The organism is Pseudomonas sp. GW821-FHT09A09 (assembly GCF_059418405.1).
Map to the genome: position 1 here is coordinate 1 of NZ_JBWKPU010000036.1, position 57,671 is coordinate 57,671.

Here is a 57,671-nt window from a genome sequence, read left to right on the forward strand (position 1 = left end):
CGATTACGGTGTGTCAGTCACTGAAAATATTGACTGTTACACCGTAATCGCAGGCAAGCCAGCTCCCACATTTTGTCCCGCGTTGAGCTTGTGTCAGCGGCTTTGGCGTTGTTGTAACAACAGGTTGCTAAAGCCGGCGCCGGCCAGTTGTTTCTGCGCCACGGTCAGCTGTTCACGGTTACTGAACGGCCCCACCAGCACGCGATACCAGGTCGCATCCTTCACCGTGCCGGACTCGACCGTCACGGCCTGGCCCAACAGAATGATCTGCGCACGCACGCGGTCCGCGTCCGCCTGTTTCGGGAACGAACCCGCCTGCAGGAAGAACTTGGTCACCGGCGCGGCCTTGGTAGTCGCCACCGGTGGCGGTGGCGGCGGGGTAATCCCGGCCAGCGCTGCCTGGGCGCGGGCGGTGTCGATTTTCGCGGCTTCGGCTGGCGTTACCGGCGTGGTCGGCACTTGTGGCGTCGGCAGGGTTTTCTCCGGCACGGCGTCAGGCGGCACGATCACTTCCGATTCCGGCAGCAGCGTGTAGAAGTCGTACTTCGGCTTCACCGGTGCGGTCGGGCTTGGCGCGGTCTTGTTGGCTTCGGCGATCTTCGTGGCCTTCTGCTGCTCTTGCTTGACCCGTTTGACGTCATCGCCCTTGCCCGGCTCCAGCTTCATCAGGATCACGACAAACGCACCGACCGCCAGGCCGATGGCCATCCACAACCAGCCTGGAATAGGCTTCTTCGCCGGGGCCTGGTAGCGGCTGGCGCCGCGCTTGGGTGCAGGTTTTTTCTTGGCAGCCAACTTACATACGCTCCAGAGTTTCCAGGCCCAACAGCTCCAGGCCTTGCTTGAGGGTCCGTCCAGCCAGTGCGGCGAGGCGCAGGCGACTTTGCTTCTGGGCTTCGTCGTCTGCGGTGAGGATCGGGCAGTTCTCGTAGAAACTGGAGAACAGGCCGGCGACTTCGTACAGGTAGGTGCACAGGATATGCGGCGTACCTTTCTCACCGACGCTGTTCAGCACTTCGCCGAACTGTGCCAGCTTGGCGGCCAGTTCCTGCTCGTGCGGGGCGTCCAGCACGATGTGGCCTTCCACTTCGCTGAAGTCCTTGCCCAGCTTGCGGAACACGCCGGCTACGCGGGTGTAGGCGTACAGCAGGTACGGCGCGGTGTTGCCTTCGAAGTTCAGCATCAGCTCGAAGTTGAAGCTGTAGTCGCTGGTGCGATGCTTGGACAGGTCGGCGTATTTCACCGCGCCAATGCCCACCACGCGGGCGATGTTGCGCAGGTCGGCCTCGGCCAGCTCCGGGTTCTTTTCCTTCACCAGGTTGTAGGCGCGCTCCTGGGCTTCGGTCAGCAGGTCGATCAGCTTCACGGTGCCGCCGTCGCGGGTCTTGAACGGACGGCCGTCGGCGCCGTTCATGGTGCCGAAGCCCATGTGCTCCATGTGCATCGGGTGGGTGATGAAGCCCGCGCGACGCGCCACTTCGAACACCTGCTGGAAGTGCAGGGCCTGGCGCTGGTCGACGAAGTACAGGGCGCGGTCGGCTTTGAGTACGCCGCTGCGGTAGCGCACGGCCGCCAGGTCAGTGGTGGCGTAGAGGTAGCCGCCATCGGCCTTGACGATGATCACCGGCAGCGGCTCGCCGTCGGCGGTCTTGAATTCTTCGAGGAACACGCACTGCGCGCCGTTGCTCTCAACCAGCAAGCCCTTGGCCTTGAGGTCGTTGACCACGTTGATCAGGTCATCGTTGTAGGCGCTTTCGCCCATTACGTCGGCCATGGTCAGCTTGACGTTGAGCAGCTCGTAGATTTCCTGGCAGTGGGACAGGGAAATCTCACGGAAGCGGTTCCACAGTGCCAGGCACTCTTCGTCACCGGCTTGCAGCCTGACCACCAGGCCACGGGCGCGGTCGGCGAATTCTTCGGATTCGTCAAAACGCTTCTTGGCGGCGCGGTAGAAGTTCTCCAGGTCCGACAGCTCGTTGCTGGTGATCGGGTTTTCCTGCAGGTACGCCATCAGCATGCCGAACTGGGTGCCCCAGTCGCCCACGTGGTTCTGGCGGATCACGGTGTCGCCGAGAAACTCGAGCACACGGGCCACGCCGTCGCCAATGATGGTGGAGCGCAGGTGGCCCACGTGCATCTCTTTGGCCAGGTTGGGGGCCGACAGGTCAATGGCTACTCGTTCCAGCGGGCCAGCCTTGCGCACGCCGATCTTGGCATCGGCCAGGGCCGCGTCCAGGCGCGAAGCCAGAGCCTGGGTGTTCTGGAAGAAGTTGATGAAGCCCGGGCCTGCGATTTCGGCCTTGGTGACGCTTTCGTCAGCCGGCAGGGCGGCGATGAGTTTTTCCGCCAGGTCACGCGGCTTCATGCCGGCCGGCTTGGCCAGCATCATCGCGATGTTGCTGGCGAAGTCACCGTGGGTCTTGTCGCGGGTGTTCTCCACCTGGATCGCCGGCGTCAGGCCTTCAGGCAACACACCTTCGTTGACGAGTTGGGTGAGGGCTTGTTGGATCAGCTGGCGAATGGTGTCTTTCATGGTGTTCTCTTTCGACCGCAAGCGGCGGCGCGCGATGCGCAGGTGGAAAAACTGGGCATTATCCGTGGCGAGGGCGGGCTTGCCAACCGTTCAGACGGGTTGACGGACCTGCGGGCCTCATCGCGGGCAAGCCCGCTCCCACATTTAACGGTGCACACATTTCAAAATGTGGGAGCTGGCTTGCCTGCGATAACGGAATTTCTATCAATACAAATCTACGGGATCGACATCCAACGACCATCGCACTTGCCGGCCGCTGGGCATTTGCTCCAGGGCAAGCAACCAGCTACTTAATAGCCGATGCAATGGCGCGCGGGACGTTGCCTGCAAGAGTAGCTGAGCACGATAGCGCCCGGCGCGGCGTTCCATGGGGGCGGGCACGGGGCCGAGCAGTTCGATGCCCGTCAGGCCCAGCTCGCCCAGCAAACCCTCGGCGGCGCTGCACGCCTCATCGAGGAAACCTTCTGCCTGCCCGGGCTTGTGCGCTTCGGCCCGCAACAGCGCCAAATGGGAAAACGGTGGCAGGCCCGCCGCACGGCGCTCACTCAACGCCTGTTCGGCGAAGGCAAAGTAGCCTTGTTCTGTTAGCTGGATCAGCAGCGGGTGGTCGGCCAGGTGCGTCTGGATAATCACCTTGCCCGGCTCTTCGGCGCGCCCGGCACGGCCGGCGACCTGTACGATCAACTGCGCCATGCGCTCGCTGGCGCGGAAGTCGCCGGAGAACAAACCGCCATCAGCGTCCAGGATCGACACCAGGGTCACCCGTGGGAAGTGATGCCCTTTGGCAAGCATCTGCGTGCCGATCAGGATGCACGGCTGGCCTTTCTGGATGGTGGCGAACAGCTGGTTCATCGCATCTTTGCGCGAAGTGCTGTCACGGTCGACCCGCAGCACAGGGTAGTCCGGGAACAGGATGCCCAGGCGCTCTTCGGCCCGCTCGGTACCCGCGCCGACGGGCCGCAAGTCCACCTTGCCGCACTGTGGGCAATGGCGCGGCACCCGCTCTACGTGGCCGCAGTGATGGCAGCGCAACTCGCCATAGCGCTGGTGCACGGTCATGCGCGCGTCGCAGCGTTCGCATTCAGACATCCAGCCGCAGTCATGGCACAACAGCGTCGGCGCAAAGCCTCGGCGGTTGAGAAACACCAGCACTTGCTGGCCAGCCGCGAGGGTCTGGCCAATGGCCTGTTGCATCGGCCCGGAAATGCCGCTGTCCAGCGGGCGGCTTTTTACATCCAGGCGCAGGAAGCGCGGTTGCTTGGCGCCCCCGGCCCGTTCGTTGAGGCGCAGCAGGCCATAACGGCCGGTGTAGGCGTTGTGCAAACTCTCAAGGGACGGTGTGGCCGAGCCCAGCACAATCGGGATGTCTTCCTGGCGTGCGCGCACCAGGGCCAGGTCGCGGGCGTGGTAGCGCAGGCCTTCCTGCTGTTTATAGGAGCCGTCGTGCTCTTCGTCGATGATGATCAGCCCGGGGTTTTTCATCGGGGTGAACAGCGCCGAACGGGTGCCGATAATGATGTCGGCCTCGCCGTCCCGGGCCGCCAGCCACGACTCCAGGCGCTCACGGTCGTTGACCGCCGAGTGCACCAGGGCGATACGCGCATTGAAGCGCTGCTCGAAGCGCGCCAGGGTTTGCGGGCCCAGGTTGATCTCGGGGATCAGCACCAGCGCCTGTTTGCCGGCCTGCAGGGTTTCGCGGATCAACTGCAAATACACTTCGGTCTTGCCGCTGCCGGTGACGCCGGCCAGCAGGAACGCATGGAAGCTGTCGAAGCCTGCGCGAATCGCCTCATAGGCGGCGCGTTGCTCGGGGTTGAGCGGCAATTCCGGTTGAGCCAGCCAGTGATCGTGGCGCGGGTCGGGGGCGTGCTTGCGGATTTCCACCTGCACCAGGCCCTTGGCCAGCAGCAGGTCGAGGCTGTCTTTGCTCAGCATCAGCTTGCTTAGCAGTTGATGCGCCACGCCGTGCGGGTGCTGGGCCAGGGTGGCCAGGGCTTCGCGCTGGCGCGGGGCGCGGGCGATACGCGGGTCGTCGAGACGGGCGCCGGGCGCCATCGACCAGAAGCGTTCCTGGCGTGCTTCAGCCAACTCGCCCTGGCGCAGCAGCACCGGCAGCGCCCAGCTCAGGGTGTCGCCCAGGCTGTGCTGATAGTACTGGGCCGTCCACAGGCATAGCTTGAACAGGGCGGGCGGCAGCGGCGGGGTGGCGTCGAGCATGGCCAGCGCGGGCTTGAGTTTCTCGGCGGGCACTTCGCTGTGATCGGCGACTTCCACCAGGATGCCGATCATTTCCCGGCGCCCGAACGGCACACGCACGCGCATGCCGGGCTGCAACTGCGCACGCGACACGCCGGCCGGAGCCCGGTAGTCAAACAGGCGGCGCAGGGGCGAAGGCAGGGCTAGGCGCAAAATGGCGTCGGGCACGCGGGGGTCTCATCTATAAAGGCAGGCAGTGGCGCAGGGGCGGGAGCCTAGCAGACCTGCGGTGGGGGTGTCCTGTCTCCGGTGCAGGAGACAGCACTTCTGTGCGAGCCGGGCTTGCCCGCGATGGCGGCGTATCAGACGCAAGATTGGCTGCCTGACGCACCGTCATCGCGGGCAAGCCCGGCTCCCACATGGAGTGTGGTGAACCGGTAGTTTTTCTGATGAAAGGGGCTTATATGTGTGGAATCGGCCGGCACCGCCGCTTGCGCGTTTAAAAAGGTCTGGTAGAATCCGCGGCCTAATTACGTGCGGTATTCGACAATAGTGTCGAGTGGCGGCACGCTAGCCCGAGGAAGTGCCATGAAAGCCGATATCCATCCAGCGTACGAAACCATCGAAGTCACCTGCAGCTGCGGCAACAAGTTCGAAACCCGTTCGAACCTGTGCAAGCCACTGGGTACTGACGTATGCAACGAGTGCCACCCGTTCTACACCGGTAAGCAGAAGACTCTGGACACCGGCGGCCGTGTACAGCGCTTTGCTGACCGTTTCGGTGCTTTCGGTGCCAAAAAGGCCTAAGGCCGATCAACCTGGAAAGCTGCGGTTTTCCATGCTGATGAAAGAGGCGCCCCTTGTGGGCGCCTTTTTTGTGCCTGTGATTTGGCGGGAAGCTCGATAAATCGGTCTTGAAGAAAAAATTGTAGACATTTTTTAAGTCGATTGTGAACAGTTGAGCCCTTGTATCCCGTGGGTCTTGGCCGAAAGTCGTAGCGCAGGGCCCTTGACACCTGTGACTGCCCAGTCTTGTGGGGACTTTGCGACACGCGTATCCTCGGCGGTCCGTCGACCAACAGTAAAAGCGGAATGCCGATATGTCTGATTTGAAAACTGCCGCTCTCGAATATCATGCCCATCCTCGTCCAGGAAAGCTGAGTGTAGAGCTCACCAAAGCCACTGCCACCGCTCGCGACCTGTCGCTGGCCTACAGCCCTGGTGTTGCCGAGCCCGTACGTGAAATCGCCCGCGACCCTGAACTGGCGTACAAGTACACCGGCAAAGGCAACCTGGTTGCAGTGATTTCCGATGGCACCGCGATTCTGGGCCTGGGCAACCTCGGCCCATTGGCTTCCAAGCCAGTCATGGAAGGTAAAGGCGTGCTGTTCAAGCGCTTTGCCGGCATCGACGTTTTCGACATCGAAGTCGACTCCGAAAGCCCGCAGGCTTTCATCGACACCGTCAAGCGCATTTCCATCACCTTCGGTGGCATCAACCTGGAAGACATCAAGGCACCTGAGTGCTTCGAGATCGAAAAGGCCCTGATCGAACAGTGCGACATCCCGGTATTCCACGATGACCAGCACGGCACCGCGATCGTCACCGCGGCCGGCATGATCAACGCCCTGGAAATCGCTGGCAAAACCCTGTCTGACGCCAAGATCGTCTGCCTGGGCGCTGGCGCTGCGGCCATCTCCTGCATGAAGTTGCTGGTGAGCATGGGCGCCAAGCTGGAAAACATCTTCATGGTCGACAGCAAGGGCGTGGTCCAGTCCGAGCGTACCGACCTGAACCAGTACAAGGCGATGTTTGCCCACGCCACCGAGAAGCGCACCCTGGCTGACGCCCTTGACGGTGCAGACGTATTCGTTGGCCTGTCCGGCCCGAACCTGCTGAGCGCTGAAGGCCTGAAGTCCATGGCGGCCAACCCGATCGTGTTCGCCTGCTCCAACCCTGATCCAGAAATCTCTCCGGAACTGGCTCACGCCACCCGTAGCGACGTGATCATGGCAACCGGCCGTTCGGACTACCCGAACCAGGTCAACAACGTGCTGGGCTTCCCGTTCATCTTCCGTGGTGCCCTGGACGTTCGCGCCAAGCGCATCAACGAAGAAATGAAAGTAGCGGCTGCCAATGCCCTGCGTGAACTGGCCAAGCTGCCGGTTCCTCAGGAAGTGTGCGATGCCTACGGCGGTATCAAATTGGAATTCGGTCGTGAGTACATCATCCCGAAACCAATGGATAAGCGCCTGATCACCCTGATCTCCGATGCCGTGGCCAAGGCCGCTATCGAGACCGGCGTGGCTACCCTGCCGTATCCGAAGCACTACCCGCTGAAAAGCGTGGATGATGTGTTCAACGGCTAAGCCGTTGTAGCGCACCAACAAAAAGCCCCGGCTCTTGCGAGTCGGGGCTTTTTTTGTACCTGAATTTTGTTGCCTGACACGGTCCTTGTAGGAGCCGGCTTGCCGGCGATGGCGACCCCAAGGTCACCGCAGGGCTTGAAGGCCCCATCGCCGGCAAGCCGGCTCCTACAAGGTTGATCGTGCCCGCGACGGCCGTCAGAACAGATCGATCGGCGCTGCCTCATCCGCCGGCAGCGGGCTGCCCGGTGCAACGCCATTGCCCAGTTCGTTGACCGACGGCGGCGTGTCTTCGCTCTTGAACAGTTCGAAGTACGCATTCGGCGTGCTTGGCGAGGCCGCACGGCCGCTGACCGGGTCGATCCGCAGGCTGAGAATGCCTTCAGGCTCTGGCTGGGTGTGCAGTGGCTTGTCTTTCAAGGCTGCGCCCATGTAGCTCATCCAGATCGGCAGCGCCACGGTGCCACCGAACTCACGGCGGCCCAGGCTTTCCGGCTGGTCGTAGCCGGTCCAGACGGTGGTCACGTAGTCGGCGTTGTAGCCGGAGAACCAGGCATCCTTGGAATCGTTGGTCGTACCGGTCTTGCCCGCGATGTCCGCACGGCCCAAGGCCAGGGCGCGGCGGCCGGTGCCTTTCTTGATCACGTCCTCAAGGATGCTGTTGAGGATGTAGGTGGTGCGGCCATCCACCACGCGCTCGGCAACTGCGGGTGCCTGTGGGTCTGCCGGTGCAGTCGTGCCTGCGGCTGGCGCTGTGCCCGGCGTCGGTTCGATGGTGATACCGCCGTGGCTCGGCGCTGCCAGGCCATCGGTAGCGGCTACGCCGTTGACCACATCGCCTGGCACCCGTGGCGGGTTGGCGGTGAACAGGGTGTCGCCATTGCGGCTTTCGATCTTGTCGATCAGGTACGGCGAAATTTTGTAGCCACCGTTGGCAAAGGTGCTCCAGCCCGTGGCAATTTCCATGGGCGTGAGGGTCGCGGTGCCCAACGCCAGGGACAAGTTTGGCGGCAAGTCCGACTTGTTGAAGCCAAAGCGCGTGATGTAGTCGATGGTTTTGCCGACGCCCATCGCTTGCAGCAAGCGGATCGACACAAGGTTACGCGACTTGTACAGCGCCTCACGCACGCGGATCGGGCCGAGGAAGGTGTTGGTGTCGTTCTTCGGGCGCCAGACCTTGTCCAGGTACTCGTCGACGAACACGATCGGTGCATCGTTGACCAGGCTCGCGGCAGTGTAGCCGTTGTCCAGGGCGGCGCTGTAGATGAACGGCTTGAAGCTCGAACCCGGCTGGCGCTTGGCTTGGGTGGCGCGGTTGTAGTTGCTCTGCTCGAAGGCAAAACCACCGACCAGCGCGCGAATCGCACCGTTCTGCGGGTCCAGGGACACCAGCGCACCTTGGGCGAGCGGTACCTGGCTGAATTTCAGGCTGTCATCCTTCTGGCGCTGCACGCGGATCAGATCACCCACTTGCGCAACGTCAGACGGCTGCTTGGGCATCGGGCCCATGCTGTTGGTGTTCAGGAATGGGCGTGCCCACTTCATGCTGTCCCAGCTCACATGGGCTTCGCCGGTGCGTGTCAGCACTTGCACGCCATCTTTCTTCACCTGGGTGACGATGGCCGGTTCCAGCCCGCTGATCGGGCGCTGTTTGCCCAGTTCGGTGGTCCAGGCGCTCAGGGTCTTGCCCGGCAGGCGCGACTCGGGGCCACGGTAGCCGTGACGCTGGTCGTAGGTGATCAACCCGGAGTGCACCGAGTTGTTGGCAATTTCCTGCAGGTCGCTCGGCACCGTCGTGGTCACACGGAAGCCTTCGGTGTAGGCATCGCTGCCATAGCGGCCGACCATCTCGGCGCGGGCCATTTCAGCGATGTACGGCGCGTTCACTTCCGGCGTCGGCACGTGGTAACTGGCGTTCAGCGGTTCGGCCACCGCGCTTTCATAGGCGGCCTGGTCGATTTTGCCCAGCTTGTACATGCGCCCCAGGATCCAGTCGCGACGCTCTTTGCTGCGCGCCGGGTTGGCCAGGGGGTTGAAGCGTGAAGGGGCTTTCGGCAGGCCGGCAATCATGGCCATCTGCGCCAGGCTGGCGTCACGTATGGACTTGCCGTAATACACCTGGGACGCGGCTTCGATCCCGTAGGCGCGGTTACCCAGGTAGATCTTGTTCACATACAGCTCAAGGATCTCGTCCTTGGTCAGCTGACGTTCGATTTGCAGGGCCAGCAGGATCTCGGTGGCCTTGCGCGAGAAGCTGCGCTCGCTGGTGAGAAAGAAGTTCTTCGCCACCTGCATGGTGATGGTGCTGCCACCGGATTGAATGTGTCCGCTTTTTACCAACTGGGTGGCCGCACGCACCAGGCTGCTGGGGTCGACACCGTAGTGGTTGGCGAAATTATCATCCTCGGCCGACAGCAAGGCGCTGATGAAATTAGGCGGAATATCGGCGAAACGGATCGGTGTGCGGCGCATTTCGCCGAACTCCGCGATCAGCTTTTCATCGCTGCTGTAGACCCGCAAAGGAATCTGCAACTGGATACTTCTGAGGGCCTCTACGGAGGGCAAACCCGGACTAAGGTAGAGGTAGGCACCGCTGAGCACGAGCAGCAGCCCGCAGACAATCGCGACAATGGAGTACCCGAAAAACTTCAGCAGACGAATCAAGGCTTTTGGATTTCCAGAGAAAAGAAAGAGTTACGCGTCGGGGCATGCATGGCAAACGATGGATCGACCCGAGCTGCAGATAAAAAGCGGGAAAAAACGCTGGGCATTAAAGCATTTTTCGGCTTGGGGCGTCATTCGCACCACTTAAACAAGCCGACCGAATGCAGGGCGCCCAGCGGCAATCAGGCTGGTATGACAGGCAAAGTTTTAGGGAGTTTTATGAGAAAGGGATTTTTCAGGCGAAAAAACGACAGCATCCTGGGTATCGATATCAACGATGCCGGGATCAAGCTGATTGAGCTGGGTCGTTCAGGCAGTGGGTTTACGGTGCGGGGCTATGCCACGCAGGCGTTGGCGGCCCATGCCGTGGTTGATGGCACGCTGCTGGACCTTGAGGCAGTCGGGCACGCCTTGCACGAGGCTGTGTCCCGGTCGCTGGCCTCCACGCGGCTGGCGGCGGTTGCCGTTGCCGGGCCTTCAGTCATTACGCGCGTGATCGAGTTGGAGGCAGGGCTCAGCGACGAAGAAATGGTCTGGCGGATCCAGATGGAAGCCGACCAGTACATTCCCTACCCGCTGGATGAGGTGGCCATCGACTTCCAGGTCAAGGGACCTTCACCCCAGGACCCTGCCCGGGTAGAGGTGCTGCTGGCTGCCTGCCTCAGGGAGCAAGTCGAAGCGCGCGCAACGGTTTTGACCCGCGCGGGCCTCGTGGCACAGGTGGTGGACGTCGAAGGGTTTGCATTGGAGCGCGCTTGCAGTCAGGATTTCGCCAGCTTCACGCCGGGCCATCGAGTCGATGGCGCACAATGGGCCGTGGATGCCCAAGGGATGGGAATTGCTTGCGGGTTGGCCCTGAGGAGTTTTGCTTGATGACACGCATCAACCTTTTGCCTTGGCGCCAGGCGCTGGAGCAGCGCAAGCGCAAATACTTTCTGATGTTTTTGCTGGCGTTCGGCTGTGCCGCACTCGCAGCGGTGTGGCTGGCAGACCAGGTGATCGATCAGGCCATCGACCGACAAGTGGCGCGCAACAGCCATTTGAACAAGGAAGTGGCCGTTGTCGACGCGCGTATCAAGACCATCGACAGCCTGCAGGAGCAGAGCCAGCAATTGGCTGAGCGGATGAAAGTCGTGCAGGACCTGCATGATGCCCGCTCCTCCAGCACCCAGATGTTTGATCAACTGGCCCGGGCGGTGCCCGAGGGCGTGCACCTGCACGAAGTGGTGGCCAACGGCGACACGATCAGCGTCAGCGGCAGTGCCGAATCCAGCCAGGATATCGCCCAACTGATGCGGCGCCTGGAGGCTTCGCAAGGTACCCATGCCACGCAGTTGCAGCATGTGCGTGCAGAGGGCGGGCGCGGAAACAACGAGTTTCAATTGATGGTGCGCCAGGGTGAGTCCACCGAGGCCCAGCCTTGAGCCTGCCCAGGCTCGACTTATCCACACTCTCTCACAACGCTACCAAATGGCCCCTGCCGGGTAAGGCCCTGTTGGGCTGCGCGCTCGCAGGCGTGGTGTTGTGGGTGGGTGATGGGTTGGTCGTGGGCCCATCCCGTGAGCAGTTGAAGGCGGCTGAGGCGCGTGAAGTCGTCTTGCAGCATGAGCTTGAGCAAAAAAACGCTGTTGCTTCCAGTCTCGACAGTCGCACGCGTCAGGTTCAGGTGATGCAGGACAACGTGTCGGGGCTTTTACGGCAGCTGCCCGGTGTGTCCGACATGCCTGGCTTGTTGGATGACATCACGCGACTGGCCGCGGCCAACGGTTTGGTGGTCGAGGATGTCACCGTGCTGGATGAACAGCCTGGTGCGCTTTATGTCGAGGAGCCCGTGCAGCTCAGTGTATTTGGCGGCTATCACGACTTGGCTGCGTTCGTCAGTGCCTTGGGTGGTTTGCCGCGAATCGTCACAGTGCATGATTTGGCGCTTCGCCGGGACGGCTCGATGCTGCGTCTCGATCTACTGGCAAAGGCCTATCGCAGCGCATCACCGCACGGCAAGCCTGGCTTGCCAGTCGAACCGGGGAAGCGTTTTGTCTACGCGGCGTCTTCCCTGCGTGACCCCTTTCAGTCGGCGGTGTCGCCAATCGATTATCTGCCTGGCCGGCCTGCGCCCGCGCCGGACCTGACCCGGGCCCGTGGGGCGCTAGAAAGTGTGTCGGTCGACCGGTTTGAAATGGTCGGCACGCTGTCACGTGGCGGGCAAACCTTTGTCCTGCTGCGTGCTGGGTCAACAGTGCACCGGCTTGCGGTCGGTGACTATCTGGGGCCGGACCATGGTCGGGTGACCTCCATTCAGGCTCAGCAAATGGAGCTGGCCGAGTTGTTTCCAGATGAAAGGGGCGCCTGGCTGGAGCGCTCGCGAATCCTCTTGTTAAACGTCAACTCATAACGGAATCAAACAATGAAAAGGACTTTCTCGTCCTTCGGTGTGGCGCTATGGATAGCGTTCACAGCACCGATGGCCTTCGCTGTGCCCAATCGCGTGGATCTGATCCAACTGCCACCACCTGTCAGTGCGCCTGTGAGCACCTATAGCGGCGACAAGTTGAGTCTCAACTTTCAAAACATCGAGCTGCGCACCGTGTTGCAGCAAATTGCCGACGTGGCCGGCTTGAACCTCGTGGCCAGCGATGAGGTGCAAGGCTCGATCACGTTGAGGCTCAAGGACGTGCCGTGGGATCAGGCGCTGGACCTGGTGTTGCAAAGCAAGGGTTTGGACAAACGAGTGCAAGCGGGGGTGTTGCTGGTGGCGCCTGCCGAAGAGCTCGCTGCCCGCGAACTGCTGGTGCTGGAGTCGCGCAAGCAAATTGCCGAACTGGCGCCCTTGCGTCGCGAGCTGTTGCAGGTCAACTACGCCAAGGCGGCTGACCTGGCCAAGTTGTTCCAGTCGGTGAGTGGCCTGGAAGGTGTCACGGATGAGCGGGGCTCAGTGGCAGTCGATGATCGCACCAATAACATCATTGCCTACCAGACCGGCGAGCGACTCGACGAGTTGCGACGCATCGTGGCGCAGTTGGATGTGCCAGTGCGCCAGGTGATGATTGAGGCGCGGATTGTCGAAGCCAACGTCGATTACGACAAAAGCCTGGGCGTACGCTGGGGTGGTCGGCTAAACCGGGGCAATTGGAATGCGGGGGGGATAAACAAGCCGCTCGCCGAAGGCGCCGAATTGCCGGAAAACCCACCCAGTTCGCCGTTTGTCGACATGGGTTCGCTGGCGGGGACTTCCGGCCTCGGCCTCGCCTTTATCACCGACAACCTGTTACTGGACCTTGAGCTGACCGCCATGGAGAAAACCGGCAACGGTGAAATCGTCTCGCAGCCCAAGGTGGTCACGTCCGACAAGGAAACCGCGCGCATCCTCAAGGGCACCGAAATTCCCTACCAGGAATCCAGCTCCAGCGGCGCCACGTCGGTGTCCTTCAAGGAGGCCTCGCTGTCGCTGGAAGTAACCCCGCAGATCACCCCCGATGGCCACGTGTTCATGGAGGTCAAGGTCACCAAGGACGAGCCCGACTACCTGAACAAGCTCAACGATGTGCCGCCGATCAAGAAAAACGAGGTCAACGCCAAGGTGCTGGTCAAGGATGGCGAGACCATCGTCATCGGTGGAGTTTTCTCCAATACCCAAAGCAAAGTGGTAGATAAGGTGCCATTTTTGGGCGATGTGCCGTATCTTGGCCGCCTTTTCCGGCGCGATGTGCTGGCGGAGAAAAAATCCGAGCTGCTGGTATTCCTGACTCCGCGTATTATGAATAACCAGGCGATTGCTGTGAGTCGTTGATTCTGTGCGAAATTTGATTCTTGTAGGACCGATGGGGGCTGGAAAAAGCACCATCGGCCGTTTGCTGGCCAAAGAGCTGCGCCTGCCGTTCAAAGATTCCGACAAGGAAATTGAATTGCGCACGGGTGCCAATATCCCATGGATCTTCGATAAGGAAGGCGAACTGGGCTTTCGCGACCGCGAGCAGGCGATGATTGCCGAACTGTGCGGCTGCGATGGCGTGGTATTGGCGACCGGTGGTGGCGCAGTGATGCGCGATGAAAACCGTCGCGCGCTGCATGCCGGTGGTCGGGTTGTCTATCTGCATGCGTCGGTCGAGCAGCAGGTGGGCCGCACTGCCCGCGATCGCAATCGCCCGTTGCTGCGCACGGCTGATCCTGCAAAAACCTTGCGGGATTTGCTGACGCTGCGCGACCCGCTCTATCGGGAAATCGCCGATCTGGTGGTGGAAACCGATGAGCGGCCACCCCGAATGGTCGTCCTCGACATTCTGGAGCGCTTGCAGCAGCTGCCACCCCGTTAAAGCCAGGCCCGAAATGCGCTATTCTCGGCGGCGCGCCATGGCCCTTCGGAGTGTGGCGTAGAGCCATCAGGCGACGTCAGAACCGAGCGTTGCCGATCGTAAATATATCTTCACGCGGGGACACATGCAGACACTTAAGGTCGATCTAGGCGAGCGCAGCTACCCAATCCATATTGGCGAAGGTTTGTTGGACAACCCCGACTTGCTGGCACCGCATATCGCGGGGCGGCAAGTGGCGATCATCTCCAACGAAACGGTCGCGCCGCTGTATCTTGAGCGTCTGAGCCGCAGCCTGGCGGCGTACTCGGTGATCTCGGTGATCCTGCCCGATGGCGAAGCCCACAAGAACTGGGAAACCCTGCAACTGATTTTTGATGGCCTGCTGACCGCACGCCATGATCGCCGCACCACCGTAATTGCCCTGGGCGGCGGTGTGATCGGCGACATGGCCGGCTTCGCGGCCGCCTGCTACCAGCGCGGTGTGGACTTTATCCAGGTGCCGACCACGCTGTTGTCCCAGGTCGATTCGTCGGTGGGCGGCAAGACCGGTATCAACCACCCGCTGGGCAAGAACATGGTGGGCGCGTTCTACCAGCCCAATGCCGTGCTGATCGACACTGCCACCCTCAACACCTTGCCGCCCCGCGAGCTGTCGGCGGGCCTGGCGGAAGTCATCAAGTACGGGCTGATCTGCGACGAACCGTTCCTGACCTGGCTTGAAGAGCACGTCGACGCCCTGCGCAACCTGGACCAGGTTGCACTCACCGAAGCCATTTCCCGCTCCTGCGCCGCCAAGGCGTTGGTGGTGAATGCCGATGAACGAGAGTCTGGCGTGCGGGCCACCTTGAACCTGGGCCACACCTTCGGCCATGCGATCGAAACGCACATGGGCTATGGTGTGTGGTTGCATGGAGAGGCCGTGGCGGCTGGCACAGTGATGGCGCTGGAGATGTCGCAGCGCCTGGGCTGGATCACCGCCCAGGAGCGTGATCGCGGCATTCGCCTGTTCCAGCGCGCCGGGTTGCCGGTCATCCCGCCGGAAGAAATGACCGAGGCGGATTTCCTCGAACACATGGCGATAGACAAGAAAGTGATCGACGGTCGACTGCGACTGGTGCTGCTGCGCCACATGGGTGAGGCGGTGGTGACCGACGATTATCCGAAAGAGATTTTACAGGCCACGCTGGGAGCGGATTACCGCGCCCTGGCCCAGCTTAAAGGTTAATAAGATCCCGATGACTAGTTTGCATGCCGACGAGGCGTTCCTCGGCCATTACCAGTTAAGCCACGACCCTTTTGCTCCACGGGTGCCTGGTTTCAAATTTTTCCCGGCCCAGCGCAAGCCAGTGCTCGGCCAGCTGCACCATCTGGCGCGTTACAGCCAGCTGTTGTTGGTGGTAACCGGCCCATTGGGCAGCGGCAAGACCCTGCTGCGCCAGGCGCTGGTGGCCAGCACCAACAAGCAATCGGTACAGAGCGTGGTGGTATCGGCCCGTGGTGCCGGTGATGCGGCGGGCGTGCTGCGCCAGGTCGCCCAGGCACTGGACGTGGCCACTGCCGAGCCGAACGCGATCCTCAAGCAGGTTGTTCAGCTGGGTCTCACTGGCCAGGAAGTCTACCTGCTGGTAGACGACGCCGAGCAGCTCGACGAATCCGCCCTGGAAGCGCTGCTGGCGCTGGCAGCGGGCACGCCGGAAGGCCGTCCGCATGTATTCCTGTTCGGTGAGTCGTCGTTGATCGCCGATCTGGAGCAGATCAGCGGTGAGCAAGAGCTGTTTCACGTCATCGAGCTGCAACCGTACGAAGAGGAAGAAACCCGCGAATACCTGGCTCAGCGCCTGGAAGGTGCGGGGGCGGGCATCGAACTTTTCTCCGCCCAGCAGATCTCTGATATTCACGAAAGCTCCGACGGCTGGCCTGGCACCATCAACCAGGTTGCCCGCGATGCAATGATCGAAGCCATGATTGCCAGCCGCTCCGCGGTGAAGCGTCCAAAGATGGGGTTCACTATGCCTAAGAAGCACGTATTGGCTATTTCCGCGGTTGTCGTGGTTGCTGTAGCCGCCGCCTGGTTGATCCCGGGCCGCAGCAAGGCACCGACGACTGCCGGCGCGCCAACCGAACAGGCGCAGTTGCCTCTGGGCAAACCCACGCCAAATGTCGAATTTGCCAACTCCGGCCAGCCGACCAACCTGCCGATGGTCGGTCAGCCGGTCATGCGCGGCCCGTTGGCTGAAGAGGCCGGTGGTATCTCCGAAGGCGACGATGGGGTGCCGGTGGAAGGCTCCAGCGCGACGCCGCCAACCGTGACCACCACTGCACCGCCTGCAGGCGTGCCAGCGGGCCAGCCAGCGGCGGTTGCCAAGCCGACCCCTGCGCCGACCGTGGCCACCGCCAAGCCGGCGCCTGTGACCAAGCCGGTTGCCCCTGCGCCAGCGGCTAAGCCAGCTCCAGCGGCCAAGCCTGTTGAAAAACCGGCCGCCACCGTTGCCAAGGCCAGCGCTGCGGGCGGCAGCTGGTACGCCAGCCAGCCGACCGGTAACTTCGTGGTGCAGATCCTCGGCACCAGCTCCGAAGCCAACGCCCAGGCGTTCGTGAAAGAGCAGGGCGGCGAGTACCGTTATTTCAAGAAAGTGCTCAACGGCAAGCCTCTCTACGTGATCACCTACGGCAACTTCTCCAGCCGTGCAGCAGCCGATTCTGCTATCAAGGCCTTGCCAGCGAAGGTTCAGGCTGGTAAACCTTGGCCACGCACTGTTGCCAGCGTTCAACAAGAACTCGCAACAACTCGCTGAAGATCCGGCGGCCTTACCCAGGCCGCCCTCCCGGCACCTCAAAAAAACTACAACAGCGTGCAGCCCTGAAGGCCGCGCGCTTTGTGGTGTCTGCGTCACAGTAGCTTTTGAGTCGTAGCGGTCCGAACTAAAAAAGTTTTGACTAGCACAGCATATCGCTTTAAACCTTTCATAAATGCGACATAGATTTGCGACATTTCGTCGCTAAATTTGTGAGCGTTCGTGTCGGTGTGTACAATGACCTCCCTTTTGCCCCCGCTAAGCCGGCGTACGTTCGGCGTGGAAGGTAACCGGTTGAATTGAAAAGAAATTTGCCTCGATATAAGAGGCAGCCTGGTGAGAAAGTGTCTATGAAAGCAGGTCTGTACCAACCCGATGAATTCAAGGATAACTGCGGTTTCGGCCTGATAGCCCACATGCAGGGCGAGCCCAGCCATACCCTTTTGCAAACGGCCATCGAGGCCCTGACCTGCATGACCCACCGCGGTGGGATCAACGCCGACGGCAAGACCGGTGACGGTTGTGGCTTGCTGATTCAAAAGCCCGACCTGTTCCTGCGTGCTGTCGCAAAAGAGCAATTTGCAGTCGACCTGCCCAAGCAATACGCCGTGGGCATGGTGTTCTTCAACCAGGACCCGGTCAAAGCCGAAGCTGCTCGCGAGAACATGAACCGCGAGATCCTGGCTGCCGGCCTGCAACTCGTCGGCTGGCGCAAAGTGCCCATCGACACCAGCGTACTCGGCCGCCTGGCCTTGGAGCGCCTGCCGCAGATCGAACAAGTGTTCATCGCAGGTGACGGCCTGAGCGACCAGGACATGGCGATCAAGCTGTTCAGCTCCCGTCGTCGCTCGTCCGTGGCCAACGCCGCCGACACCGACCACTACATCTGCAGCTTTTCCCACAAGACCATCATTTATAAAGGCCTTATGATGCCGGCGGACCTCACCGCCTTCTATCCAGACCTGAGCGATGAGCGCCTGCAAACCGCGATCTGCGTGTTCCACCAGCGCTTCTCCACCAATACCCTGCCGAAATGGCCGCTGGCCCAGCCGTTCCGCTTCCTCGCCCACAACGGCGAGATCAACACCATCACCGGTAACCGCAACTGGGCCGTGGCCCGTCGCACCAAGTTCACCAACGACTTGATGGACCTGGAAGAGCTCGGCCCGCTGGTCAACCGCGTGGGTTCCGACTCCTCCAGCATGGACAACATGCTCGAGCTGATGGTCACCGGTGGTATCGACCTGTTCCGTGGCGTGCGCATGATCATTCCGCCAGCGTGGCAGAACGTCGAAACCATGGACCCGGATCTGCGTGCGTTCTACGAGTACAACTCGATGCACATGGAGCCGTGGGACGGCCCGGCCGGCGTGGTCATGACCGACGGTCGCTACGCAGTGTGCCTGCTCGACCGTAACGGTCTGCGCCCGGCGCGCTGGGTCACCACCACCAACGGTTTCATCACCCTGGCGTCGGAAATCGGCGTGTGGGACTACAAGCCCGAAGACGTGATCGCCAAAGGCCGCGTAGGCCCTGGCCAGATCCTGGCCGTGGACACCGAAACCGGGCAGATCCTCGACACCGACGCCATCGACAACCGCTTGAAGTCGCGTCACCCGTACAAGCAATGGCTGCGCAAGAACGCCCTGCGCATCCAGGCGACCATGGAAGACAACGACCACGGTTCGGCTTTCTACGATGTCGACCAGCTCAAGCAGTACATGAAGATGTACCAGGTCACGTTCGAAGAGCGCGACCAGGTGCTGCGTCCGCTCGGCGAGCAAGGCTATGAAGCCGTCGGTTCCATGGGCGATGACACGCCGATGGCCGTGCTGTCGCAGCGCGTGCGCACGCCGTACGACTACTTCCGCCAGCAGTTCGCTCAGGTGACCAACCCGCCGATCGACCCGCTGCGCGAAGCCATCGTGATGTCGTTGGAAGTGTGCCTCGGTGCCGAGCGCAACATCTTCCAGGAATCCCCTGAGCATGCGTCCCGCGTGATCCTCAGCTCGCCTGTGGTGTCCCCGGCCAAATGGCGCTCGTTGATGACCCTGGATCGCCCGGGCTTCGACCGTCAGATCATCGACCTGAACTACGACGAGAGCCTCGGCCTTGAAGCCGCTGTGCGCAACGTCGCCGACCAGGCCGAAGAAGCCGTGCGCGCCGGCCGTACCCAGATCGTGTTGACCGACCGTCACATTGCCCCGGGCAAGCTGCCGATCCACGCCTCCCTGGCCACCGGCGCGGTGCACCACCGCCTGACCGAGAAAGGCCTGCGCTGCGACTCCAACATCCTTGTCGAAACTGCCACCGCCCGTGACCCGCACCACTTTGCGGTGTTGATCGGCTTTGGCGCCTCGGCGGTGTACCCGTTCCTGGCCTACGAAGTGCTGGGCGACCTGATCCGTACCGGTGAAGTGCTGGGCGACCTCTACGAGGTGTTCAAGAACTACCGCAAAGGCATCACCAAAGGCTTGCTGAAGATCCTGTCGAAGATGGGCATCTCCACCGTCACGTCCTATCGCGGCGCTCAACTGTTCGAAGCCATCGGCCTGTCCGAAGAGGTCTGCGAACTGAGCTTCCGTGGCGTGCCAAGCCGCATCAAGGGCGCGCGTTTCGTCGACATCGAAGCCGAGCAGAAAGCCCTGGCAGCCGAAGCCTGGAGCGCGCGCAAGCCGATCCAGCAAGGCGGCCTGCTGAAGTTCGTGCACGGTGGCGAATACCACGCGTACAACCCGGACGTGGTCAACACCCTGCAAGCCGCTGTGCAGCAGGGCGACTATGCCAAGTTCAAGGAATACACCTCGCTGGTGGATAACCGCCCGGTGTCGATGATCCGTGACCTGTTCAAGGTGAAGACCCTGGACACAGCCATGGACATCAACGAAGTCGAGCCGCTGGAGTCGATCCTCAAGCGCTTTGACTCCGCCGGTATCTCCCTGGGCGCCTTGTCGCCTGAGGCTCACGAAGCCCTGGCCGAAGCCATGAACCGCCTGGGTGCGCGTTCCAACTCCGGCGAAGGTGGTGAAGACCCGGCGCGCTACGGCACCATCAAGAGCTCGAAAATCAAGCAGGTCGCGACCGGCCGCTTTGGTGTCACTCCGGAATACCTGGTCAACGCCGAAGTGCTGCAGATCAAGGTGGCCCAGGGCGCCAAGCCCGGTGAAGGCGGCCAGCTGCCAGGCGGCAAGGTCAACGGCCTGATCGCCAAGCTGCGTTATGCCGTGCCGGGCGTGACCCTGATCTCGCCTCCACCGCACCACGACATCTACTCGATTGAAGACTTGTCGCAGCTGATTTTCGACCTGAAACAAGTCAACCCGCAGGCGCTGGTCTCGGTGAAACTGGTAGCTGAAGCCGGCGTGGGCACCATCGCCGCTGGCGTGGCCAAGGCCTATGCCGACCTGATCACCATCTCCGGCTACGACGGCGGCACCGGCGCTTCGCCGCTGACCTCCATCAAGTACGCTGGCGCACCGTGGGAACTCGGCCTGGCCGAAACCCACCAGACCCTGCGCGGCAACGACCTGCGCGGCAAGGTGCGTGTACAGACCGACGGCGGCCTGAAAACCGGCCTCGACGTGATCAAGGCTGCGATCCTCGGCGCCGAAAGCTTCGGCTTCGGGACTGCGCCAATGATCGCCCTGGGCTGCAAATACCTGCGCATCTGCCACCTGAACAACTGCGCCACTGGCGTCGCCACTCAGAACGAGAAGCTGCGCAAGGATCACTACATTGGCACCGTCGACATGGTGGTGAATTTCTTCACCTACGTCGCCGAAGAGACCCGTGAGTGGCTGGCCAAGCTGGGCGTGCGTTCCCTCGAAGAGCTGATCGGCCGTACCGATCTGCTGGAAATCCTCGAAGGCCAGACCGCCAAGCAGCACCACCTGGACCTCACGCCGTTGCTCGGCAGCGATCACATCCCGGCTGACAAACCGCAGTTTTGTGGTGTGGACCGCAACCCGCCTTTCGACAAAGGCCTGCTGGCCGAGAAGATGGTGGACATCGCCGGTCGCGCAATCAGCGAAGCCAGCGGTGGCGAGTTCGAACTGGATATCTGCAACTGCGACCGTTCCATCGGCGCGCGCATCTCCGGTGAGATCGCACGCAAGCACGGCAACCAGGGCATGGCCAAGGCGCCGATCACCTTCCGCTTCAAGGGTACTGCGGGCCAGAGCTTTGGCGTGTGGAACGCCGGTGGCCTGCACATGTACCTGGAAGGCGACGCCAACGACTACGTGGGCAAGGGCATGACCGGCGGCAAGCTGGTGATCGTTCCGCCTAAAGGCAGCGTCTACAAGACCCAGGACAGTGCCATCATCGGCAACACCTGCTTGTACGGCGCCACCGGTGGCAAGCTGTTCGCCGCCGGTACTGCCGGCGAGCGTTTCGCCGTGCGCAACTCCGGTGCCCACACCGTGGTGGAAGGCACTGGCGATCACTGCTGTGAGTACATGACCGGGGGCTTTGTCGCGGTACTGGGCAAGACCGGTTACAACTTCGGTTCGGGCATGACCGGCGGTTTCGCCTACGTGCTCGACCAGGACAACACCTTCGTCGACAAGGTCAACCACGAGTTGGTCGAGATCCAGCGGATCAGCGGCGAAGCCATGGAATCCTACCGGAACCACTTGCAGCACGTGCTGGACGAGTACGTCGAGGAAACCGGCAGCGAATGGGGCCGCAACCTCGCCGAGAACCTCGATGATTACCTGCGTCGTTTCTGGCTGGTCAAGCCCAAGGCTGCCAACTTGAAATCGTTGCTTTCCAGCATCCGTGCCAACCCGCAGTGATATGCGCCTGAAGAGTTTGATGAGGTTTTAACATGGCTGAACGTCTGAATAACGACTTCCAGTTCATCGATGTCGGGCGCAAAGATCCGAAGAAGAAACTGTTGCGTCAACGCAAGAAAGAGTTCGTGGAAATCTACGAACCCTTCAAACCCCAGCACTCGGCCGACCAGGCCCACCGCTGCCTGGGGTGCGGTAACCCGTATTGCGAATGGAAGTGCCCGGTGCACAACTTCATTCCCAACTGGCTCAAATTGGTGGCCGAGGGCAACATCCTCGCTGCCGCCGAGCTGTCGCACCAGACCAACACCCTGCCGGAAGTCTGCGGCCGGGTGTGCCCGCAAGACCGTCTGTGTGAAGGTGCGTGCACCCTCAACGACGGCTTCGGCGCGGTGACCATCGGTTCGGTGGAGAAGTACATCACCGATACCGCGTTTGCCATGGGCTGGCGCCCGGACATGTCCAAGGTCAAGCCAACCGGCAAGCGCGTCGCCATCATCGGTGCCGGTCCTGCTGGCCTGGGTTGTGCGGACGTGTTGGTACGCGGCGGCGTGACCCCGGTGGTGTTCGACAAGAACCCGGAAATCGGTGGCCTGCTGACCTTCGGCATCCCCGAGTTCAAGCTGGAAAAAACCGTACTGAGCAACCGTCGCGAAGTGTTCACCGGCATGGGCATCGAGTTCCGCCTGAACACCGAGATCGGCAAAGACGTGACCATGGAGCAACTGCTCGAAGAATACGATGCCGTGTTCATGGGCATGGGCACCTACACCTACATGAAGGGCGGCTTTGCCGGTGAGGACCTGCCAGGCGTCTACGACGCGCTGGACTTCCTGATCGCCAACGTCAACCGCAACCTGGGCTTTGAAAAGTCGCCGGAAGACTTCGTCGACATGAAAGGCAAGAAGGTTGTGGTGCTGGGCGGTGGTGACACCGCGATGGACTGCAACCGTACCTCGATCCGCCAGGGTGCCAAGTCGGTGACCTGTGCCTATCGTCGTGACGAAGCCAACATGCCGGGATCGCGCAAAGAGGTGAAGAACGCCAAGGAAGAAGGCGTGAAATTCCTCTACAACCGTCAGCCGATTGCCATTGTCGGTGAAGACCGTGTCGAAGGCGTGAAGGTGGTCGAGACCCGTCTCGGCGAGCCGGACGCCCGTGGCCGCCGCAGCCCCGAGCCGATCCCGGGTTCCGAAGAGATCATCCCGGCCGACGCCGTGGTCATCGCTTTCGGTTTCCGCCCAAGCCCGGCGCCGTGGTTCGAGCAGTTCCAGATCCAGACCGACAGCCAGGGCCGCGTCGTAGCCCCGGAACAAGGCCAGTACAAGCACCAGACCAGCAACCCGAAGATCTTCGCGGGTGGCGACATGGTGCGTGGTTCTGACCTGGTGGTGACCGCGATCTTCGAAGGCCGCAACGCCGCCGAAGGGATCCTGGATTACCTGCAGGTCTGATTGGAACGCGTCCTGTAGGAGCCGGCTTGCCGGCGATAGCGGTGGTGAATTCACCGGCGCCATCGCAGGCAAGCCAGCTCCCACACAAACCCCATTTCACATTGGGGTTTGCGACGCCAGTCATTGCGACAAATTGACCCGATAGACAAAAGGCACGGCTCACTCCGTGCCTTTTGCGTCTGGCTCTGAGAAAATGCCCGCACTTTTTTTGCGGATGCCGACATGACTGCCCTCAAGAACGACCGTTTCCTTCGTGCCCTGCTCAAGCAACCCGTGGACGTCACCCCTGTGTGGATGATGCGCCAAGCCGGTCGCTACCTGCCGGAATACCGCGCCAGCCGCGCCAACGCCGGTGATTTCATGAGCCTGTGCATGAACCCGGAGTTCGCCTGCGAAGTCACGATGCAGCCTTTGGACCGCTACCCGCAACTGGACGCGGCCATCCTCTTTTCCGACATTCTCACCATCCCTGACGCCATGGGCCAAGGCCTGTACTTCGAAACCGGCGAAGGCCCGCGTTTCAAGAAAGTCGTGAGCACCCTGGCTGACATCGAAGCCCTGCCGATCCCTGATCCGCACAAGGACCTCGGTTACGTGATGGACGCCGTCAGCACCATCCGCCGCGAGCTCAACGGCCGCGTGCCGCTGATTGGCTTCTCCGGCAGTCCATGGACCCTGGCCACTTACATGGTCGAAGGCGGCTCGTCGAAAGACTTCCGCAAGACCAAGGCCATGCTCTACGACAACCCGCAAGCCATGCACCTGCTGCTGGACAAGTTGGCGCAGTCGGTCACCTCCTACCTCAACGGCCAGATCATGGCGGGCGCGCAAGCGGTGCAGATCTTCGACACGTGGGGCGGCAACCTGTCGGCAGCGGCGTACCAGGAGTTCTCCCTGGCCTACATGCGCAAGATCGTCAGCGGCCTGATCCGTGAACACGAAGGCCGCAAAGTGCCGGTCATCCTGTTCACCAAGAACGGCGGCCTGTGGCTGGAAAGCATCGCCGACTCCGGTGCTGATGCACTGGGCCTGGACTGGACCTGCGACCTGGGCGAAGCCCGCCAGCGCGTGGGCAACCGCGTCGCACTGCAAGGCAACATGGACCCGACCGTGCTCTACGCCAAGCCGGAAGCGATCCGCACCGAAGTCGGCCGCATCCTGGCCAGCTACGGCAAGGGCACCGGGCACGTGTTCAACCTGGGCCACGGCATCACACCGGAAGTGAACCCGGAGCATGCGGGCGCGTTCCTGCGTGCGGTGCATGAGCTGTCGGCGCAGTATCACGAATAAAAAAAGCCCGGTTTGATACCGGGCTTTTTCATGCCTGAACACAAGTCAAAATGTGGGAGCTGGCTCGTCGAATCGTCGCACCGCTGCGATAGCTGCATTGAATTCACCGCCGCTATCGCAGGCAAGCCAGCTCCCACATAAAAGCAAATAGCCTTAGACCTTCACGTCTCCCAACGGCGGCAATTTCGCCAGCTTCAACGCCACCAGCAACGCGCCAATCAACAGCGCCACGATAAACGCCCCAATCCCGTTCCACCCGGCAAAGTGCCAGAAGAACCCGCCCGCCGTCCCCGCAATACTCGACCCCACGTAGTAGCAGAACAGGTACAGCGACGACGCCTGCCCCTTGGCCTTTACTGCGCGGCGGCCGATCCAGCTACTGGCCACGGAGTGGGCGCCGAAGAAGCCGAAGGTGAAGATCAGCATGCCTGGCACCACCAGCCACAGTGGGGTGAACAGGGTGAGCGCCATGCCGGCCAGCATCAACACGATGGTGCCCCACAGCACGCGACGGCGGCCGAGGCGGTCGGCCAGTGAACCGATTTTGGCCGAGCTGTAGATGCCCGAGAGGTACACCAGCGACAGCAGGCCCACCACGGCCTGGCTCAGGTCATAGGGATCGGCCAGCAGGCGATAGCCGATGTAGTTGAACATCGTCACGAACGCGCCCATCAGCAGGAAGGCTTCTAGAAACAGCCACGGCAGGCCGGCGTCCTTGAAGTGCATGACAAAACCATCGAGCAAGGTGCGCGGCTTGAGGCTGCTGGCGCGGAAGTTGCGCGATTCGGGGAGGATTTTCCAGAACACCGTGGCGGCGATCAGGGCCAGGGCGCCGATGATCAGCATTGCGGTGTGCCAGCTTACAAAATCGATCAGCACGCCGATGATCAGCCGCCCGCTCATGCCGCCAATGGCGTTGCCGCCGATGTAGAGCCCCATCGCCAGGCCGATGTGCTGCGGGTGGATCTCTTCGCTCAGGTAGGTCATCGCAACGGCGGCCAGGCCGCTCAGCGACAGGCCCACCAATGCGCGCATGAACAGAATGCCTTCCCAGGTCGGCATCAGGCCGCTGGCGATGGTCGCGAGTGCGGCGCAGAACAACGCAGAAACCATCACCCGTTTACGCCCCAGGGTGTCGGAGATCGGCCCGGTAATCAGCAGGCCCAGCGCCAGCATCGCGGTCGCCACCGACAGGATCAGGCTGCTTTGCGCCGCATTGATGGAAAATTCGTGGGACAGCGCCGGCATCATCGGTTGTACGCAGTACAGCAGGGCAAAAGTGGCGAAACCACCGGAGAACAGCGCCAGCACCGTGCGCATGAACATCGGCGTGCCTTTTTCGATGTACTGCTCGTTGAGCTGGGCGACGACTTCGTCCAGGGCGGTAGGCGGGGCTTCTTGAGCAAGTGGAGCGACAGCAGCTTTCACGGGGACCTCGGGGAGGAAGAGCAGGCCAGGACCGGCACTGCAAAAAAGAATATAGCTGGCTAATGATTCTTTCCAATATATTGTTCGACCTGTTTGAGAGCTTTTACGACCTAATGAGGTTTGCATGGAATTGCGTCACTTGCGGTACTTCATCGCCGTCGCCGAAGAGCTGCATTTCGGCCGCGCCGCGCAGGTGCTGGGCATCTCGCAACCGCCCCTGAGCCAGCAGATCCAGGCGCTGGAACAGGAAGTGGGCGCGCGGTTGTTCGAGCGTACCAATCGTCGGGTTGAGCTGAGCGAGGCGGGGCGACTGTTCCTGCACGAGGCGCGATTGGTGCTGGCCCAGGTCGACAAAGCCTCCGATGTGGCACGGCGTGCGCAACTGGGCGAGTTGGGGGAGCTGAAGATCGGCTTCACCTCCTCGGCACCGTTCAACGCCAGCATCCCCAAGGCGATCTTTGCGTTTCGCCAGGCGTTCCCGGCGGTGCATCTGAACCTGCAGGAAATGAGCAGCACCGAAGTGGCCGATTCCCTGGTAGATGAGTCGATCCAGGTTGGCCTGATGCGTCCACTGCCGCTGCCGGACTCCCTGAGTGTGGTCGAGCTGATGCGCGAGCCATTGGTGGCCGTATTGAGCGCCGGCCACCCACTGGTGCAAGGCAGCGAGCGAGGCCTGCACCTGGCGCAGCTGGCGCAGGAGCCATTCGTGTTTTTCCCGCGCAGTTATGGCAGTGGTCTCTACGCCCAGTTGATCAACCTGGCGCGAGATGCCGGTTTCAGCCCGCACTTCGCCCAGGAAGCCGGGGAGGCCATGACCATCATCGGTTTGGTCGCGGCGGGGTTGGGGGTTTCGGTGCTGCCGGCGTCTTACCAGCGCATCCGGATCGACGGGGTGGTCTATCGCACGCTGCTGGATGAGGAGGCGATGACGGCGGTGTGGCTAGTGCAGCGCAAAGGCGTGCAAACGCCGATGGCAGAGGCGTTTGTGGAGTTGTTGACGCGCAAGGCCATTCAATAAAAAACGGACTTTAAAACGAAGCAGCTCTTTGTGGGAGCTGGCTTGCCTGCGAATGTGGTGGGCCAGTTGGCAGGTGTGTCGACTGACACTCCGCATTCGCGGGCAAGCCCGCTCCCACATTTGATCGTCGGTATTTTCCAGCTGTCTTTGCTTCAGGCATACTGCCCGTGTTCCCGAAAAGGGGCTTGTGAGACTCTGAGGATCCTGGGTAACCAGCCATCGTAGAGCCAGACAGGACGCGGCGATGACAAGCCAACCTGTTTGTGAAGAGGGCGCCGAAAGGCGCCCTTTGTCGTTTCTGGAGAAACCACAACCTCAGCTTTACTGGGTGGTGCCCGTCTGCCCAAACGACTGCGCCGCCGAGCCCACTTCATTCATGCCATTGCTACGCAGCGCCGCCATGATGTCGCGGTCGAGCATGCTCACCCAGCGGTTGTAGTTGCGATGGATCGTGCCGTCCTTGTAGCCCAAATCGCGGCTGTCGCGGTAGGTGATGGCGTAGCTGTTGCGGGTGTAGCGGATGTCGATGGCGGCATAAAACTGGTTACGCACATTGATTTCGGCCTGCACCAGCTGCGGGCTCAGGCGCTGGACCGTCCATTCGCGCTTTTGCAGGGCGTTGACGATGATCACCTTCATTTTCTCTTCACTGACCTGGGCGTTGGCCGGCAGGTCGTGCTGGGTGTTGAGGATCGGCTTGTTGGTGCAGCCGGCGGTGACCAGCAGGGCCAGGGTGATCAGGGTGGCGCGTAGCAAGGAAGACATTCCGTATTCTCCAATCGATTTAACAGTCAGGACCAGCGGCGAAAGATCAGCGACGTGTTGACGCCGCCAAAGGCAAAGTTGTTGTTCATCACGTAGTCGTGGTGCATCTCGCGAAATTCACCCTGCAGGTAATCCAGCTCGCCGCATTGCGGGTCCACCGAATCCAGGTTGAAGGTGTGCACGTACTGGTTGCGGTTCATCATCTCGATGCTGAACCACGACTCCAACGCTCCGCATGCGCCCAGGGTGTGGCCGAGAAAGCTCTTCTGCGAGCTGATGGGCATGCGGCTACCGAACAGGCTGCTGGTGGCCAGGGTCTCGGCGATGTCGCCCTGGTCGGTAGCGGTGCCGTGACCGTTGACGTAGCCGATGGCAGACGGCTCCAGCCCGGCGTCTTCCAGCGCCAGTTCCATCGCGCGGCGCATGGTTTTCTGCTCGGGGCGAGTGGTGTGCTGGCCGTCGGCGTTGCTGCCGAAACCGACCAGTTCAGCATGGATATGCGCCCCACGGGCCAACGCATGCTCCAGCTCTTCGAGGACCAGCATGCCGCCGCCTTCGCCGATCACCAGGCCATCGCGGCCGCTGTCGTAGGGGCGCGGGCTGGTTTGCGGTGCATCGTTTTTCAGGCTGGTGGCGTACAGCGCGTCGAACACCATGGCTTCGGTCGGGCACAGCTCTTCGGCGCCCCCGGCGAGCATCAACGGCAAGCGCCCGAACTTGATCGCCTCGTAGGCATACCCGATGCCTTGGCTGCCGCTGGTGCAGGCGCTGGAGGTGGGGATCAGCCGCCCGGTGAGGCCAAAGAAGATGCTGATATTCGCTGCCGTGGTGTGCGGCATCATGCGCACGTAGGAGTTGGCATTCAGCCCCTCGGCCACCGAGTTCAGCAGCATATTGCCGAACGCCTTGATCTCATCGGTGCTGCCGGTGGACGAGCCACAGGCCACGCCCATGCGCCCGTCCTTGATCGACTCGTCGCCGAGCAAACCCGCGTCCTGCAACGCCTGCTCAGCGGCCCACACGGCCAGGCGCGAAACACGGCCCATGCTACGCAGCTGCTTGCGCGTCCAGTGGGCGGGCACGACGAAGTCGTCGATCGGCCCGGCCAAGCGCGTGTTCAATTCGGTAAACCGGTCCCACTCGTCCATGCGCCGAATGCCGCTGCGGTTGGCACGAAAGTTGGCGGCGATGGTCTCCCAGTCGCCACCCAGGGAGGTCATACCGGCCATGCCGGTCACTACAACGCGCTTCATCAGCACAGGCCTCCGTTCACGGCCAGCACCTGGCGCGTGATGTAGCCGGCCTCGGCCGACATCAGGAAATTCACCGCGCCGGCCACCTCTTCCGGGGTGCCCATGCGCTGCGCGGGGATCATCTTCATCAGCTCTTCCACCGGCACGTTCTCATCGAGCATGGCGGTGTCGATCAGGCCGGGCGCCACGCAGTTGACCGTGATCTTGCGCTTGCCCAGCTCGATGGCCAGGGCCTTGGCGGCGCCGATCAAGCCGGCCTTGGACGCGCTGTAGTTGACCTGGCCACGGTTGCCGATCAAGCCGGACACCGACGTGATACACACGATACGCCCGGCCGCGCGACGTCGGATCATCGGCATCATCACCGGGTGCAGCACGTTGTAGAAACCGTCGAGGTTGGTGCGCATCACCACGTCCCAGTCGTCTTCCGACAGGGCCGGGAACGCGCCGTCGCGGGTCAGGCCGGCGTTGAGCACCACGCCGTAGTAGGCGCCATGCTGCTCCACATCGGCTTCGAGGATTGCCTTGCACGCGGCACGGTCCGCCACATCGAACTGCAGCACCCGTGCCTTGCGGCCCAGGGCTTCGATTTCGACTTGCACCGCGTCGGCTTGGGCGCGGCCACTGCGGCAATGCAGCACGATGTCATGGCCGGCCTGGGCCAGGCGCAGGGCGATGGCGCGGCCAATGCCACGGCTGGAGCCGGTGACCAGTACGGATTCAGTCATGGCGTTACGTCCTTCGATTCATCTAAATAGTTGGCCGCCTGGGGCGGTCGGAATACGTTCAAGCGGGCGCTAGCCAAAATGCCATCACCGGTCAGGTGGCATTCGAACACACCCATGCCATTGTCGTCTTCCAGGGAACGCAGGCCGTGGATGGTCAGCTCGGCGCCGGCCGGGAAGTGTTCCACGTTGCACTCGTACTTGCGTGTGCCCAGCAGGAAGCCCAGTTCCACGGCCTCGCCTTTCTGACGCGCACGGCAACCGGCGTAAGCCGCGACGCTTTGCGCCATCAGCTCGATGCCGACCCACGCCGGCAGGCTGCCGTCGTCGCGGTTGAACAGGCCGCCAGGCTTGACGGTGACGCGGGTGTGAACCTGCTCTTCATCGAACGACAGCACCTGGTCGATCAGGATCATGTCGCCCGCGTGGGGCAGCAGTTCAGCGAGTGGCCAATCGATCATGGGGCCTCTGCGATTATCAGGCTGACGTTGTTGCCGCCGAAGGCAAACGAATTGCTCATCAGGCAGCGTTTTTTCAAGGTGTCACCGGCTTGCGCCCAGTGCAGGGCCGGCAGTGCCGGGTCGGCCTGGCCGTCCCACACATGGGGCGGCACCACACCGTGGGCCAGGCTCAACCAGCAGAACGCGGCCTCCAGTGCACCGGCGGCACCCAGGGTGTGGCCGCTCATGGGCTTGGTCGACGAACAGGCCACGCCTTGGGGGAACAGTTGGGCAACCGCCAGGCTTTCCATGGCGTCGTTGTGTTGGGTGGCTGTGCCGTGCAGGTTCAGGTAACCGATCTGCTCGGGCGCAAGTTTGGCGCTGGCCAACGCCTTGCGCATTGCTTGCAGCGCGCCCTTGCCGGTGGGCTCCGGCGCGGAAATATGGTGCGCGTCGCAGCTGGCGCCGCTGCCCAGCAGCGCGATGGGCGCAGTCTCGCGGCTCATCAGGAACAGCACCGCGGCTTCGCCGATGTTGATGCCGTTGCGGTTCACCGAGAACGGGTTGCAACGCTCGCTCGACACCGCTTCCAGCGAGGTAAAGCCGTTAAGCGTCAGCTTGCACAGGCTGTCGACGCCGCCGCAGATCACCGCATCGCACACGCCCAGGTCCAGCAGGCGCTGGGCACTCATCAACGCGCGGGCGCTGGAGGTGCAGGCGGTGGAGATCACATAGGCCGGTCCGCTCAGTTGCAACCAGTCGGCGAGGAAGTTGGCCGGAGCGCTGAGTTCCTGTTGCTGGTAGTCGTAATCACCGGGGAACTGGTTGTCGCGCAGGTAATGCGCAATGCCACGGCTCGCCTCATCGATACCCGACGTGCTGGTACCGAGCACAATGCCGACCCGAGAGGCGCCATACGTTTCAATGGCCTGACGAATCTGTGCCTCAATCTGCAGCGCCGCTTCCAGCAACAGCTGGTTATTCCGGCTGCTTTGCTGGTTCAGCTCCGTTGGGATGGTCGCCAGTTCACCCGGCACGCCGGCCACCGGCAGCACACGGTCCGGTACCCAGCCGCTTTCGGCGCGCATGCCCGAGCAGTCACCGGCAAACAGGCTGCGACTGACTTCGTCCTGGCCACGGCCGAGGGCGCAGATTACGCCGAGGGCGTTGAGGTAGGCGGTCATCGTGCGGCCCCCAGCGGGCTGATGCGGTAGCTCAACGGTTGCCCGCTCATGTTCACACTGAAGACCTCAGACGACTGGTACACGATCTGCCAGTGGCCGGGCAGCGTGCGGGTAAGGTCCATGGCCTGCGCGGTGGGGTACAGCTTTCGCACATCGTCCGCCGACGTCAGGGCGAATAACAGTGCGGCGAACAAGTCCCGTGCCTGGGGGTTGGGCGGCAGCAAGCCGTCGGCTTGCCACTGACCGTCGACCAGCTTCTGCCGGGCCTGGGGAATACCCAGCGGGTCCATCATCGACCAGCGTATCGCACCGCCTTCGCGCTGGATCACCAGCAGCCAGTCCTGGGTTTGACCGTCTGCCTGGCGCTGAACATGCAGCTGCATGGGCAGCGTCAGCGCCGGGACTTTTTCGGGCAGCGGTGGCTGGCTGGCGCAGGCGCTCAGCAGCAACAGGCAGCCGATCAACAACAGACGAATCATCATTCAGGGCTCGCCAAGGGTTTGCGTGCCACGCAGTTCACCAGGGTTTCCTCACGCTGGCCCACCGGCGGCGGGTTGCGCAGGCCCCAGCGTTCCAGCAGGCCGAAATCGCTGGAGCGGCTCCACCACAGGTACGGGTAGGAGACGTTCTGCGGGCCAAATTCAAAGCCTTGTTCGCGCAGCATCTCCAGATACTCCTCGGCGCTTTTCTGCACGTGCATGGGGTGGCGGAACAGCCAGCGAATCACCCAGGTGTCGATGTACGCCTCGGTGGATTCGGCAAACAACAGGTAGCCGCCCGGCTTGAGCACGCGGTAGAACTCCTTCAGCGCGCGATGCTGCTCCACGAGGTGGTGGAAAGTCTGGTGGCAGAACAGGATGTCGACGCTTGCGTCCGGCACATCGAGGGTGGCGCAGTCGCTGCCGATCAGTTGCACATCCAGGCCCTGGCGTACGGCTTCGGCCTTGCTCAACGCCAGGCTGTGAAGGTCGGCGTCCAGGCCGATCAAGCGGCCAGGGGCGAACACCTGTTGCAACAGCTTGAAGGATTTGCCCTGGCCGCAGCCGGCATCCAGCAGCACTGGCGCCACCGGCAGCGGCTCGCTGAACAGGCTGCGCAAGTCGTTGATCGCCACGCGCAGCACATGGTGTTGCCAGGTGTGGCTGCGCAGGAACCAGAATCCAAATTTGGTTTCTTCGACGTAGTTTTTACTGAGGTATTGAGTGCTCACGCGGCATCCCCTGCACAAATCTGCGACAACATCCGTAGCCGTCGCTTGGGTTCACTGACAAACGGGTTGCGCTCGTCCCACGCGTAGCCGGCGAGGATCGAGCTGATCATCCGGCGAATCTCCGGCGAGCTGCCCGGGTGGAAAATCACATCCTGGAAGGTACCGGCATACCAGCCTTCGACGTAGCAACGGAAGGTGTCGACACCGCGCTTCAACGGCTCGGCAAACTCGGTTTGCCAGTCCACCGCTTCGCCGTTCAGTTGGCGATGCAGCAGCCCAGCGGCCATGCTCGCCGAACGCATGGCGATGGTCACGCCGGAAGAGAATACCGGGTCGAGGAATTCCGCCGCATTGCCCAACAGCGCGAAGCCGGGGCCGTGCAGGCTTTTGACGTTGGCCGCATAACCGCCGATGGTGCGCGCCGGGGTGTCCCACACGGCTTCTTTCAGCACACCGGACAGGCTTGGGGTTTCATCGATGAAACCGCGCAGGCAGGCATCGAGGTCACCGTCGCGGCCGTCGAAATGCTCCTTGGCCGCGACTACCCCCACCGAGCAACGGCCGTTGCTGAACGGTATGGTCCAGAACCAGATATCGCGCTGGGTCGGGTGCGTGGTGACGAGGATCTTGGTGCGGTCAAAACCCGGGTGTTCGATGCGGTCTTCGACGTGGGTGAACACCGCCTGGCGCACCGGGAAATCAGACGGCACATCGAGGTCCAGCAGGCGCGGCAGCACGCGGCCGTAACCGCTGGCATCCAACACGAACTTGGCCTTGAGGTGGTACTCGCTGCCGTTCTCGCGGCGCACGTGCAGGTAGCGGCAATCGCCTTTGAAGTCCACGCCGACGATGCTTTCGCCGTAGCGGATCTCCACCCCTTGCAGCGCGGCCTGGTCAGCCAGCAGCTTGTCGAAGTCACCGCGCTGCACCTGGAAGGTAGTGGGTTTGCCGTTGCTGAAGGTATCGCTGAAATCAAACGCACTGTAGCGCTCGCCCCAGGCGAACGCGGCGCCGGTTTTCAGCTGGAACCCCGCGGCCTGCACAGCGTCGAGCATGCCGGCTTCTTCGATGAAGTCGATGCAGTGGGACAACAGGCTTTCGCCGATGGAAAAACGTGGAAAATGCTGGCGCTCGATGACCAGCACGTCATGTCCTTTGCGCTTGAGCAGGGCTGCCGCGATGGCGCCGGACGGCCCGGCACCGATCACCACGACCTGGCGACGTTCCATTTCAACTGTGGGCACGAGGGCTCCTTGCCGCGTTGGCGATAATCGGGTTCATGAGGCGTGCTTCTGATGGCCGGCCCAGGGCGCCAGCATAAAGCTGAAAGCCAGGCCCAGGCTGACCGACAGGCCGAAATTGCTCACCGCTGGCGTACTTGAGACCGCCAGCAGGCCGAACGACAGCCAGGTGGTCAGCGCGGCCAGCAGCGTTCCCAGCAGGCTGACTGCTGCGCCGCCGATCTGCTCGCGCATCAAGATCGCGTAATCCACGCTGATGGCCGTGACCAGCAGCAGGCCAAACAGGCTGAACAGGGTCAGCGGTTGGCCCAGCCAGCCGAGGCTGGCCAGGCTGCACAGCGCGGCCAGCAACGGCAGCGCGACGATGCGCAAGGCGCCGCCGAACCCGAAGGGCAGGATCAGCAGCAACACGATCAGCACGCACGACATCAACTTCAATTCGGCGGCGCTGATCTGCGTGTCGGCGAATACCCGGTTCAAATCACCGAGGCGATCCACCAGTTGCACCCCGGGCAGGTCCACCGCCTGCACCCGCAGCAGCGCCGGGTTGTTCAAGCCTTGCAGACTGACCATGGCGGCCACACCGCCATCCACCGGCCCCAGCCACAGCGTGCGCCAGGGTTCGGCGAGCGGGCCGACCAGCGCGGCGTCGATGTCTTGGGTGGGCAGTGCTTGCAGTTGCGCGACTTCGGCTTGCAAGGCCGCAGCGGGAACGCCGAGGTCGAGCAGTGGCTGCCAGTGTTGTGGCAACGCGTTCAGCGCATCCCGCAGGTGTTGTTGCTCGGCGGGCAGGCTGACCAGTTGGTTCAGCGCCAGGTAACCCTGGAGCTTGTCCATGTTCACCAACTGATCCAGGCGCTGGCCCAGCGCGGCCTGGCGTTCCAGCAACTGCTGCTGGTTGTCGGCCCGCACCAGGAAAAACTGGCTGGTGGGTTGGAACCCGGTGATGCGCGCCACCGCCTGTGCTTCCTGCAGTAACTGCGGCGGGGCACCGATCCACTGGCGAATATCGTTCTTGCTGTTCAAGTGCCACAGGCCACCGGCGCAAAACAGCACCACCAGCACCAGCAACACCGGGCTTGGCACGCGCTTGAGCAACGAGGCGCGCATCAGCCACAGGCATTCGGCGATGCGCAGCGGCCATTGCGCCGGGCGCAGCTCGACGCCCTTGAGCAGGGCGGGCAACAGGCACACCGCCGACAAGTACGCGCCCACCAGGCCGGCAGCGGAGAACACCGCGATCTGGGTCAGCGCCGGGAACGGCGTCCAGGCCAGTGCCAGGTAGCCGATGCAACTGGTCGCCAGGCTCAGGCTCAGCCCCGGCAGCGTGATGCGCAGCGCCGGCCAACTGCGCCAGGGTTGCATACTCCAGCTCTTGGACAGGTAGTGCAGCGGGTAATCCACCGCCACGCCAATCAGGCTCGAGCCCAGCACCAACGTCATCACATGCATGTGGCCAAACAGCGCCACACAGGCCACCGCGCCAAACAGCATGCCCACCAGCACCGGCACAAATGCCAACAGCACGCGCCAGCGGCGGAACGCCAGCAGCAGTAACAACAGAATGCCCAGGGTGGCGCCGCCGCCGACCCAGGTGATTTCCCGCGTGGCCTGCTGTTGGCCATTCGCGGCATACAGCAAGCCGCTGGCAGCGAGCAGTTGCGCACCTTGCCCGCTGGCTTGTTCACGGCTGGCCTTGAGCAAGTCCGCCACTTGCAACGGCAGCTTCATATCGAAGGCATTGCCGGTGGTGCGCGCGCGCAACAGCACCCAGCTTTTGCCGTCGGCATCGGCAATCAGGGCGCCACTGCCGATGTCCAACTGCACCGAGCCGTGCTGCGGCTGGCTGTTCTGGATGCGCCCGGTCAGGCCCAGCCAGTCGTCCTGGCTCGGCACCAGGCTGAACCCGGTGAAGGGGTCGAACAGCGCTTGCACGCGCTGCTGGATAAACGCGTCGGGGTGTTCGATCAGCTGTTCGCGGTCCTTGGCCGAGAGCATCGCCAGGCGCCCGCGCAGCAATTGCTTACGCAGCGCCGGCAGGTCGGCTTGCAGGTTCCACTGCACCTTTTCAAACAGCCCGCTGGCCTGCCAGCGCTCGCCCAGCTGCTGCGCCACGGCCACGGCTTGTTGGCGGTCGGCGTGCCCGACCAGCACCAGCATTTCGCGGTTCAGGGGCTCCTGCATGCGCTGTTCGGCTTGCTGTTCCAAGGCGTCCGGCGTTTTGCCCGGCACCAATTCCATCAAGTTGGCCGACAACGGCGCGCCATGGCGCCACTGCCAGCCGGCCAGGGCCAGCACAGCCACCAGCAGGATCAGGAACAGGCGCGGTAGCAGGCGCTCACTGGGCAAAGTCGTGTTGCTCCGCATCGCTCAGAGGTTGGTCGGCACGGCTGTCCTGCATGCGCAGCACGGTGCTGTCGCCTTGGGTTTCCAGCAGCTCGATCTTCTGCACCAGCTCGCCACCGTCGATATTGATCTGGGTGAAGACCTGTTTTAACAGCAGTGAGCGCGGGATCAGCGTGAGTTTCCACCCGTTGGCTTCGCCTTGCAGCTGCAATTCGAAGTCGCGCTGCAAGCCACTGCTGTCACCTTGGAGGACGGCGAGGAACAGGCGGTTTTGCTCGGCGCCGGCGCTCTTGTTTGGCAGCAATTGCCAGCCATTGGCGTCACGGCGGGCAATGCCTTGGGCGCTGATGCGGTAATCCTGTTGCAGCGGGGTCTTGAGCAGCCAGAGCAGGCCGTGGTCCTTGGCGAGGACAAAGGTGCCTTTGCTGACCAGGGGTTGGGGCAGGGCACGCAGGTGTTTTTCCTGGGTGAAGGTGCCGTGGATTACGGAGGGTTTGGCGAGTTGATCGCTCAGTTGTTGTAGATCGAAAGCGTGAGCACTGAAACTCAAAAGCAACCCGATCAATAATGTGGGAGCGGGCTTGCCCGCGAAAAACCTGAGGACGCCGCGGAGTATCAGGCGGATTGCGTTATCGTTAACGACCTTCGCGGGCAAGCCCGCTCCCACAGGGGATCTCATTTCAGGGCTCTCTCGACGGCGTCTGTAAATATCTTGGGGGAGGCCAGCTGCATTTCACGGTTGGCGATTTCCACCGCCACCTGCACCGTGGTTGCACGGGTCAAACGCTCGCCGCTGGCCAGGTCGGTGATCAGGTAATTGACCTTCAAGCGGTTCTCCCATTCCACCAGGCTGGCGCGTACGTTGATCGTCTGGCCGAACACGGCGCCGCGCACGTAGCGCAGCTGCATGTCGATCACCGGCCACGCGTAGCCGGATTCCAGCATCGCCGTGTAGTTATGGCCGATCTTGTCCAGCAACGCGCAGCGCGCCACTTCCAGGTACTTTACGTAGTGCCCGTGCCAGACCACGTTCATGGTATCGACGTCAAAAAACGGCACGAGGATTTCAGTGTCGCAGTGCAGCACGCCCTGGCTACGCATGCAGCCTCCAATGTTGCTCGGCGATGCGTTGCAGGCACAGGCGCAGTTCGCCTTCCAGGGCGCGGTCTTCGATCACCGGCGGGAAGTCTTTGGCGAGTTCTTCATGCATGGCGGCCAGGGCCGGTGGCAATGGGCGGGCGTCTTCGGCCTGGGCGCGCAGCCACACCCCTTGGTTGGCGGCGAGCAAGGTAGCGGCGGCAACCTGTTCGGTCAGCTCCAGCACACGGATCGCATCGCGGGCGGCGATGGTGCCCATGCTCACTTTGTCCTGGTTATGGCATTCGGTGGAGCGCGAGAACACGCTGGCCGGCATGGTGTTTTTCAGGGCTTCGGCGGTCCAGGCGCTGGTGCCGATCTGCACGGCTTTGAAGCCGTGGTTGATCATCGCGCGGTCGGCCGGCGCGCCGGACAGGTTGCTCGGCAGGCCGTGGTTATAACGCACGTCCACCAGCAGCGCGAGCTGGCGGTCGAGCAGGTCGGCCACGTTGGCCACCAGGGTCTTGAGGCTGTCCATGGCGAAGGCGATGTGGCCACCGTAGAAGTGACCGCCGTGCAGCACGCGCTCTTCTTCGGCATCAATGATCGGGTTGTCGTTGGCGCTGTTCAGTTCGGTTTCGATGAACGAACGCAGCCAGCCCAGACTGTCGGCCAGCACGCCCAACACGTGGGGTGCGCAGCGCAGCGAGTAGCGGTCTTGCAGGCGATGCAGCGGCGCGGTCGGCGCGTCGATGGCCAGGTCCTTGCGCAGCCAGGCAGCCACTTGCATCTGCCCAGGGTGCGGCTTGGCGGCGAACAGGCGTTCGTCGAAGTGTTCCGGGTTGCCTTGCAGCGCCACCACGTTCAGCGCGGTGATGCGCGTGGCCAATTGCAGCAGGTAGTCGGCGCGGGCGAAGGCCAGGCACGCGAGGCCGGTCATCACGGCGGTGCCATTCATCAGGGCCAGGGCTTCCTTGGGGCGCAACACCAGCGGGTCCCAACCCAGTTCGCGGTGCACGTCGGCCGCCTGACGGCGTTCGCCACGGAACATCACTTCGCGCTCGCCGGACAAGGTCGCGGCCACGTAGGACAGCGGCGTCAGGTCACCGCTGGCGCCCACCGAGCCTTCTTCCGGGATCAGCGGCAACACGTCGTATTCGAGGAACGCATGCAGGCGCTCCAGCAACTCCACGCGCACCCCGGACACGCCATGGCACAGTGACTGCAACCGCGCCGCCAGCACCGCACGGGTGGCTTGGGCGTCCAGTAACTTGCCCAGGCCGCAACCGTGGAAGGTGTACAGGTGACGCGGCAGTGCTTCGACGTGCTGCAACGGCACGGCCACCACGCAGGAGTCGCCGTAGCCGGTGGTCACGCCGTAGATCACGCCTTCCTTGTCCAGCAGCGAGTCGAGGAACTGCGCACCCTTGGCGATGCGCTGGCGATACGCCGCGTCGCCCTGCAATCGGGTAGGCGCCTGACGGTTGGCCAGGGCCAGCACGTCCTCAATGCGCAGGGGGCGTTCGCCAAAGGTTACCGGCTCAAGATGCGTCGTCATCGGTCTTCCAGAAAGGGTAAAAGTTGAACCATTGTTGGGGCGCTTCCAGGCAAAACTGGCCCAGGCGGGCGGCGTAGCGCTCGGTCCACTGGGCGATGACCTGCTCGCGTGTGGTGCGCTTCCATTCGATCAATTCGGCGAACGGCTCGATGGTCAGGCGATAGCGGTTGTTGTGCTTGAGGCACATCAGCAGGTTCACCGGGCATTTGAGCAACCCGGCCAGCAACCACGGGCCTTGTGGGAAGGCGGCGCTGTGACCGAGGAAATCCACGCGGACCGTGCGCCCGCCATGCAGGGGCACTCGATCGCCCGCAATGGCCAGCCATTCGCCTTCGTCCAGGCGCTGGCTGAGCAGCAGCATGGTGGCCGGGTCCAGCTCGCTGACCTGGATCAGGCGCAAATGCGTGGCCCCGGCTTCGCCCAGCAAACGGTTGAATTGTTCGGCGTGCTTGGTGTGCACCAGCACGTTCATGGTGACCTGCTCGCCAAGCTCGGCGAGGGCGCGACACACTTCGAGGTTGCCCAGGTGTGCGCCCACCAGCATCTGCCCGCGCTCACCGCGCAGTTGGTTGCGCAATTGCGCCGGGTCGTTGATTTCGATCTGTTCGATGCGCAGCTTGCCGTTCCACACGTCGAGCTTGTCGAGCAAGGAATCGGCGAAGGCCATGAACTGGCCAAAGACTCTTGAGTGGGTGGGGCGCAGTGCGTCTTGCCCGCTCCAGTCGGCCAGGCGCTGCTGGTATTGCCAGGCGCTCTGGCGTGCGGTGCGACCGAACACGAAGAAGTACAGCACGATGCCGTAGAGCACCGGGCTCAGCAGGCGCCGGCCGAGCACTTTGGCGGCGAAGGCGGTGAGTTTCATCAACAGGAAACTGCCGCGCTCCTCGCGGTCGGCCCAGTGCTTGGTGCTGTCGCTCATGCTTGCCACCGTCGCCACAGGATCATCGGCGCACGCACCAGCATGCCGAAGAACAGCCGGGTGTGCATGGCCGAGATGCGCACGTTGTCGCGGAACAAGCGAAAGTGCGACAAACCGTCGGCGGGGTAATGCACCCGGGTTGGCAGCCAGCGCATAGGTTGGTTGCGCCAGGCCAGGCGCACCAGGATGTCCGAATCGAAATCCATACGTGTGCCGATGTAGGCCGAGTCCATCAACGCCAGCACCGGTGCCAGCGGGTACACGCGAAAGCCGCACATCGAATCGCGGATCTGCAGCGACAGGGTGTTGATCCACACCCACACGTGGGTCAGGTAGCGCGCATACAGGCGGCCCTTGAGCACGCTGTCGTCGTATTCGGGGTAGCCGCAGATAATGGCGTCGGGGTGACGGCGCGAGGTGTCGAGGAAAGTCTCGACTTCGCGCAGATCGTGCTGGCCGTCGGCGTCCACTTGCAAGGCGTGGCTGTAGCCCAGGCGCGCGGCTTCGCGGAACCCGGCCATGACGGCGCCGCCTTTGCCCTGGTTGCTGGGCAGGGTCAGCAGGGTAACGTTATCCAGGCTTGCAAGTTGTGCCAAGACCGCCGCGCAGGCCGGGCTGCTGCCGTCGTCTACCAGCAGGCATGGCAGGCCGCTGTCCAACAGGCTGTGGACCACGGCCGGCACGGCGGCTTCGTGGTTGTAGACCGGGATCAGGGCACAGGGGTTATGCATGATCGCCGGCTCTTGATGGATCGGGTCGCCAGCATCGCAGCGGTGCGGCGATCCGACAAGCCAGCTCCCACATTTGATCGGCTGTGTGTAGGAGATCTGTGGCTGGCGCAGACCCAATGTGGGAGCGGGCTTGCCCGCGATTGAGCGCGAAGCGCTCACCAGATCTACACATGCGTAGCCTCCAGTTGAATGCGCCCGCTGGAGCAGGCCGCGACGCCATTGCGATAGGCGAAGTACAACTTGCCGCGTTCCGGGTCGAAGCGCAGGTGCAGTTCGATCACATCGCCCGGGCGCACCAGTTGCTGGAACTTGAGCACTTCCATCCCGGCAAAGGTCGGCGGCAGACCGAGCAATTGCTGGCCCAGATTGAACGCCCATTCCACCTGCACCACGCCCGGCAACACCGGGGTGACCGGGAAGTGCCCGCTGAAATAGGCCAGGTCCGGCGGAACGCTCAGTTGCAAGGTCCATTCGCCATCGGTTTCCACCTGTTCCAGCACTTCCGGGGCTTTCGGGCGTGGCGCCAGCAACAGCGCCTCGACCTGCGCCTGGGGCAATTTGCCTTGGCTGTTCAGGGGTAACTGGCGCAGCAGACGCCAGCGACGGGGCAAGGCCAGCGCCTCGCAATGCTGGCTCAAGTGCTGGCGCAGGGTTTGAGTCAGGGCGCGACGGCCCTGATTGCGCAAGGCGTGCAGGCCATCGGCGCTGAGCACCACCAGTGCGCCGAGGGATGCGCGGTTTTCCTGGACCACACCCAAGCGGGTGTCGGCGACCCACGGGTGGGCCATCAACGCCTGCTCCAGCATGGGCAGGGAGATGCGTTTTTCTTCCAGCTTGACGATGCGGTCCAGGCGCCCGAGCAGCTCGAAACGGCCATCGGCATGAATGCGCGCCGCGTCGGCGGTCTGTTCGATATGGCCGGCAGGCAGGTAAGGCGAAGCGATGCGCAGGGCGCCGTCGGCATCCTGGCTCAGCACCACGTCGGCAAACGGCTGCCAGGGTTGTGCGCCCTGGCGCCAGGCGATGCCGCCGGTCTCGGAGCTGCCGAGGATTTCCGTCGGCCATTGCTGCAAGCGGTCGTAAAGCTCGCCCGCCGCTTCCACGGGCAAGGCGCCGCCCGACGAAAACACCCGGGATACCTGGCTCAGCGCCGGCCAGTCGAGGTTGTCGCCCATGCGCTTGAGCAGGGCGGGACTGGCAACCCAGGCGAACTGCGTGTGTTCGCGGCTGGCACGCTGCAAGTCTTCGGGGAAGGCCAGTTGCTTGCGCACAAAGGTGCGGCCGGCGCACAGCGGCCACAACACGCGGAACAGCAAACCGTAGATGTGCTGCGTGGCGACGCTGCCGATGATGCAGGCGCGCTTGAGGTCCGGGCCCCACAGGGCTTCCAGCGCTTCGACTTCATTGGCCAGTTGGCGCAGGGTCTTGTCGATGCGCTTGGGCTCGCCGCTGGAGCCGGAGGTGCACAGGCTCAGTTGGCAAGCGTCCAGGTCGAGGGCGGCGGCGCTTAAGGGGGCTTGGTACAGCGCGTCCAGGTCGGCGGCTTCGGTCAGCCAGCTGTCGACGGCCTCATCCCAGCGTTGGCGGGTTTGCGGTTGCAGGTCGGCAGGCAGCAGCACGCTGACCCCGGCGCGCCAGGCGCCGAGCAGGGCAATCGCCAAGTGGCCGGCGTCTTCCAGGTACACGGCCAGGCGTTGGATACCGCGCGCTTGCAGGCCTGCGGCCAGGCTCAGGGCGTGCGCCCACAGCTGGGCATGATTCATGTCAGGTTCGGTGGTGACCGGACGCTGTTCCAGCGGCTCAAGCAGCAAGTGCTCAAGTTTCAATCCATTCATACGCGGCCTCGAACCCTTTGTCGTATCAGCCATTCCACGGCAAACAACAGCCCCATCAACCCGTAGGCGATCAGGCCGTTGTACAACGTCCACCAGCTCAGCGGCGCCCACAGGGTGAGGGCGGCGGCGAGCAGGCCATTACACAGAAAGAACACGCTCCACACCACCGTTACCTGGCGGGTGTACACGATGGCGTGGGGCGGCAGCACCGGGTCGGTCATGCGCGCCAGGCGTTCCACCATCGGCGGGCCGTATTTGAGGCTCAAGCCGAACAGCGACAACATGAACGCGCTGACCAGGCTCGGGTACCAGCGCAGCAGGTGCGGGTTGTCGAACCAGGCCAGCAGCAGGCAGAACACGATGATCGCCACGGCCATCCAGCGGCCGCCGGGGCGGCGTGCGCCGGTGATCGCGCGCAACAGCCACAGGCTGCCCAGCAGCAGGCCGAATTGCCACGGCGCGAAGTGTTCGGTGCCGTAATACACCGCAAAAGGGTACAGCAGGCCCGCCAGCAGCAGGCCCAGGCCGATCAGCCGGCTCATGCGGCAGGCTGGACCAGACGGTACACCGCCTCAACCACATCGTTCACGGTGCGCACGGCCTTGAATTCTTCGGCGGCGATCTTCTTGCCGGTCTGGCGCTTGATATGGTCGATCAAGTCCACGGCATCAATGCTGTCGATTTCCAGGTCCTGGTACAGGTTGGCGTCAAGGGTGACGCGTTCCGGAGGCAGTTCAAACAGTTCCACCAAGGCATCGCGCAGGGTGTTGAAAATATCGTCACGAGTTTGCATGGTCCGGTCTCAAGCTGCCTGTCTGGCCGTGACGAATGCCGCGAGGCTGGCCACGTTGGTGAAGTGATTGCGAGTGTCCTTGGCGTCGGCATCGATCTTGATGCCGTACTTTTTCTGGATCGCCAGGCCCAACTCCAGGGCATCTACCGAATCCAGGCCCAGGCCTTCGCCGAACAGGGTCTGCTCGCTGCCGATGTCGTCGGCGCTGATGTCTTCCAGGCCCAGGGCCTCGATGATCAGCGTCTTTATGTCGTGCTCAAGGCGGTGTCTGTCGCTCATCTTCGGCGAGCTCCTTAATAAAATAGTGATGCAGGTAATCGTTGAGCTTGCGTGAAGCCTGGGGCGCGGGGCCCATTGCGGCGAACGCCTGTGGTTCTATATCGGCACCCACCCGCAAACTGAAGTGCACGCGGCATTTTGGGATGCGATACCAGGGTTCGGCCTTGGTCAGCGTGGTCGGGCTGACCTTGATCACCACGGGGGTGATGATTGTCGCACCCCGCAGCGCGATGGCGGCGCCGCCACGATGAAAGGCAGGCGCTGCGCCGGGCGTGGTGCGGGTGCCTTCGGGAAAGATGATCAGGGTCTGGCCCGTGCGCAGGGCGTCGGCGGCGGCGTCGAGCATCTCGGCGCTGCCGTCGTTGCTGATATAACCGGCTTCGCGCACGGGGCCGCGGGTAAAGGGGTTCTGCCACAGGCTCTGCTTGACCACGCAGTTGGCCTGGCGCACCAGGCCGATCAGGAACACCACATCGATCAGCGACGGGTGGTTGGCAATGATCATCTGGCCCGGACGGCCGAGGTTTTCCGCGCCTTCGACGCTGTAGGTCAACACGCCGACGCGCTGCATCAGGCGGATGAACAGCCAGAACAGCCAACTGATCGTGTGGCGGGCGCGGCGGCGATGTTTTGCAGCGTCCCCCAGCAGGCAACTGAGCAGTGGAAACACCAGCAAACGCAGGCACAGCCCGCCGAAGCCGAACAGCGCAAAGCTGGCGGCGGTGGCGAACAGGCGCCAGTAGTAGGCGTCCCGGGGTTTATCGGTCAGGGCTTGCGTTGCCAGTTCCATACGCGGTTCTTCCAGGCATGTTGGCAGGCGACCTGTTCGGTGAGCAGGGTGCGCAGCAGGTTCAGGGCGTGAGGCCACTGGGTTTGAGTGGGTTGGACAGTGCCGGTGCCGAGTTCCAGCTGCCACTCGTCGCCCGGTGTGAGCAGCAGGCCGAGGGCGTAGGGGAACGGCACGTCGTGGATCCAGCTGGCATAGGCCTCGGGCGGCTGTTCTTCGGTGATCACCAGCAAGACGGCCGGGGCGCCGTCGTTGAGCAGGGCGGCGGCCTCGAGCATGCCGTGTTCCAGGCCGTCGCCTGCGGCGGCGAGGGCGGTCATTTCGCTGGTTTCGTTGCGCAGGATCGACCACAGGCCAATTACCGCATTGTGCACCGACAGGCTGAACTGGGTCGGCGACAGCGGCTGGTCGTTGGCCAGGTCCGTGAGGATGTCGAGGGTGCGCGGGGTTTCGCCGTGACGGGATATGAACACCAGCGGCAGGTCCTGCAGGCCATCGGCCAGTGGCCAGCCCACGCTGAACGCCATGCGGGCCAGGCGGCTCAGGCGACGGCGCTGCATGGCCGGCAGGAATGACACGTCGGGGCAGGCTTGGTTGTCGTGCAGCAACACCGGGTTCCGGCACCAGGCATGCCAGTCGTCCGCGCTTTCGAGCCCAGGGGCCCAGGCGCGCCATTGGGCGATGTTGAAAGTGATCACTGAGAAGTTATCCCGCCCCTGCGGGCTTCCATGTGCGGCTGTTGGCCCCGAATACCGGGACAGGGAGCAATGGCCGAATGGCGCGCATTATCCCGGTGCCGTGGGGTTCTAGCAAACTTTGGTAAAGATTTGTTCACGGCTGATTACAATTTGCTTGGAAAGATTTACAGATTGTCCTTTACCAAGGGCCTGACTGGATTGTCGGACCGTTCCTTTTAATCTGTCGGTGACGTATGACAGTGGAAGCATAAAGGACCGCTGATGCAGCAGTGCATGGATGAACGAGGTAGCTAACAGGCGCTTTTGCCCTCTACACTCGGACATTCATTGATACACGGAGGTTTTTCCATGCGGCGTGTGGTGTTCAATCAGAAAGGCGGCGTTGGCAAGTCCAGCATTGCCTGCAACCTGGCGGCTGTCAGCGCCAGCGAAGGTTATCGAACCCTATTGGTGGACCTCGATGCACAAGCCAACTCAACCCAGTACCTCACTGGCTTGACTGGCGACGATATCCCCATGGGGATCGCGGATTTTTTCAAGCAAACCCTGTCTTCCGGGCCGTTTTCCAAGAAGAACAAGGTCGACATCTACGAAACCCCGTTCGACAACCTGCACGTCATCACCGCGACCCCGGAGTTGGCAGACCTGCAGCCCAAGCTCGAGGCCAAGCACAAGATCAACAAGCTGCGAAAGCTGCTGGATGATCTGAGTGAGGATTACGACCGGATCTACCTCGACACCCCGCCAGCGCTGAACTTCTATGCGGTTTCTGCATTAATTGCCGCTGATCGTGTGCTGATCCCCTTCGATTGCGACAGCTTTTCGCGCCAGGCCCTCTATGGGCTGCTGGCAGAAATCGAAGAATTGAAGGAAGACCACAACGAAGGCCTCGAAGTGGAAGGCATCGTGGTCAACCAGTTCCAGGCCCGGGCGAGTTTGCCGCAGCAGATGCTCGATGAGCTGATTGCAGAGGGGTTGCCGGTGCTACCGGTGTACCTGGCCAGTTCCGTGCGCATGCGTGAGTCGCACCAGGAGAGCAAGCCGCTGATCCACCTGGACCCACGGCACAAGCTGACGCAGCAGTTTGTGGAGTTGCACAACCTGCTGGAAAACGCCTGACCTCAAAGGCAGCCCACTCCCCTGTAGGAGCCGGCTTGCCGGCGATGGCTGCCTCGAGATCGCTATCGCCGGCGAGCCGGCTCCTACAATTGATCTGTTTACACGCCTTGGCTACGCAGCCAGCTCATCAGTTGTGGCAACGGAAATGCCCCACTCTGGCGCGCCACTTCGCGGCCGTTCTTGAACAGAATCAAACTAGGGATCGAGCGAATCCCCAACTGCGCGGACAACTGCTGATTCGCCTCGCTGTCGAGCTTGGCCAGCCTGCACTTGCCCGCCAACTGGCCAGCGGCCTGCTCAAACACCGGCGCAAACGATTTACACGGCCCACACCAATCAGCCCATACATCCACCAGCAACGGCAGATCGCCCTCGATCTGGCTGGCGTAGTCGCCTTGTTTCAGCTCAAACGGCTTGTTCAACAACACCGGCTGCTTGCAGCGTCCGCACTTGGGCGCATCACCCAGGCGTTCGCCGGGGATGCGGTTGAGGCCGTTGCAATGGGGGCAGGGGATGACAAGAGGTTCGGACATGGAGGCTCCAACAAAACAGACCAGGAAGGTCTTATTTGGAGTCGTTTCCGAGCATTATCAAGTTCAGGTTGGCGTTGCATATGCTCACAGATTTTTCGGTGGCGATTGCGTTTGTCTATCTAGGCTCTGAAGGCGTGTTCGACAAAGCACCATTGGTCCGTTCGAGGCTATAGCAAATTGCGATAGTTGGCGTTCGGGATTAACCTTCATAGCAAGATGCGATAGGGATGTTGCATGCGAGTGATCAGTGCAAAGCAAATTCGAAATGCCAAGGAAAAATGGCCCTATTCGGCCAGTGCATTGGATGAGTGGTATCGGAAGGTCAAAGTCATCAGCCCTGAGGATTTTGCAGCGTTGAGATCGGTTTTCCCCGCATTGGACAAGGTAGGCGCGTTGCACGTCTTCAATATCGGTGGCAACAAATTACGGCTCATTGCGGTTGTGCGCTATCGAATGCAACGCCTCTATATCCGGCACGTGCTGGACCACCGGGAATATGACCAGGGTAAGTGGAAGGAGTAAGTGCAGTGACAGCATTGATCGAGCAAGTAGCTGAGCATTGGCAATACGTGGCGCCTCTGCTGCGCAAGCCTAAAACCGAGGCTGACTACGATGTTCTGGTGGCAGCGCTGGATGAGTTGTTGGATATCGTTGGCGAGGATGAAGCCCATCCGCTGATGGGGCTGGTCGATATCATCGGTGATTGGGTTGAGGCCTATGACGTGGAGCATTGGCCAATGCCCGAAGCGAGCGGTGTCGACGTATTACGGTCAATGATGCAGGAGCATGGTTTGACACAAAGTGACTTGCCTGGAGTCGGCGCTCAATCGGTTGTTTCGGAAATACTGAGTGGAAAACGCCAGCTCAACGTTCGGCAGATTCGTTGGCTGGCGGAGTTCTTCAAGGTGCCGGTGGATATGTTCATCTGACGGTGATCGAAGCGCTGGGTGAACGTCTGCTTAGGACGAACAGCTGATTTCCAAATGCTTGCCCCAATCCGGTGGCCGTTGTGCGTATTGCTCCATCCCCGCTTGCTCCTCGAATGGCTTGGAGAGCACCTCATGCAGTCGCCGCACCTCGCTGTAATCCCCGGACTCGGCAGCCGCGATAGCGTTTTGCGCCAGGTAGTTGCGCAAGATATACAGCGGGTTCACCGCATGCATTCGCGCACGGCGCTGTTCCTCGCTGTAGTCACCATCCCGTGCAACGCGTGCCTTGTACTGCTCGGCCCAGGCGTCAAACCCGGCCAGGTCGACAAAGTCATCACGCAACCGCGCCACGGCCAGCGCCGCCGATTCATCCCCCAGGCGCCGGAAGAACAGGGTGTAGTCCACGCCGCTGTTCTGCATCAGCTTCAATAAGCGCTCTACCAACTGCTGGTCATCCTCTTCGGCGGTGGTCAGCCCCAGTCGGCGCCGCATCAAGTCCAGGTAGTTCGCCTGGTACAGCGGCAGGTACAGCCCCAGCGCTTCTTTCAACGCATCGACGCTGATAAACGGCGTCAATGCCTGTGCGAGTGCGCTGAGGTTCCACTGCCCGATCGGCACCTGATTGCTGAAGGAATAGCGCCCTTCATGGTCCGAGTGGTTGCAGACGAAGTGCGCGTCAAAGTCATCCAGAAACGCAAACGGCCCGAAGTCGAAGGTGATGCCGAGGATCGACATGTTGTCGGTGTTCATCACGCCGTGGCAAAAACCGTATGCCTGCCACTTGGCGATCAGCTCGGCATTGCGTTCGACGATTTCGCGGAACATCGCCAGGTACGGCTCGGGCTGTTCGCGGCACTCGGTGTAGTGCAGGTTCAATACGTGCTCGGCCAGAAGCGCCTGCTGTTCGGGCTTCTTGGTGTAGTAGAAATATTCGAAATGCCCGAAGCGGATATGGCTGGGCGCCATGCGCAGCACCATCGCGCCGCGTTCCTGTTTCTCGCGCCATACCGGGGTGTCGGAGCCGATCACGCACAGCGCGCGGCTGCTGGGGATGCCCAGCGCGTGCAGCGCTTCGGAGGCGAGGAACTCGCGGATCGAGGAGCGCAACACGGCGCGGCCATCGCCCATGCGTGAGTAAGGCGTCATGCCAGCGCCCTTGAGGTGCAAGTCCCAGTGCTCGCCGACCGCGTTGTACACCTCGCCCAGCAACAGGCCACGGCCGTCGCCCAATTGCGGGGTGTAGCCACCGAACTGATGCCCGGAATAGACCATCGCCCGCGGTTCCGCCTCGGCCCACAGTTTGTGGCCGCCAAACAGCTCGGCAAATACCGGTGTTTCGGCCACGGCCGGGTCAAGGTCGAGCAGGCCCATGGCAGCCTCGCTCGCCACGACCAGGCGTGGGTTATCGAGGGGTTCAGGCAATACGTGGGTCGAGAACGCGTCGCCCAGGCGTGCGAAGCGGTTGTCGAAGGTCAGTTCGTCGAGGGCTTTCACCGGCCATCTCCAGCAGAATGTCCGAGCATTCTGCTGGGGATAGCGCGGTTAGTCGAGTTTGCTCGGCGGTGGTTCCTGCACGCCGCCGTCGTTGGCGGGCTTGGCCGGGGTGTCGACTTCCACCAGTTTGTATTCCTGGCCATGGAGGTTCTTGAGGTAGACCTCCATCTGGCGGAACGAAATGTTGATGTGCTCTTTCTTGAACTCGCGGTTGATGAAGCGGTTCACTTCGTCGATCACCGGGTTGCGGTCGCCCAGGTCGCGCACGTGCATGCGCAGTTCGTGGTCGAGGGTGCTTTCGCCGAAGTTGAGGAAGTACACGTGGGGTTCCGGCTCCTTGAGTACCCGTGGGTTATCGCGGGCGGCCTTGAGCAGCAGTTCCTTCACGCGGTCCAGGTCGGAGCCGTAGTCCACGCCAAGTTTCAGGGTGACGCGGGTGATGGTGTCGGTCAGCGACCAGTTGATCAACTGCCCGGTGATGAAGGTCTTGTTCGGGACAATGATGTCCTTGCGGTCGAAGTCGGTGATGGTGGTGGCGCGGATGCGGATCTTGCTCACCGTGCCCGACAGGTTGCCGATGGTGATGGTGTCGCCAATCCGCACCGGGCGCTCGAACAGGATCATGATGCCGGAGATGAAGTTGGCGAAGATCTCCTGCATGCCGAAGCCCAACCCCACCGACAGCGCCGCCACCAGCCATTGCAACTTGTCCCAACTCACGCCGAGGGTGGACAGGGTGGACACGAAGCCCACGCCGGCAATCACATAGGACAGCAGCGTGGTGGTCGCATAGGCACTGCCCTGGGCCAGGTCCAGCTTGGACAGTACCAACACTTCCAGCAAACCGGGCAAGTTGCGCGCCAGGGCAAAGGTGATGCCGACGATGATCGACGCACCGAGCAAGTCGCCGATGCTGATCGGCACCATGCTGATATTGGCGCCGGTGCCGCTGGTGTATTCGTAGAGGGTCACGTTGTCCAGGTAGGAGAACACGGTGATCAGGTCTTTCCACACCCAGTACAGCGCCGCGATAAAGCCGCCGAGCAGGGCCAGGCGGATCAGGCGCATGGACTGTTCGTTGACCTGCTCGATGTCCAGGGTCGGTTCTTCGATCACTGCTTCACCGTCGCCGGCTTCCTTGGCCGCCTGGCGCTTGGCCAGGGCGCGGGCATAAGCCAGGCGCCGTGCGGCGACGCCCAGGCCACGGACGAAGGTGGCTTCGATCACCAGCCAGAACATCAGCAGGTACAGGGTGTTGATCAAGCGGTCGCTGAGCTTGAGCGCGGTGTAGTAGTAGCCGAAACACACGGCGACAAACAGCGCGATGGGCAGGGCGGTAAACAGCAGGCCCACCGCCTTGCGGAACAACGAGGCTTTTTCGTGGGTCGGGCTGTTCAGCAGCAAGCGACCCAGCAGCCAGGCCATCAGTGCGTAGCAGGTCAGCACCACGCCGATGCCCAGCACGTCGTCGGCCAGCGCGGCCGGTTGGTGCTCGGCGATGGCCACCACGGCCACCAGGGCCAGTACCACCAGGCCGAGCTTGCGCACCCAGCCTTGCAGGAATTCGACCTGGGGTTTTTCCCAACGGAAGTGCAGTTCGGCCACGCCGCCCGGCGCGAGGATGCGGTAGGCGGTGTAGAACACCATCCACGCCTGGGCGATCTGCAGCAGCGCTGCGCCCAGGTTGGCGTTTTGCCCACGGGCGTCGATCTGCAGCGCGTAGCCGCACAGTGCCAGGCCCAAGGCCACCGGCATGGCCAGCAAGATGTTGATCAGGATGGCCTGGGGCGTGTGCCACTGGCTGTCGCGCTTGAAGTGGCCGATGTCCTGGTGGACTTTGTTCAGGCGTTGATACAGGTTCTTGCGCCGCCACAACAATGCGCCAATCAACAGCAGCAGTGGCAGGAACAGCAGCGGGCGTTGGGTCAGGCCGTCGTACAGTTCGCTGACGCTGGAGGCCCAGGGCAGGGTGGTGACTTGTTTGCTCAGGTGCGCCGGCACGGTTTCCAGCCACTCGGTGTCCAGCGGCTTGTTGCTGGGGATCCAGAACATCTGCTCATCCAGCGTCGCCCGCAGGGTCGTGGCGGTGCTGAGCAACTGTTTCTGGTTGAGCTGCAAGGTGATGGATTCATTGAGCAGTGCGCTCAGTTCACGGCTCAGGCGCTCCAGCAGGTCGCTGCGGGTGATCGCCAGTTCCAGCAGGGTGCGGCGCAATTGCGGGGTCACGTCATCCGGTGGCTGGTTGGCCAGCAGGTTATCCACATAGGTGCTGGGTGAGCTGATCAGCTCGCGTTGCTGGTTGACCTCGAACTGGTACAGGCGAATGTTGGCAATGTCGTCCGCCAGGTCGCGGTCCACGGTGAGGCGCGGCAGGGCCTGCTTCTGCTTGTAGAGGATCTTGGACAGCAGCAGGCTGCCCTTGAGTACGTTGATCTGCTCGTCCAGGGCGGAATCACTCTGGGTCACGGTGTCCAGTTGCTGCTTGGTCTGCAGGTTCTTCTGGGTCAGGTCGTTGAGGCGGTCGGTGCTTTTGAGCAGGTAGTCGGAGAGCTTCAGGTTGGCCGCGCTTTCGGTGGCCAACAGGCTGCTGCCCCCGGCCTTTTGCGCCTCGATGGACTGCTGGGTCACGGTCTGCTGGGACTGAGCCAGGCGTTTCTGGTTGATCAGGGTTTGCAGGTCCTGGATCTCTTGTTCCAGGCGTGCAGTCTTTTCCACCACCAGGTCATGCTGGCTGTTGCCCAGGTCTTGCAGTTGGCTGTTGCCGGCCAGTTCCTGGCGGCGCAGCGGGATCAGGGCGTTGAGCGCGGCGAGTTCGGCGTTGAGCTGGTTGCGCTGGTCGCCGCTGAGGGTTTTGCCGTTGTCCTTGCCGACCTTGAGGATCGAATTGATCTGCAGGATGCGGGTCTGGCTGCTGCTGATTTCGGTCTGGGCGCGTTCCGGGCGGGTCTGCGCGGCGATGGTCAGGCTGTTGGCGTCGGCCAGGTCTTTTTGCAGGTCGCCTTGCTGAGTGGTGCGCTGCACCAGCAATTGCTCAAGCTGTGGCACCGGCAGGGTGGCGTAACGCTGGGCAACCGGAATGACTTTGGTGGCCTTGAGCCTTACCAGTTCTCGCTGGTTCTCGGTGGTCTGGCGCGGCGCGTCTTCCAGTTGGCGCTTGAGGTCGACCAGGCGCTGCTCGTAATCCTGCTTGTTGCCCAGGTACGTCAGGGTTTGCTGCAGGATGGTTTGCAGCGCCTTCATGTCGGCATCGGGCAGCTTGCGGTCGGGCAGCTTGTCCAGGGTTTGCTGGATAGCGTCGGCACTGGGCGGGTCGGCCGCGTGAACGGTGCCGACACAAAGGGTCAGGCCCAGCAGGGCAGTGGCGAGAAACGTGCGCAGGGTTGGCATAGAGACCGGTCGAGCAAAATGAAGAAAAGGGAGCGAATTGTCGCTCCGCAGTTTAGAGGAAGAGTCCGGGGCCCGGGCGACTTCCTTCGGGGAATCTGACGCCGACTTTGCCGATCTTGTTCCCGTCCATGACCGCGACGGTCCAGATGGTGTTGTTCCATTCCACCTGGTCGCCGACGATGGGCGCGCCGCCGACTTTCTGGGTAATGAAACTGCTCAATGGCATGTCCGGGTCGATACCTTCCAGCTTCAGGCCGTACAAGGCGGAAACCGCGCCCAGCTGGGCGTCGCCTTCGAGTACGAAGTCGCCGAAGAAGCGCAGGTCCAGACCGCGTTGCGGAGCCTGGCTGAACAGTTTGCCCAGGGCCGGCAGGTTATGTTCGTGGCCGATCACGCAGAGCAGGTCGCCGACTTCCAGCACGGTACTACCCGACGGGTGGAGCAGTTGCTGGCCACGGAACAGTGCCGCGATCCGCGTGCCTTCGGGCATTTTCAGCTCGCGCAGGGCTGCGCCGATGCACCATTTTTCCGCACCCAGGCGGTAGACGAACAGCTCCCACTCGCTGGTGACGTGCACTTCCAGGGCTGCGCGGGAGATCGGCGCCGGGTCTGGCGGTACGGTCACTTTCAGCAGCTTGGCCACCCACGGCAGGCTGGTGCCTTGCACCAATAGGGAGACCAGCACGATAAAGAACGCCAGGTTGAAGTACAGCTGTGCGTGGGGCAGGCCGGCCATCAGCGGGAACACCGCCAAAATGATCGGGACCGCGCCACGCAGACCGACCCATGCGATAAAGGCTTTTTCGCGACCATGGAACGCCTTGAACGGCAGCAGGCCGACCATCACCGACAGCGGCCGCGCAAACAGAATCATCCACAGCGCCAGGCCCAGGGCCGGCAGGGCAATCGGCAGCAGGTCATGGGGCGTGACCAACAGGCCCAGCACCAAAAACATGCCGATCTGTGCCAGCCAGGCCATGCCGTCGAGCATATGCAGAATACCGTGGCGGCTGCGCACCGGGCGGTTGCCGATCACCAGGCCGCACAGGTACACGGCGAGGAAGCCGCTGCCGTGCAGGGCGTTGGTCAGGGCGAACACCACCAGGCCGCCGGCGATCACCAGGATCGGGTACAGGCCGGTGGCCAGGTTGATCCGGTTGACCATCTGCAGCATCAGCCAGCCGCCGCCCAGGCCGACGATGCCACCGATGCCGAACTCGCGCACCAGGTGGGTCAGCAGGCTCCAGTGCAGGCCGGTCTGGCCGCTGGCGAGCATGTCGATGAGGGTGACGGTGAGGAACACTGCCATCGGGTCGTTGCTGCCGGACTCGATTTCCAGGCTGGCGGTGACCCGTTCGTTCAGGCCCTTGCCGCCGAGCAACGAGAACACCGCCGCGGCGTCCGTGGAGCCGACGATGGCGCCGATCAGCAGGCCTTGAATGATATTGAGGTTAAACAGCCAGGCGGCCGCCATGCCGGTGAGGCCGGTGGTAATCAACACCCCCACCGTGGCCAGCGACAGCGCCGGCCAGAGTGCCACGCGGAAACTCGCCACCCGGGTACGCAGGCCGCCGTCGAGCAGGATCACGGCCAGTGCGAGGTTGCCCACCAGATAGGCGGTCGGGTAGTTGTCGAAGATGATGCCGCCGCCGTCGACGCCGGCGACCATGCCCACGGCCAGGATGATCACCAGGATGGGGATCCCCAGGCGGGACGAAAGAGAACTCACCAGAATGCTCGCACCCACCAGCAACGCGCCGATCAAGAACAGGCTGTTGATGGTCGTCGCATTCAAAGGCAGTACTCCATGAGCAATAAGGACGAGACGCAAACTGACCATGCAGTCTGCGTGCCAGCGATTCTAACCTGTTGAATTGCTGCGCTGTCAAAAAGCTTTTAAGGGCATACGTCGATCTAATGTGGGAGTGATCCATGTGGGAGCTGGCTTGCCTGCGATAGCGGTCTGCCAGTTAAAGAGATGCAGGCTGGCCCACCGCCATCGCAGGCAAGCCAGCTCCCCCAGGGGATCGGCGTCGGTTTCAGAGGCGGAAGCGTCCGACCATCCCGTTCAGGTCCACTGCCAGGCGCGACAGCTCGCTGCTGGCTGCACTGGTCTGGCTGGCGCCGGTCGCCGACTGCACCGACAGATCGCGGATGTTCACCAGGTTGCGGTCCACTTCCCGCGCGACCTGCGCCTGCTCTTCTGCCGCGCTGGCGATGACCAGGTTGCGTTCGTTGATCTCGACGATGGCCGTGTTGATGGTGTCCAGGGATAGCCCTGCACCTTTGGCGATATTCAAAGTCGATTCCGCGCGCTCGGTGCTGTTGCGCATCGAATCCACCGCATGCTCGGTGCCGGCCTGAATGCTACCGATCATCCGCTCGATTTCGCTGGTGGACTGCTGGGTGCGATGGGCCAGTGCACGGACCTCGTCGGCCACTACGGCAAACCCTCGGCCGGCTTCACCGGCGCGGGCGGCTTCAATGGCGGCGTTCAGGGCCAGCAGGTTGGTCTGGTCGGCCAGGCCGCGAATCACATCCAGCACCTTGCCGATATCCCGGGACTCGTTGGCCAGATCGCCAATCAAGGTCGCCGTGGCTTGCACATCGCCGCTCATGCGCTCGATCGCGCTGACGGTTTCCTGCACCAGGTCGCGGCCATCACCGGCGGAGGTGGTGGCGTTGCGCGAGGCTTCGGAGGTGCTCACCGCGTTGCGTGCGACTTCTTCCACCGCGCTGGTCATCTCGTTGACAGCGGTGGCGGCTTGTTCAATTTCATTGTTCTGCTGGGTCAGGCCACGGGCGCTTTCGTCGGTGACGGCGTTCAGCTCCTCGGCAGCAGACGCCAACTGGGTGGCGGACCCGGCGATGCGTTGCAGGGTGTCGCGCAGCTTGTCCTGCATCTTGGCCATGGCAGCCAGCAGGCGGCCGGCTTCGTCGTTGCCGTCGACCTTGATCGGGCGCGTCAGGTTGCCTTCGGCGACTTCTTCCGCCGCTTCAAGCGCCTGGGAGATGGGCTGGGTAATGCTACGGGTCAGCAGCCAGGCGAACAGCAGTGTCAGCACGGTGGCGACAACCAGCAGGCCCACGACCAGGTCAAAGGCCATGTTGTACTGGTCTTCGGCTTGCTGGTTGGTGGCGTTGGCCATCTTGTTATTGATGTCCACCAGGCGCGTCAGCACGGCGTTGACCTGTTCGGAGTTGGCCAGCAGTTCGGTGTTGAGCAAGGCGCGCAGCTCTTCAACTTGATTGGCCTGGGACAGGCTCTTCATGCGCGCTTCGATCTGATGGTACTGGCCGAGCAGGCGTACATACTCATCGTAGGTCGCGCGCTCTTCGCTGCTGTCGATCAGCTTCTCGTAGATGCCCTGGGCCGTGCGGATCTGCTGGTTGCGCACATCGAACGCTTCGAGGGTCTTTTGCTGAACATCCGGTTCGCGGTTGGTCAGCAAGCGGTACGACAGCACCCGCAGGCGCAGGGTCAGTTGGGTGAACTCGTCGAGGGCGCGAATGCTCGGCACGCTGGTCAGGGTGATGTCTTCGGTGGCGGCGCGGATCTTGCTCATCTGGTTCAGGGCGAAAACACCGAGAAACAACATCAACGCACCAATAAACGCGAAGCCGAGGAAGGCCCTCGGGGCGATATTCATATTACGAAGTGACATGCGGGAGTCCTGGGGAGAAGCGCGATCCGTGCGGCCATGAGACGGGGTGTGCATCTCCTATCGGCCATGCGACTAAAGTCTTAAGGGGGCGCGCGCTTTTGTCGCATCTGACGAGGGGTTGGGCGGATTCAGGAACCAGATCCGGGAAATGCAGTCACTAAGGCTCGAAAGTACGGCCCGGCCCTTAAAAAACGGGCTGTGCGCCGGGGATAACCCTGGCATCCGAGGTGAATTTTCTTTATCGTCACCGCCCTTTGAAAAAGCCCGAGAAATCAAAATGTTAGAAGCATCCCTCAGCCAATTGGAACAACTGGTCAGCGACCTGGTACAGCAGAATCAGGACCTGCTGGGCAGCAACGAATCCCTCAAGGCCGATCTGGCCCGCGCCAAGGATGAAAACGACAGCCTGCAACTGAACCTGATGGAACAGGAAGAAAAACACAGCGCCACCGCCGCGCGTATCCAGGCGCTGGTTGAGCGTGTGAGTGCAGGGCCTGTCAGCGCATGAACGAAGGGATAAAGGTCGTTTCGATTCTCGGAGAGGATTACTCGATCAAGGCGCCAGCCGGGGAAGAACTGACCCTGATGCACGCCGTGACCATGCTCAAGGCCTCCCTGGCCACCACCAAGAAAAAGTACCCGACGCTGATCGGTGACAAATTACTGGTACTGGCCGCGCTGAACCTGTGCGCCGAGCAAATCGAAATGCAACAGGCTCACCAACAGGAACTCGACCGTTACCAAGAGCAAGTCAGCGCCACGGTCGATGTGATTTCCAAGGCGATCGGACAGCCTTAGAACCACTCATCCTGCATCCCCAGGCACGTATCGTCGCGTGCCTCCAGAATCGCCAGTTCATGATGGCAGCCCGGTACTTCCCAGGTCAGGAAGTACCGGGCGGCCTGGAGCTTGCCTTTATAGAAGGCCATGTCGGCCGCATTCCCTTTGGCCAGCCCTTCTTCGGCGCGGATCGCTTGCTCCAGCCAACGCCAGCCGATCACCGTGTGCCCGAATACTTTCAAGTACAACGCCGAGTTCGCCAGGCTGCTGTTGACCTTGCCTTGGGCGAGGTCCGTCAGCAGGCCGAGGGTCACGCTTTGCAGGCGGTTGACCAATTGTTCCAGTGGTTCCCTCAGCGCGGTCAGGCTCGGGTATTCCTGGGCGCGGGCGCCGGTTTCGGCGATCAGCCTGATCAGTTGTTTCAAGCCCGCGCCGCCGTTTTGCGCCAGCTTGCGCCCTAGCAAATCCAGGGATTGAATGCCATGGGTGCCTTCATGAATCGGGTTCAGGCGGTTGTCGCGGTAGTACTGTTCCACCGGGTATTCGCGGGTGTACCCGTGGCCGCCGAGAATTTGGATCGCCAGTTCGTTGGCCTTGAGGCAGAACTCTGACGGCCAGGATTTGACGATGGGCGTAAGCAAATCCAGTAGTTCGTGGGCTTGCTTGCGTTCGGCTTCGGTCGCCAGGGTGGTGGTGTCGTCGAACAGGCGCGCGGCGTAAAGGCCTAGGTCGAACGCACCTTCGACGTAGGCTTTTTGGGTCAGCAGCATGCGTTTGATGTCGGCGTGCTGAATGATCGAGACGGGTGCCGTTGTAGGGTCTTTGCTGTCAGGCAGGCGGCCTTGCGGGCGTTCGCGGGCGTATTCCAAGGAATAGAGGTAGCCGGCGTAGCCGAGCATTACCGCGCCCATGCCCACGCCGATGCGCGCCTCGTTCATCATCTGGAACATACAGCTCAAGCCTTGGTGCGGTTTGCCCACCAAGTAGCCAACGCAGTTGCCGTTATCGCCGAAGTTCAGCGCAGTGGACGTGGTGCCGCGCCAGCCCATCTTGTGGAACAGGCCCGCCAGCAACAC

The 57,671-nt window shown here is 62.3% G+C and carries 49 protein-coding genes and 1 pseudogene (1 of these 50 running past the window's edge); 18 read left to right on the forward strand and 32 right to left on the reverse strand.

Going from position 1 to position 57,671, the window contains the following annotated elements; genetic code table 11:
• Window positions 1-93 precede the first annotated feature (93 nt).
• From AC07OV_RS24895 to AC07OV_RS24905, 3 genes are all read right to left on the reverse strand, one after another.
• On the reverse strand, window positions 94-795 hold the full coding sequence (locus tag AC07OV_RS24895; protein ID WP_016972721.1) for an SPOR domain-containing protein: 702 nt from the start codon (window positions 793-795) through the stop codon (window positions 94-96).
• A gap of 1 nt (window position 796) precedes the next feature.
• Window positions 797-2,533 carry an arginine--tRNA ligase gene (gene argS, locus AC07OV_RS24900; protein ID WP_495093176.1) on the reverse strand — a complete coding sequence of 579 codons (1,737 nt, stop codon included), beginning with the start codon at window positions 2,531-2,533 and terminating at the stop codon, window positions 797-799.
• A 204-nt stretch (window positions 2,534-2,737) separates the two neighbouring features.
• Complete coding sequence (locus AC07OV_RS24905; protein ID WP_494998569.1) at window positions 2,738-4,957, reverse strand: primosomal protein N'; 2,220 nt, start codon at window positions 4,955-4,957, stop codon at window positions 2,738-2,740.
• 360 nt (window positions 4,958-5,317) lie between these two features.
• Between AC07OV_RS24905 and rpmE the strand changes: the two genes are divergently transcribed.
• Window positions 5,318-5,536, forward strand: coding sequence for a 50S ribosomal protein L31 (gene rpmE / locus AC07OV_RS24910; protein WP_010213765.1), 219 nt, complete (start codon window positions 5,318-5,320; stop codon window positions 5,534-5,536).
• A gap of 293 nt (window positions 5,537-5,829) precedes the next feature.
• A complete protein-coding gene (locus AC07OV_RS24915; RefSeq protein WP_176997232.1) occupies window positions 5,830-7,098 on the forward strand; it encodes a malic enzyme-like NAD(P)-binding protein in 1,269 nt (422 codons plus the stop codon).
• Window positions 7,099-7,293: 195 nt separating this feature from the next.
• Here AC07OV_RS24915 and AC07OV_RS24920 read toward each other — a convergent pair whose 3' ends face one another.
• Window positions 7,294-9,756: a penicillin-binding protein 1A gene (locus AC07OV_RS24920; RefSeq protein WP_494998598.1), complete on the reverse strand. Its 2,463-nt coding sequence runs from the start codon at window positions 9,754-9,756 to the stop codon at window positions 7,294-7,296.
• Window positions 9,757-9,978: 222 nt separating this feature from the next.
• On the opposite strand from AC07OV_RS24920, the gene pilM reads away from it, so the two are divergent.
• From pilM to hemE, 10 genes are all read left to right on the forward strand, one after another.
• A complete protein-coding gene (pilM, locus tag AC07OV_RS24925) occupies window positions 9,979-10,632 on the forward strand; it encodes a type IV pilus assembly protein PilM (RefSeq protein WP_495093195.1) in 654 nt (217 codons plus the stop codon).
• Window positions 10,632-11,183, forward strand: a complete 552-nt coding sequence (locus AC07OV_RS24930) for a PilN domain-containing protein (RefSeq protein WP_178918594.1) — start codon at window positions 10,632-10,634, stop codon at window positions 11,181-11,183. Before pilM ends, AC07OV_RS24930 begins: the two co-directional genes overlap by 1 nt.
• Complete coding sequence (locus tag AC07OV_RS24935) at window positions 11,180-12,151, forward strand: pilus assembly protein PilP (protein WP_494998570.1); 972 nt, start codon at window positions 11,180-11,182, stop codon at window positions 12,149-12,151. Before AC07OV_RS24930 ends, AC07OV_RS24935 begins: the two co-directional genes overlap by 4 nt.
• 69 nt (window positions 12,152-12,220) lie before the next feature.
• Entirely contained in the window at window positions 12,221-13,546 is a 1,326-nt protein-coding gene (locus AC07OV_RS24940; RefSeq protein WP_494998600.1) for a type IV pilus secretin PilQ, read from the forward strand.
• Window positions 13,547-13,550: 4 nt separating this feature from the next.
• The gene (aroK, locus tag AC07OV_RS24945; RefSeq protein WP_017138567.1) at window positions 13,551-14,069 is read left to right on the forward strand and encodes a shikimate kinase AroK; all 519 of its coding nucleotides are present in this window, start codon (window positions 13,551-13,553) and stop codon (window positions 14,067-14,069) included.
• Window positions 14,070-14,193: 124 nt separating this feature from the next.
• Window positions 14,194-15,294, forward strand: coding sequence for a 3-dehydroquinate synthase (gene aroB, locus AC07OV_RS24950; RefSeq protein WP_495093177.1), 1,101 nt, complete (start codon window positions 14,194-14,196; stop codon window positions 15,292-15,294).
• 10 nt (window positions 15,295-15,304) lie between these two features.
• On the forward strand, window positions 15,305-16,864 hold the full coding sequence (locus AC07OV_RS24955) for an SPOR domain-containing protein (protein ID WP_495093178.1): 1,560 nt from the start codon (window positions 15,305-15,307) through the stop codon (window positions 16,862-16,864).
• Between the two features lie 350 nt (window positions 16,865-17,214).
• Window positions 17,215-21,660, forward strand: a complete 4,446-nt coding sequence (gene gltB / locus AC07OV_RS24960) for a glutamate synthase large subunit (RefSeq protein WP_176997226.1) — start codon at window positions 17,215-17,217, stop codon at window positions 21,658-21,660.
• A gap of 32 nt (window positions 21,661-21,692) precedes the next feature.
• Window positions 21,693-23,111: an FAD-dependent oxidoreductase gene (locus AC07OV_RS24965; protein WP_010213750.1), complete on the forward strand. Its 1,419-nt coding sequence runs from the start codon at window positions 21,693-21,695 to the stop codon at window positions 23,109-23,111.
• Window positions 23,112-23,333: 222 nt separating this feature from the next.
• Entirely contained in the window at window positions 23,334-24,401 is a 1,068-nt protein-coding gene (gene hemE / locus AC07OV_RS24970) for a uroporphyrinogen decarboxylase (RefSeq protein ID WP_494998573.1), read from the forward strand.
• A 153-nt stretch (window positions 24,402-24,554) separates the two neighbouring features.
• Here hemE and AC07OV_RS24975 read toward each other — a convergent pair whose 3' ends face one another.
• Window positions 24,555-25,829, reverse strand: coding sequence for an MFS transporter (locus tag AC07OV_RS24975; protein ID WP_494998574.1), 1,275 nt, complete (start codon window positions 25,827-25,829; stop codon window positions 24,555-24,557).
• A gap of 124 nt (window positions 25,830-25,953) precedes the next feature.
• Between AC07OV_RS24975 and AC07OV_RS24980 the strand changes: the two genes are divergently transcribed.
• Window positions 25,954-26,847: a LysR family transcriptional regulator gene (locus AC07OV_RS24980; RefSeq protein ID WP_176997221.1), complete on the forward strand. Its 894-nt coding sequence runs from the start codon at window positions 25,954-25,956 to the stop codon at window positions 26,845-26,847.
• A gap of 321 nt (window positions 26,848-27,168) precedes the next feature.
• On the opposite strand, the gene AC07OV_RS24985 is transcribed toward AC07OV_RS24980, so the two are convergent.
• From AC07OV_RS24985 to AC07OV_RS25080, 20 genes are all read right to left on the reverse strand, one after another.
• The gene (locus AC07OV_RS24985) at window positions 27,169-27,612 is read right to left on the reverse strand and encodes a hypothetical protein (RefSeq protein ID WP_494998575.1); all 444 of its coding nucleotides are present in this window, start codon (window positions 27,610-27,612) and stop codon (window positions 27,169-27,171) included.
• A gap of 26 nt (window positions 27,613-27,638) precedes the next feature.
• Window positions 27,639-28,865 carry a beta-ketoacyl-ACP synthase gene (locus AC07OV_RS24990; protein ID WP_176997219.1) on the reverse strand — a complete coding sequence of 409 codons (1,227 nt, stop codon included), beginning with the start codon at window positions 28,863-28,865 and terminating at the stop codon, window positions 27,639-27,641.
• The gene (gene fabG, locus AC07OV_RS24995; RefSeq protein WP_176997218.1) at window positions 28,865-29,593 is read right to left on the reverse strand and encodes a 3-oxoacyl-ACP reductase FabG; all 729 of its coding nucleotides are present in this window, start codon (window positions 29,591-29,593) and stop codon (window positions 28,865-28,867) included. The genes AC07OV_RS24990 and fabG overlap by 1 nt, the downstream gene beginning before the upstream one ends.
• Window positions 29,590-30,051 (reverse strand): hotdog family protein, encoded by a 462-nt coding sequence (locus tag AC07OV_RS25000; protein WP_176997217.1) that lies wholly within the window; start codon window positions 30,049-30,051, stop codon window positions 29,590-29,592. The genes fabG and AC07OV_RS25000 overlap by 4 nt, the downstream gene beginning before the upstream one ends.
• The gene (locus AC07OV_RS25005) at window positions 30,048-31,214 is read right to left on the reverse strand and encodes a beta-ketoacyl-[acyl-carrier-protein] synthase family protein (protein ID WP_495093179.1); all 1,167 of its coding nucleotides are present in this window, start codon (window positions 31,212-31,214) and stop codon (window positions 30,048-30,050) included. The genes AC07OV_RS25000 and AC07OV_RS25005 overlap by 4 nt, the downstream gene beginning before the upstream one ends.
• Entirely contained in the window at window positions 31,211-31,693 is a 483-nt protein-coding gene (locus AC07OV_RS25010; protein WP_495093196.1) for a hypothetical protein, read from the reverse strand. Before AC07OV_RS25010 ends, AC07OV_RS25005 begins: the two co-directional genes overlap by 4 nt.
• Window positions 31,693-32,424 carry a class I SAM-dependent methyltransferase gene (locus tag AC07OV_RS25015; RefSeq protein ID WP_494998577.1) on the reverse strand — a complete coding sequence of 244 codons (732 nt, stop codon included), beginning with the start codon at window positions 32,422-32,424 and terminating at the stop codon, window positions 31,693-31,695. Before AC07OV_RS25015 ends, AC07OV_RS25010 begins: the two co-directional genes overlap by 1 nt.
• Window positions 32,421-33,668: an NAD(P)/FAD-dependent oxidoreductase gene (locus AC07OV_RS25020; protein WP_494998578.1), complete on the reverse strand. Its 1,248-nt coding sequence runs from the start codon at window positions 33,666-33,668 to the stop codon at window positions 32,421-32,423. The genes AC07OV_RS25015 and AC07OV_RS25020 overlap by 4 nt, the downstream gene beginning before the upstream one ends.
• Window positions 33,669-33,701: 33 nt before the next feature.
• Window positions 33,702-36,014 (reverse strand): MMPL family transporter, encoded by a 2,313-nt coding sequence (locus AC07OV_RS25025; RefSeq protein ID WP_495093180.1) that lies wholly within the window; start codon window positions 36,012-36,014, stop codon window positions 33,702-33,704.
• Window positions 36,004-36,690 carry an outer membrane lipoprotein carrier protein LolA gene (locus AC07OV_RS25030; protein WP_494998580.1) on the reverse strand — a complete coding sequence of 229 codons (687 nt, stop codon included), beginning with the start codon at window positions 36,688-36,690 and terminating at the stop codon, window positions 36,004-36,006. The genes AC07OV_RS25025 and AC07OV_RS25030 overlap by 11 nt, the downstream gene beginning before the upstream one ends.
• Window positions 36,687-37,112, reverse strand: a complete 426-nt coding sequence (locus AC07OV_RS25035; protein WP_176997211.1) for an acyl-CoA thioesterase — start codon at window positions 37,110-37,112, stop codon at window positions 36,687-36,689. Before AC07OV_RS25035 ends, AC07OV_RS25030 begins: the two co-directional genes overlap by 4 nt.
• Window positions 37,105-38,646, reverse strand: a complete 1,542-nt coding sequence (locus tag AC07OV_RS25040) for an HAL/PAL/TAL family ammonia-lyase (RefSeq protein WP_495093181.1) — start codon at window positions 38,644-38,646, stop codon at window positions 37,105-37,107. The genes AC07OV_RS25035 and AC07OV_RS25040 overlap by 8 nt, the downstream gene beginning before the upstream one ends.
• Complete coding sequence (locus AC07OV_RS25045; protein ID WP_495093182.1) at window positions 38,630-39,565, reverse strand: lysophospholipid acyltransferase family protein; 936 nt, start codon at window positions 39,563-39,565, stop codon at window positions 38,630-38,632. The genes AC07OV_RS25040 and AC07OV_RS25045 overlap by 17 nt, the downstream gene beginning before the upstream one ends.
• Complete coding sequence (locus tag AC07OV_RS25050) at window positions 39,562-40,296, reverse strand: glycosyltransferase family 2 protein (RefSeq protein WP_495093183.1); 735 nt, start codon at window positions 40,294-40,296, stop codon at window positions 39,562-39,564. The genes AC07OV_RS25045 and AC07OV_RS25050 overlap by 4 nt, the downstream gene beginning before the upstream one ends.
• 164 nt (window positions 40,297-40,460) lie before the next feature.
• The gene (locus AC07OV_RS25055; protein ID WP_495093184.1) at window positions 40,461-42,131 is read right to left on the reverse strand and encodes an ApeI family dehydratase; all 1,671 of its coding nucleotides are present in this window, start codon (window positions 42,129-42,131) and stop codon (window positions 40,461-40,463) included.
• The gene (locus AC07OV_RS25060) at window positions 42,128-42,673 is read right to left on the reverse strand and encodes a COG4648 family protein (RefSeq protein WP_176997207.1); all 546 of its coding nucleotides are present in this window, start codon (window positions 42,671-42,673) and stop codon (window positions 42,128-42,130) included. The genes AC07OV_RS25055 and AC07OV_RS25060 overlap by 4 nt, the downstream gene beginning before the upstream one ends.
• On the reverse strand, window positions 42,670-42,924 hold the full coding sequence (locus AC07OV_RS25065; protein ID WP_003187949.1) for an acyl carrier protein: 255 nt from the start codon (window positions 42,922-42,924) through the stop codon (window positions 42,670-42,672). The genes AC07OV_RS25060 and AC07OV_RS25065 overlap by 4 nt, the downstream gene beginning before the upstream one ends.
• A 9-nt stretch (window positions 42,925-42,933) precedes the next feature.
• Window positions 42,934-43,203 (reverse strand): phosphopantetheine-binding protein, encoded by a 270-nt coding sequence (locus AC07OV_RS25070; RefSeq protein ID WP_176997206.1) that lies wholly within the window; start codon window positions 43,201-43,203, stop codon window positions 42,934-42,936.
• Entirely contained in the window at window positions 43,181-43,993 is an 813-nt protein-coding gene (locus tag AC07OV_RS25075; protein WP_495093185.1) for a lysophospholipid acyltransferase family protein, read from the reverse strand. The genes AC07OV_RS25070 and AC07OV_RS25075 overlap by 23 nt, the downstream gene beginning before the upstream one ends.
• Window positions 43,969-44,688 carry a beta-ketoacyl synthase chain length factor gene (locus tag AC07OV_RS25080; RefSeq protein ID WP_494998586.1) on the reverse strand — a complete coding sequence of 240 codons (720 nt, stop codon included), beginning with the start codon at window positions 44,686-44,688 and terminating at the stop codon, window positions 43,969-43,971. Before AC07OV_RS25080 ends, AC07OV_RS25075 begins: the two co-directional genes overlap by 25 nt.
• Before the next feature lie 348 nt (window positions 44,689-45,036).
• On the opposite strand from AC07OV_RS25080, the gene AC07OV_RS25085 reads away from it, so the two are divergent.
• Window positions 45,037-45,807 carry a ParA family protein gene (locus tag AC07OV_RS25085; protein WP_028615448.1) on the forward strand — a complete coding sequence of 257 codons (771 nt, stop codon included), beginning with the start codon at window positions 45,037-45,039 and terminating at the stop codon, window positions 45,805-45,807.
• A gap of 98 nt (window positions 45,808-45,905) precedes the next feature.
• Here the strand turns inward: AC07OV_RS25085 and trxC are convergent, their stop codons facing one another.
• Window positions 45,906-46,340, reverse strand: coding sequence for a thioredoxin TrxC (gene trxC, locus AC07OV_RS25090; protein WP_495093186.1), 435 nt, complete (start codon window positions 46,338-46,340; stop codon window positions 45,906-45,908).
• 234 nt (window positions 46,341-46,574) lie between these two features.
• On the opposite strand from trxC, the gene AC07OV_RS25095 reads away from it, so the two are divergent.
• On the forward strand, window positions 46,575-46,862 hold the full coding sequence (locus tag AC07OV_RS25095) for a type II toxin-antitoxin system HigB family toxin (protein ID WP_495093187.1): 288 nt from the start codon (window positions 46,575-46,577) through the stop codon (window positions 46,860-46,862).
• Between the two features lie 5 nt (window positions 46,863-46,867).
• Window positions 46,868-47,269 carry a helix-turn-helix domain-containing protein gene (locus tag AC07OV_RS25100; protein ID WP_176997203.1) on the forward strand — a complete coding sequence of 134 codons (402 nt, stop codon included), beginning with the start codon at window positions 46,868-46,870 and terminating at the stop codon, window positions 47,267-47,269.
• 30 nt (window positions 47,270-47,299) lie between these two features.
• On the opposite strand, the gene selO is transcribed toward AC07OV_RS25100, so the two are convergent.
• The 5 genes and pseudogenes from selO to AC07OV_RS25125 all read right to left on the reverse strand — a co-directional run.
• Complete coding sequence (gene selO, locus AC07OV_RS25105) at window positions 47,300-48,763, reverse strand: protein adenylyltransferase SelO (protein ID WP_495093188.1); 1,464 nt, start codon at window positions 48,761-48,763, stop codon at window positions 47,300-47,302.
• A 48-nt stretch (window positions 48,764-48,811) separates the two neighbouring features.
• Complete coding sequence (gene mscK, locus AC07OV_RS25110; protein WP_176997201.1) at window positions 48,812-52,150, reverse strand: mechanosensitive channel MscK; 3,339 nt, start codon at window positions 52,148-52,150, stop codon at window positions 48,812-48,814.
• A gap of 52 nt (window positions 52,151-52,202) precedes the next feature.
• Complete coding sequence (locus AC07OV_RS25115; protein WP_176997200.1) at window positions 52,203-53,945, reverse strand: potassium/proton antiporter; 1,743 nt, start codon at window positions 53,943-53,945, stop codon at window positions 52,203-52,205.
• Between the two features lie 244 nt (window positions 53,946-54,189).
• Window positions 54,190-55,062, reverse strand: coding sequence for a methyl-accepting chemotaxis protein (locus tag AC07OV_RS25120; RefSeq protein ID WP_370004714.1), 873 nt, complete (start codon window positions 55,060-55,062; stop codon window positions 54,190-54,192).
• Window positions 55,063-55,092: 30 nt separating this feature from the next.
• Window positions 55,093-55,869 (reverse strand): annotated as a pseudogene (locus tag AC07OV_RS25125) (MCP four helix bundle domain-containing protein); the annotation flags it as partial.
• Window positions 55,870-56,092: 223 nt separating this feature from the next.
• Here AC07OV_RS25125 and AC07OV_RS25130 point away from each other — a divergent pair.
• Window positions 56,093-56,323, forward strand: coding sequence for a hypothetical protein (locus AC07OV_RS25130; protein ID WP_495093189.1), 231 nt, complete (start codon window positions 56,093-56,095; stop codon window positions 56,321-56,323).
• Window positions 56,320-56,613 (forward strand): cell division protein ZapA, encoded by a 294-nt coding sequence (locus AC07OV_RS25135; RefSeq protein WP_176997197.1) that lies wholly within the window; start codon window positions 56,320-56,322, stop codon window positions 56,611-56,613. The genes AC07OV_RS25130 and AC07OV_RS25135 overlap by 4 nt, the downstream gene beginning before the upstream one ends.
• Here the strand turns inward: AC07OV_RS25135 and AC07OV_RS25140 are convergent.
• Window positions 56,610-57,671 carry the 3' portion of an acyl-CoA dehydrogenase gene (locus tag AC07OV_RS25140; RefSeq protein ID WP_494998590.1) on the reverse strand. 741 nt of this gene lie beyond the right edge of the window, so the window shows 1,062 of its 1,803 coding nt (coding positions 742-1,803); its start codon lies beyond the right edge, outside the window; it ends in the stop codon at window positions 56,610-56,612. The two genes, AC07OV_RS25135 and AC07OV_RS25140, sit on opposite strands and share 4 nt — an antisense overlap.

What these genes read in the sequence shown, in the direction of transcription:
- argS (WP_495093176.1), bottom strand. Translation starts at nt 2,533, where the DNA reads ATGAAAGACACCATTCGCCAGCTGATCCAACAAGCCCTCACCCAACTC.
- rpmE (WP_010213765.1), top strand. Translation starts at nt 5,318, where the DNA reads ATGAAAGCCGATATCCATCCAGCGTACGAAACCATCGAAGTCACCTGC.
- AC07OV_RS24915 (WP_176997232.1), top strand. Translation starts at nt 5,830, where the DNA reads ATGTCTGATTTGAAAACTGCCGCTCTCGAATATCATGCCCATCCTCGT.
- pilM (WP_495093195.1), top strand. Translation starts at nt 9,979, where the DNA reads ATGAGAAAGGGATTTTTCAGGCGAAAAAACGACAGCATCCTGGGTATC.
- AC07OV_RS24930 (WP_178918594.1), top strand. Translation starts at nt 10,632, where the DNA reads ATGACACGCATCAACCTTTTGCCTTGGCGCCAGGCGCTGGAGCAGCGC.
- AC07OV_RS24940 (WP_494998600.1), top strand. Translation starts at nt 12,221, where the DNA reads ATGGCCTTCGCTGTGCCCAATCGCGTGGATCTGATCCAACTGCCACCA.
- aroB (WP_495093177.1), top strand. Translation starts at nt 14,194, where the DNA reads ATGCAGACACTTAAGGTCGATCTAGGCGAGCGCAGCTACCCAATCCAT.
- AC07OV_RS24955 (WP_495093178.1), top strand. Translation starts at nt 15,305, where the DNA reads ATGACTAGTTTGCATGCCGACGAGGCGTTCCTCGGCCATTACCAGTTA.
- gltB (WP_176997226.1), top strand. Translation starts at nt 17,215, where the DNA reads ATGAAAGCAGGTCTGTACCAACCCGATGAATTCAAGGATAACTGCGGT.
- AC07OV_RS24965 (WP_010213750.1), top strand. Translation starts at nt 21,693, where the DNA reads ATGGCTGAACGTCTGAATAACGACTTCCAGTTCATCGATGTCGGGCGC.
- hemE (WP_494998573.1), top strand. Translation starts at nt 23,334, where the DNA reads ATGACTGCCCTCAAGAACGACCGTTTCCTTCGTGCCCTGCTCAAGCAA.
- AC07OV_RS24980 (WP_176997221.1), top strand. Translation starts at nt 25,954, where the DNA reads ATGGAATTGCGTCACTTGCGGTACTTCATCGCCGTCGCCGAAGAGCTG.
- AC07OV_RS24985 (WP_494998575.1), bottom strand. Translation starts at nt 27,612, where the DNA reads ATGTCTTCCTTGCTACGCGCCACCCTGATCACCCTGGCCCTGCTGGTC.
- AC07OV_RS24990 (WP_176997219.1), bottom strand. Translation starts at nt 28,865, where the DNA reads ATGAAGCGCGTTGTAGTGACCGGCATGGCCGGTATGACCTCCCTGGGT.
- fabG (WP_176997218.1), bottom strand. Translation starts at nt 29,593, where the DNA reads ATGACTGAATCCGTACTGGTCACCGGCTCCAGCCGTGGCATTGGCCGC.
- AC07OV_RS25000 (WP_176997217.1), bottom strand. Translation starts at nt 30,051, where the DNA reads ATGATCGATTGGCCACTCGCTGAACTGCTGCCCCACGCGGGCGACATG.
- AC07OV_RS25005 (WP_495093179.1), bottom strand. Translation starts at nt 31,214, where the DNA reads ATGACCGCCTACCTCAACGCCCTCGGCGTAATCTGCGCCCTCGGCCGT.
- AC07OV_RS25010 (WP_495093196.1), bottom strand. Translation starts at nt 31,693, where the DNA reads ATGATTCGTCTGTTGTTGATCGGCTGCCTGTTGCTGCTGAGCGCCTGC.
- AC07OV_RS25030 (WP_494998580.1), bottom strand. Translation starts at nt 36,690, where the DNA reads ATGAGATCCCCTGTGGGAGCGGGCTTGCCCGCGAAGGTCGTTAACGAT.
- AC07OV_RS25035 (WP_176997211.1), bottom strand. Translation starts at nt 37,112, where the DNA reads ATGCGTAGCCAGGGCGTGCTGCACTGCGACACTGAAATCCTCGTGCCG.
- AC07OV_RS25040 (WP_495093181.1), bottom strand. Translation starts at nt 38,646, where the DNA reads ATGACGACGCATCTTGAGCCGGTAACCTTTGGCGAACGCCCCCTGCGC.
- AC07OV_RS25045 (WP_495093182.1), bottom strand. Translation starts at nt 39,565, where the DNA reads ATGAGCGACAGCACCAAGCACTGGGCCGACCGCGAGGAGCGCGGCAGT.
- AC07OV_RS25050 (WP_495093183.1), bottom strand. Translation starts at nt 40,296, where the DNA reads ATGCATAACCCCTGTGCCCTGATCCCGGTCTACAACCACGAAGCCGCC.
- AC07OV_RS25055 (WP_495093184.1), bottom strand. Translation starts at nt 42,131, where the DNA reads ATGAATGGATTGAAACTTGAGCACTTGCTGCTTGAGCCGCTGGAACAG.
- AC07OV_RS25060 (WP_176997207.1), bottom strand. Translation starts at nt 42,673, where the DNA reads ATGAGCCGGCTGATCGGCCTGGGCCTGCTGCTGGCGGGCCTGCTGTAC.
- AC07OV_RS25065 (WP_003187949.1), bottom strand. Translation starts at nt 42,924, where the DNA reads ATGCAAACTCGTGACGATATTTTCAACACCCTGCGCGATGCCTTGGTG.
- AC07OV_RS25070 (WP_176997206.1), bottom strand. Translation starts at nt 43,203, where the DNA reads ATGAGCGACAGACACCGCCTTGAGCACGACATAAAGACGCTGATCATC.
- AC07OV_RS25075 (WP_495093185.1), bottom strand. Translation starts at nt 43,993, where the DNA reads ATGGAACTGGCAACGCAAGCCCTGACCGATAAACCCCGGGACGCCTAC.
- AC07OV_RS25085 (WP_028615448.1), top strand. Translation starts at nt 45,037, where the DNA reads ATGCGGCGTGTGGTGTTCAATCAGAAAGGCGGCGTTGGCAAGTCCAGC.
- trxC (WP_495093186.1), bottom strand. Translation starts at nt 46,340, where the DNA reads ATGTCCGAACCTCTTGTCATCCCCTGCCCCCATTGCAACGGCCTCAAC.
- AC07OV_RS25095 (WP_495093187.1), top strand. Translation starts at nt 46,575, where the DNA reads ATGCGAGTGATCAGTGCAAAGCAAATTCGAAATGCCAAGGAAAAATGG.
- mscK (WP_176997201.1), bottom strand. Translation starts at nt 52,150, where the DNA reads ATGCCAACCCTGCGCACGTTTCTCGCCACTGCCCTGCTGGGCCTGACC.
- AC07OV_RS25120 (WP_370004714.1), bottom strand. Translation starts at nt 55,062, where the DNA reads ATGGCCAAGATGCAGGACAAGCTGCGCGACACCCTGCAACGCATCGCC.
- AC07OV_RS25130 (WP_495093189.1), top strand. Translation starts at nt 56,093, where the DNA reads ATGTTAGAAGCATCCCTCAGCCAATTGGAACAACTGGTCAGCGACCTG.
- AC07OV_RS25135 (WP_176997197.1), top strand. Translation starts at nt 56,320, where the DNA reads ATGAACGAAGGGATAAAGGTCGTTTCGATTCTCGGAGAGGATTACTCG.